This window comes from Nonomuraea lactucae (assembly GCF_003313395.1).
GTDB lineage: Bacteria > Actinomycetota > Actinomycetes > Streptosporangiales > Streptosporangiaceae > Nonomuraea > Nonomuraea lactucae.
This window is the reverse complement of the sequence record NZ_QNFZ01000291.1, coordinates 1-49531: the sequence shown is the minus strand read 5'-3', so window position 1 is coordinate 49531 and position 49531 is coordinate 1. Positions and strand designations below refer to the sequence as shown.

The 49531-nt window shown below is 70.7% G+C and carries 38 protein-coding genes, 1 tRNA gene and 1 pseudogene; 16 read left to right on the top strand and 24 right to left on the bottom strand.

Features of this window, described 5'->3' with window-relative positions; all coding sequences use genetic code 11:
- From DQW85_RS20850 to DQW85_RS20835, 4 genes are all read left to right on the top strand, one after another.
- The coding region (locus DQW85_RS20850; RefSeq protein ID WP_162795162.1) for a DUF4153 domain-containing protein at positions 1-1408 on the top strand (1408 nt) is incomplete at its 5' end.
- Between the two features lie 66 nt (positions 1409-1474).
- Positions 1475-3019 carry an N-acyl-D-amino-acid deacylase family protein gene (locus tag DQW85_RS20845; protein WP_113701968.1) on the top strand — a complete coding sequence of 515 codons (1545 nt, stop codon included), beginning with the start codon at positions 1475-1477 and terminating at the stop codon, positions 3017-3019.
- A 19-nt stretch (positions 3020-3038) separates the two neighbouring features.
- Positions 3039-4115 (top strand): alanine racemase, encoded by a 1077-nt coding sequence (locus tag DQW85_RS20840; protein ID WP_113701975.1) that lies wholly within the window; start codon positions 3039-3041, stop codon positions 4113-4115.
- 39 nt (positions 4116-4154) lie between these two features.
- Positions 4155-5345, top strand: a complete 1191-nt coding sequence (locus DQW85_RS20835; protein ID WP_113701967.1) for a hypothetical protein — start codon at positions 4155-4157, stop codon at positions 5343-5345.
- A 69-nt stretch (positions 5346-5414) separates the two neighbouring features.
- Here DQW85_RS20835 and DQW85_RS46995 read toward each other — a convergent pair whose 3' ends face one another.
- From DQW85_RS46995 to DQW85_RS48245, 3 genes and pseudogenes are all read right to left on the bottom strand, one after another.
- Positions 5415-5963 carry a TetR/AcrR family transcriptional regulator gene (locus DQW85_RS46995; RefSeq protein WP_240197318.1) on the bottom strand — a complete coding sequence of 183 codons (549 nt, stop codon included), beginning with the start codon at positions 5961-5963 and terminating at the stop codon, positions 5415-5417.
- Positions 5964-5967: 4 nt separating this feature from the next.
- Positions 5968-6144, bottom strand: a complete 177-nt coding sequence (locus DQW85_RS46990; protein ID WP_240197317.1) for a hypothetical protein — start codon at positions 6142-6144, stop codon at positions 5968-5970.
- Positions 6145-6293: 149 nt separating this feature from the next.
- Positions 6294-6449, bottom strand: a pseudogene (locus tag DQW85_RS48245) (LysE family transporter); the annotation flags it as partial.
- 232 nt (positions 6450-6681) lie between these two features.
- On the opposite strand from DQW85_RS48245, the gene DQW85_RS47705 reads away from it, so the two are divergent.
- A complete protein-coding gene (locus tag DQW85_RS47705) occupies positions 6682-9435 on the top strand; it encodes a helix-turn-helix transcriptional regulator (RefSeq protein ID WP_275888225.1) in 2754 nt (917 codons plus the stop codon).
- Between the two features lie 650 nt (positions 9436-10085).
- Here the strand turns inward: DQW85_RS47705 and DQW85_RS20820 are convergent.
- Positions 10086-10451 (bottom strand): response regulator transcription factor, encoded by a 366-nt coding sequence (locus DQW85_RS20820; protein ID WP_113701974.1) that lies wholly within the window; start codon positions 10449-10451, stop codon positions 10086-10088.
- A 134-nt stretch (positions 10452-10585) separates the two neighbouring features.
- Here DQW85_RS20820 and DQW85_RS20815 point away from each other — a divergent pair.
- A tRNA-Arg gene (locus DQW85_RS20815) sits at positions 10586-10660 on the top strand.
- Positions 10661-11244: 584 nt separating this feature from the next.
- On the opposite strand, the gene DQW85_RS20805 is transcribed toward DQW85_RS20815, so the two are convergent.
- From DQW85_RS20805 to DQW85_RS20780, 6 genes are all read right to left on the bottom strand, one after another.
- A complete protein-coding gene (locus DQW85_RS20805; protein ID WP_113701964.1) occupies positions 11245-11580 on the bottom strand; it encodes a MerR family transcriptional regulator in 336 nt (111 codons plus the stop codon).
- Between the two features lie 98 nt (positions 11581-11678).
- On the bottom strand, positions 11679-12116 hold the full coding sequence (locus DQW85_RS20800) for an Hsp20/alpha crystallin family protein (RefSeq protein WP_113701963.1): 438 nt from the start codon (positions 12114-12116) through the stop codon (positions 11679-11681).
- Positions 12117-12278: 162 nt separating this feature from the next.
- A complete protein-coding gene (locus tag DQW85_RS20795) occupies positions 12279-13022 on the bottom strand; it encodes a methyltransferase domain-containing protein (RefSeq protein ID WP_113701962.1) in 744 nt (247 codons plus the stop codon).
- Positions 13022-13336, bottom strand: coding sequence for an ArsR/SmtB family transcription factor (locus tag DQW85_RS20790; protein WP_240197316.1), 315 nt, complete (start codon positions 13334-13336; stop codon positions 13022-13024). Before DQW85_RS20790 ends, DQW85_RS20795 begins: the two co-directional genes overlap by 1 nt.
- A gap of 195 nt (positions 13337-13531) precedes the next feature.
- On the bottom strand, positions 13532-13987 hold the full coding sequence (locus DQW85_RS20785; RefSeq protein ID WP_113701960.1) for an arsenate reductase ArsC: 456 nt from the start codon (positions 13985-13987) through the stop codon (positions 13532-13534).
- A gap of 145 nt (positions 13988-14132) precedes the next feature.
- Positions 14133-14519, bottom strand: a complete 387-nt coding sequence (locus DQW85_RS20780; RefSeq protein WP_113701959.1) for an ArsR/SmtB family transcription factor — start codon at positions 14517-14519, stop codon at positions 14133-14135.
- Between the two features lie 90 nt (positions 14520-14609).
- Between DQW85_RS20780 and DQW85_RS20775 the strand changes: the two genes are divergently transcribed.
- Positions 14610-15080 carry an ArsI/CadI family heavy metal resistance metalloenzyme gene (locus DQW85_RS20775; protein WP_113701958.1) on the top strand — a complete coding sequence of 157 codons (471 nt, stop codon included), beginning with the start codon at positions 14610-14612 and terminating at the stop codon, positions 15078-15080.
- A gap of 96 nt (positions 15081-15176) precedes the next feature.
- Here the strand turns inward: DQW85_RS20775 and DQW85_RS20770 are convergent, their stop codons facing one another.
- A complete protein-coding gene (locus tag DQW85_RS20770; protein ID WP_113701957.1) occupies positions 15177-17495 on the bottom strand; it encodes a transketolase-like TK C-terminal-containing protein in 2319 nt (772 codons plus the stop codon).
- Between the two features lie 72 nt (positions 17496-17567).
- Here DQW85_RS20770 and DQW85_RS20765 point away from each other — a divergent pair, with 72 nt between their 5' ends.
- Positions 17568-18137 carry an Lrp/AsnC family transcriptional regulator gene (locus DQW85_RS20765; RefSeq protein WP_240197315.1) on the top strand — a complete coding sequence of 190 codons (570 nt, stop codon included), beginning with the start codon at positions 17568-17570 and terminating at the stop codon, positions 18135-18137.
- A gap of 185 nt (positions 18138-18322) precedes the next feature.
- Here the strand turns inward: DQW85_RS20765 and helR are convergent, their stop codons facing one another.
- Positions 18323-20476 (bottom strand): RNA polymerase recycling motor ATPase HelR, encoded by a 2154-nt coding sequence (gene helR / locus DQW85_RS20760; RefSeq protein WP_113701956.1) that lies wholly within the window; start codon positions 20474-20476, stop codon positions 18323-18325.
- 276 nt (positions 20477-20752) lie between these two features.
- On the opposite strand from helR, the gene DQW85_RS20755 reads away from it, so the two are divergent.
- Positions 20753-21760, top strand: coding sequence for a substrate-binding domain-containing protein (locus tag DQW85_RS20755; protein ID WP_113701955.1), 1008 nt, complete (start codon positions 20753-20755; stop codon positions 21758-21760).
- A 31-nt stretch (positions 21761-21791) separates the two neighbouring features.
- On the opposite strand, the gene DQW85_RS20750 is transcribed toward DQW85_RS20755, so the two are convergent.
- The 7 genes from DQW85_RS20750 to DQW85_RS20720 all read right to left on the bottom strand — a co-directional run bounded on the left by DQW85_RS20750 (position 21792) and on the right by DQW85_RS20720 (position 29391).
- Positions 21792-21884 carry a hypothetical protein gene (locus tag DQW85_RS20750; protein WP_240197314.1) on the bottom strand — a complete coding sequence of 31 codons (93 nt, stop codon included), beginning with the start codon at positions 21882-21884 and terminating at the stop codon, positions 21792-21794.
- Between the two features lie 72 nt (positions 21885-21956).
- The gene (locus tag DQW85_RS20745) at positions 21957-23594 is read right to left on the bottom strand and encodes a hydantoinase B/oxoprolinase family protein (RefSeq protein ID WP_240197313.1); all 1638 of its coding nucleotides are present in this window, start codon (positions 23592-23594) and stop codon (positions 21957-21959) included.
- Complete coding sequence (locus DQW85_RS20740) at positions 23591-25615, bottom strand: hydantoinase/oxoprolinase family protein (protein ID WP_113701953.1); 2025 nt, start codon at positions 25613-25615, stop codon at positions 23591-23593. The genes DQW85_RS20745 and DQW85_RS20740 overlap by 4 nt, the downstream gene beginning before the upstream one ends.
- Before the next feature lie 21 nt (positions 25616-25636).
- A complete protein-coding gene (locus DQW85_RS20735; RefSeq protein ID WP_113701952.1) occupies positions 25637-26851 on the bottom strand; it encodes an ABC transporter permease in 1215 nt (404 codons plus the stop codon).
- Positions 26848-27540 carry an ABC transporter ATP-binding protein gene (locus DQW85_RS20730; RefSeq protein ID WP_113701951.1) on the bottom strand — a complete coding sequence of 231 codons (693 nt, stop codon included), beginning with the start codon at positions 27538-27540 and terminating at the stop codon, positions 26848-26850. Before DQW85_RS20730 ends, DQW85_RS20735 begins: the two co-directional genes overlap by 4 nt.
- Complete coding sequence (locus tag DQW85_RS20725; protein ID WP_205315269.1) at positions 27537-28688, bottom strand: efflux RND transporter periplasmic adaptor subunit; 1152 nt, start codon at positions 28686-28688, stop codon at positions 27537-27539. Before DQW85_RS20725 ends, DQW85_RS20730 begins: the two co-directional genes overlap by 4 nt.
- Before the next feature lie 88 nt (positions 28689-28776).
- Positions 28777-29391: a hypothetical protein gene (locus DQW85_RS20720; RefSeq protein ID WP_113701950.1), complete on the bottom strand. Its 615-nt coding sequence runs from the start codon at positions 29389-29391 to the stop codon at positions 28777-28779.
- Between the two features lie 177 nt (positions 29392-29568).
- Here DQW85_RS20720 and DQW85_RS20715 point away from each other — a divergent pair, with 177 nt between their 5' ends.
- Both DQW85_RS20715 and DQW85_RS20710 read left to right on the top strand, forming a co-directional pair.
- Positions 29569-30267: a response regulator transcription factor gene (locus DQW85_RS20715; protein WP_113701949.1), complete on the top strand. Its 699-nt coding sequence runs from the start codon at positions 29569-29571 to the stop codon at positions 30265-30267.
- A complete protein-coding gene (locus tag DQW85_RS20710; RefSeq protein WP_113701948.1) occupies positions 30257-32092 on the top strand; it encodes a HAMP domain-containing sensor histidine kinase in 1836 nt (611 codons plus the stop codon). The genes DQW85_RS20715 and DQW85_RS20710 overlap by 11 nt, the downstream gene beginning before the upstream one ends.
- Here DQW85_RS20710 and DQW85_RS20705 read toward each other — a convergent pair.
- The gene (locus tag DQW85_RS20705; protein ID WP_113701947.1) at positions 32089-33627 is read right to left on the bottom strand and encodes a glycosyl hydrolase family 18 protein; all 1539 of its coding nucleotides are present in this window, start codon (positions 33625-33627) and stop codon (positions 32089-32091) included. The genes DQW85_RS20710 and DQW85_RS20705 overlap by 4 nt on opposite strands.
- Before the next feature lie 1078 nt (positions 33628-34705).
- Here DQW85_RS20705 and DQW85_RS20700 point away from each other — a divergent pair.
- Positions 34706-37513 (top strand): ATP-binding protein, encoded by a 2808-nt coding sequence (locus DQW85_RS20700; RefSeq protein ID WP_205315268.1) that lies wholly within the window; start codon positions 34706-34708, stop codon positions 37511-37513.
- 6 nt (positions 37514-37519) lie between these two features.
- Here the strand turns inward: DQW85_RS20700 and rfbB are convergent, their stop codons facing one another.
- From rfbB to DQW85_RS20680, 4 genes are read right to left on the bottom strand one after another with little or no spacing between them, the layout of a single operon-like run.
- The gene (rfbB, locus tag DQW85_RS20695) at positions 37520-38470 is read right to left on the bottom strand and encodes a dTDP-glucose 4,6-dehydratase (RefSeq protein ID WP_113701945.1); all 951 of its coding nucleotides are present in this window, start codon (positions 38468-38470) and stop codon (positions 37520-37522) included.
- Positions 38467-39531, bottom strand: a complete 1065-nt coding sequence (locus tag DQW85_RS20690) for a glucose-1-phosphate thymidylyltransferase (protein ID WP_113701944.1) — start codon at positions 39529-39531, stop codon at positions 38467-38469. The genes rfbB and DQW85_RS20690 overlap by 4 nt, the downstream gene beginning before the upstream one ends.
- A gap of 2 nt (positions 39532-39533) precedes the next feature.
- Positions 39534-40763 (bottom strand): cytochrome P450, encoded by a 1230-nt coding sequence (locus DQW85_RS20685; RefSeq protein WP_205315267.1) that lies wholly within the window; start codon positions 40761-40763, stop codon positions 39534-39536.
- Positions 40757-42016, bottom strand: a complete 1260-nt coding sequence (locus tag DQW85_RS20680) for a nucleotide disphospho-sugar-binding domain-containing protein (RefSeq protein ID WP_205315266.1) — start codon at positions 42014-42016, stop codon at positions 40757-40759. Before DQW85_RS20680 ends, DQW85_RS20685 begins: the two co-directional genes overlap by 7 nt.
- A gap of 405 nt (positions 42017-42421) precedes the next feature.
- On the opposite strand from DQW85_RS20680, the gene DQW85_RS20675 reads away from it, so the two are divergent.
- The 4 genes from DQW85_RS20675 to DQW85_RS20660 are packed head-to-tail and all read left to right on the top strand — an operon-like array spanning position 42422 to position 49407.
- Entirely contained in the window at positions 42422-43936 is a 1515-nt protein-coding gene (locus tag DQW85_RS20675; protein WP_113701943.1) for a flavin monoamine oxidase family protein, read from the top strand.
- Positions 43933-47223, top strand: a complete 3291-nt coding sequence (locus DQW85_RS20670) for a ferritin-like domain-containing protein (RefSeq protein ID WP_113701969.1) — start codon at positions 43933-43935, stop codon at positions 47221-47223. Before DQW85_RS20675 ends, DQW85_RS20670 begins: the two co-directional genes overlap by 4 nt.
- Positions 47224-47282: 59 nt before the next feature.
- The gene (locus DQW85_RS20665; RefSeq protein WP_113701942.1) at positions 47283-48548 is read left to right on the top strand and encodes a cytochrome P450; all 1266 of its coding nucleotides are present in this window, start codon (positions 47283-47285) and stop codon (positions 48546-48548) included.
- Between the two features lie 31 nt (positions 48549-48579).
- Positions 48580-49407, top strand: coding sequence for a class I SAM-dependent methyltransferase (locus DQW85_RS20660; RefSeq protein WP_113701941.1), 828 nt, complete (start codon positions 48580-48582; stop codon positions 49405-49407).
- Positions 49408-49531 lie beyond the last annotated feature (124 nt).

Genomic DNA, 49531 nt, shown 5'->3' with positions numbered 1-49531 from the left:
GCTGCTGCCGGCCGCGGCCGGGGCGGGCGTGTTCGGGGCGGTGGCGCTGCCGGACGCGCAGGCCGGGCTCGGGATCGTGCTGGTCGCGATGGTGCTGGGCGCGGCGGCGCTGCCCGCGGTGCTACGGCGGATGACGCCGTGGACGCTGGTGTTCGGGCTGCTCGGGGTCGTGCTGGTCGCGATGGCGGCCGTCAGGGACGCGGACTGGCTGGTCGGCCTGCTGCTCGTGGCCGGCGGCACGCTGGGTGCGCTGGCCGTGTCGGGGGCCGGGCTCGGGTGGCTCGGTGTGATCAGGGGCGGCGTGTCGGTGCTGCTCGCGTTCGGACCGGTGCCGTGGTTCCTGGCCAAGCCGCTGAAGCGGCTGGGCGCCAGGCGGCGCGTCCTGCCGATGGTCATCGGGCTGGGCATCACGGCGGTGCTGCTGCTCGTGTTCGGGCTGCTGTTCTCCTCGGCGGACCCGGTGTTCGCCGCCTACGTCGAGCGGCTGACCGCCGCCCCCGAGTGGGTCGAGTCGGTGCCGGCGCGCGTCTTCCTGTTCGTGTTCGTGGGAGTGCTGCTGGCGGCGGTGGTGCTGGTCGCGCTCCGGCCCGTCAACGACCCGGTCGGCCCCGGGGTGAAGTTCAGCGTGAGCAGGTCGGTCTGGGTGCTCCCCCTCACCGCGGTCAACCTGCTGTTCGCCGCGTTCGTGGCGGTGCAGATCACCGCGCTGTTCGGCGGCCACGCGCTGGTGCTGAAGACGCGCGGGCTCACCTACGCCGAGTACGCCAGGCAGGGGTTCTTCCAGCTCGTCGTGGTCAGCGTGTTCGTGCTGGGCATCGTCGCGGTCGCCGGCGGGCTGCTGAAGACGGTCAGGCGCGACCGCTGGCTGCTGGCCGGGCAGCTCGGCCTGCTGTGCGCGCTCACCATGGTCGTGCTGGCCTCGGCGCTGCACCGGATGAACCTCTACACCCAGGCGTACGGCCTGTCCCGGCTGCGCATCTCGGTGGAGGCCACCGTGTGGTGGCTCGGCGCGCTGTTCGTGCTGGTGCTCCTGGCGGGCGCGGTACGGCTGGCGGGCCGCGGCTCCGGCTGGCTGCCGCGCACGGTCGTGCTGGTGACCGGGCTCGGGCTGGGCGCGTTCGCCGTCGTCAACCCGGACCTGCGCGTGGCGCAGACACAGGTCCAGATCCGTGGCGTGGCCAACATCGACCAGGACTACCTGGGCGACCTGGGGGCCGAGGCCGTGCCCGCGCTGGACCGGCTGCCGGAGCCGCAGCGCAGTTGCGTGCTCGCCGATGTGGTGGCGGCCAACGGGCTGGCCAGGCCCGACCCGTGGAACGGCTGGAACGTGGCCAGGTCCCAGGCCCGCGACCTGCTCGCCAAGCACCCCGTCCGCAGGCCCGCCAAGTGCCCGGGCGATCGGGACTGACCGCGCGCCCCCGCGTCGGTCCGCCCGAAGCGCGTGGACAGCCGCCCGATCAGGTTTAATCCTTGGGTGGCATTCGACGTGATCATCAGCGGGGGGCGGCTGCTCGACGGGACGGGCGCCCCGCCGTGCCGCGCGGACCTGGCGATCACCGGCGACCGGATCGCGGCGGTGGGCCGGCTCGACGACGTGCCCGCCGCCACCGTGATCGACGCGACCGGGCGGTTCGTCGCCCGCGGGTTCGTGGACTGCCACGCGCACGGCGACGCGGCCGTCTTCGACCCGTCGGTGCAGCTCGCCGCGGTGCGGCAGGGCGTGACCACGTTCGTGCTCGGGCAGGACGGCCTGTCGTTCGCGCCGGGCTCAGCGGACACCGTCGCCTACGCCGCCCGCTACTTCGCGGCCGTCAACGGGCCGTTCCCGCGCGGGGTGGCGGTCGGCGGCCCGCTGACCGTGGGGGAGCTGCTCGGCGGATACGACCGGGCGGTCGCGGTCAACACCGCCTACCTGCTCCCGCACGGCACCATCCGCTACGACGTCATGGGGCCGTCCCCGGCGGCGGCCACGCGCGACGACCTCGCCCGCATGCTCGCCCACGTCGAGCGGGGGCTGTCGGACGGCGCGGTCGGCCTGTCCAGCGGGCTCGAGTACCTGCCCGGCCGCCACGCCACCGCCGACGAGCTGGCCACCCTCTGCGAGCCGCTCGGTGGCCTGCCGTACGTCACCCACATGCGCGCCTACGGCCTCATGGCCGGGGTGGGCATGTCCGAGGTGGTCGAGATCGCCGCGCGGTCCGGCGCGGCCGTACACGTCTCCCACCTGCACGGCCCCGCGGACGTGCTGCTGCCCCTGGTGGAGGAGGCGCTCGGCGAGGACGTCGACCTCACCTACGACACCTACCCCTACCTGCGCGCCAGCACGATCCTGGCGATGGTCGTGCTGCCGCCCACGGTCCCGGCCGCCGAGCCCGGCCGGGCCGTGGAGATGCTCGGCTCCGGGGAGCTCGACGCGTGGTGGCAAGGGCTGGCGCGGACCTGGCCCCGGCTGACCGTCTCCCACGCCCCCGGCCTGGAGTGGGCAGAGGGACTGACCATGGTCGAGGCGGCCGAGCGGGCGGGCGTCGAGCCGGCCGAGTTCTGCCGCCGCCTGCTCGTCGAGACGCGGCTGGAGGCCGGCTGCGTCGCCGCCCGCCCCGACGAGGGGCCGGAAGGGGAGGAGTCGGTGCGGCGGATGCTCCGCCACCCGGCTCAGACGGGCGGCTCCGACGGCATCTACGTCAGCGGCCACCCGCACCCGCGTGGCTTCGGGGCGTTCGCCCGCTTCCTCGGCCGTCACGTGCGCGAGCTGGGCGACTGGACATGGGAGCAGGCCGTCGTGCACCTGGCCTCGCATCCCGCGCGCCGCTTCGGGCTGGCGGACCGGGGGCTGTTGCGGGCAGGCTTCGTGGCTGACGTGGTGGTGTTCGACCCCGGTACGGTGTCGGATCAGGCGACGTACGACGCTCCCCGCACGCCGGCGGCCGGAGTGGACGACGTGCTGGTGTCGGGAGCGAGGGTGCTGGCCGGCGGCGAGCCGACCGGGGCGACTCCGGGCCGGGCCCTCCGGCCTTCGTGAACTGGTGAAAGAGATGGACATGCGGGAGACTCTGGGACGGTCGATCTTCGACGGCGGCCTTTCGTTCCCCCTGATGGTCGTGCAGCGCGAGGCGCTCCAGCACAACATCGCACTCCTGGCCGCGTTCGCCCGCGACCACGGGATGGAGCTCGCGCCGCACGCCAAGACGCACATGTCCCCCGAGATAGCCGCCATGCAACTGGAGGCCGGCGCGTGGGGGCTGACCGTGGCCACGCCGCGGCAGGCCATGGCGGCGCGCGAGTTCGGCGCCCGGCGGATCGTGCTGGCCAACCAGATCGTCGACGCCGCCGGGCTCGACTGGGTCGCCGCCGAGTGCGCCCGCGATCCCGGCTTCGAGTTCTACAGCTTCGTCGACTCCGTGACCGGGGTGGACATCCTCGCGGGGCGCGCGCCCGCCCGGCCGTACCAGGTGCTGGTCGAGCTGGGGCACCACGGCGGGCGGGCCGGCTGCCGGTCGCTGGAGGAGCTGCTCGAAGTGGCGCGGTACGTCCAGAAGACGCCCGGCGTCGAGCTGGTCGGCGTCGCGGGCTACGAGGGATCGCTGGCCGGCGCGCGCGAGGTCCGCGACTACCTGCGCCTGCTGCAGGAGGCCGTCGAGCACCTGCGCGTCAAGCAGCCCATCCTGACCGTCGGCGGCAGCCAGTGGTTCGACGTGATCGGCCGCGAGCTCGTCGCCACCCAGGCCACGATCCTGCTGCGCAGCGGCGCGTACGTCACCCACGACGACGGCTTCTACCGCGAGCGCACGCCGTTCAACCGCATCGAGGGCGAGCTGCGGCCCGCGCTGGAGGTGTGGGCGCACGTGCTGTCCACCCCCGAACCCGGCCTGGCCGTCGTCGGCATGGGCAAGCGCGACGCCCCCTACGACGAGGGGCTGCCCATCCCCAAGCGAGGCGGCGTCACCGTGATGAAGATGCAGGACCAGCACACGCTGGTGCACGCCGACGGGCTCAGGCCGGGCGACCTGCTCGCGTTCGGCATCTCCCACCCGTGCACGGCGTTCGACAAGTGGCGCGCGCTGCCGATGGTGGACCGCGAGTACCGGGTCGTCGGCACCGTCCACACCCGGTTCTAGGCGCGCGGAAGCACGCGATCAGGACTGTAAGGTCGGCTCGTGGACAGTTCGGTTTACGTCTTCGTGGAGGACCTGCGCGGTGAGGGCGTCGAGCGGGTGCTCGACCGGGTCAGCGCGTACGGCGTGGCGGGTGTCACCGTGGGCGCCGTTCACCACGCCGCCCGCGACGTCACCCCGCACGGGCTGTCCCGGCTGACCGTCCGCCACGACGGCGCCCACTTCACCCCGCCGCCCGACCTGTTCGCCGGGCTCCGGCTCAAGCCGGTCGCCGGCCACCAGGACGCGCTCGACGGCCTGCGCGAGGCGTGCGCGCGGCGGGGGCTCAGGCTGCACGGATGGACCGTGTTCCTGTCCAACGCCACCCTCGGCGCCCGGCATCCCGACGTGACCGTGCGCGACTGCTTCGGCGATCGCGGCTCGCCCGCCGACCTGTGCCCGGCCCACCCCGACGTCCGCGCGTACGCCGTTGCGCTGGCCCGCGCGGTCGCCCGGCTCGGCGTCGAGAGCGTGGTGGCCGAGACGCTGCACTTCAGCCCGTTCAAGCCCGAACGGTCCTTCGTGCCGCTCGGGCCGATGGACGCCTACCTGCTCGGGCTCTGCTTCTGCGACTACTGCATGACCCGCGCCACCGACCTGGGCGTGAACGCGGGGGTGGCGCGCGAGGAGTGCGCGGGCATCGTGGGGCGCGTCCTCGACGGCGACCCGCCCGCCCAGGGCGAGGTGACCCGGGCCGCGCTGACCGCCTACGCCGGTCCCGACGTGGTGGCCTACGCCCGTGCCCGCTCCGAGACCGTGACCACGCTGGTGTCCGAGGTGGCCTCCGCCGTGGCCGACGAGGGCTCCAAGCTGGTGTTCATCGACTCCACGGGGGCGGTGAAGGGCTACACCGACGGGCTGCCCACCCCCGGGCTCGCCGCCCACGACGCCTGGCAGCTCGGCGTCGACCTGGTCGCGCTCGGCGACCTGGTGCCCGGCTTCGGCGTGCTCGCCTACGCCCGCGACGCCGCCCGGGTGGCCGACGACGTGGGCGCCTACCTGCGCTCGGTCGGCAAGGACCGCGAGGTGCGCGCGGTGCTGCGGCCCGGCCACCCCGACAGCGACTCGACCGACCGGCTCGTGGCCAAGGCGCGCGCGGCGAAGGCGGCAGGGGCCCTCGCGGTCGACTTCTACGCGTACGGGCTGGCCCCGCACCCCGTGCTCGACCGCATCCCCGCAGCCCTGGCCCAGTGACCTGACCGGCGTGGGGCCTGATCGGTGTGGGGCCTGAGGCGCCGGGCGATCCGCAGTGGGACCTGGGACCTAACCGCGGTGGACGCCGTCGAGCACCGCCGAGACCGCCTTCGCCGCGAAGCCGTTCGGCAGCGGCAGCCCCCTGAACACCGTCCTCATCCACACCGCCCCGGCCAGCAGGTCCACGATCAGCATCGGGTCGGCCGGCTCGGCCAGCTCGCCCCGCCGTACCGCCCGCTCGAAGACCTGCCGTTCCCGCGCGAACCGGTCGGCGAAGAACCGCCGCGTGTCCAGCTCGGGATGCCGCACCGCCGCGCCCAGCGCGGCGACCGCGACATCCCTGGCCGGAGGCTCGGTGAGCAGCCGCGCGACGCCCTCGACCAGCGCCACCAGGTCGCCCCGCAGGCTGCCCGTGTCGGGCGGCTCGGATTTCAGCGCGTCCGCCTCCACCAGAGCCGCACCGAGCAGCGCCGTCTTGGACGGCCACCAGCGGTAGATCGTCGTCTTGTTGACGCCCGACCGCTCGGCCACCCCCTCGACAGTCAGCCCGTCGTAGCCTCTCTCCGCCACCAGCCGCAGCGTCGCATCGAAGATCTCCCGCTGCTTCCTCGGCGCCATGCGGTCATTTTCTCCCGGCGAACGCCGTGGCCACGCCCAGCCCCGGGTAGACCATGCCGCTGAAGTGGCGCAGTGCCCTGGACCGGCGCGCCAGCCGGTGGCCGAGCCCTCCGGCCGTGAACGCGTACCCGATGTCGGCCAGCAGCCCAACAAGCAGCCCAACCAGCAGCCCGACCAGCAACCAGCAGCCCGACCAGCAGCCCGACCAGCAGCCTGACCAGCAGCAGGGTCACGTCCACGAACTGCGGCAGGACCGCCAAGGAAGGACGGCGTCACCTTGGGGTTCAGCACGTCGACCAGCACGCCCTCGAGGAACACCTTGCGCAGCGGCTGAGGCTCCAGCGCCTCGCCCCCCGCCTCCTCCTCGCGGGTGAACGCGCGGACCCCCAGGTAGAAAAGGTAGGCGACGCCCGCCCACGTGACGATCCGGAACAGCGTCGCCGACCGGCTGATGACGTACGACAGCCCTGCGGCGGCGACGTGCACCAGCGTGCCCCCCTCCACCCCCAGCGCGGCTGGCCCTGTTGTTGAGGTGGTTGGGGCCCGGAATCAGCACGAGGGAGCACGAGGGCCAGTGACGCCCCACGAAGTCGGTGAAAGCCGACCAGGTGAACATGAAATATCACGTTAGGGCTGCTTGGTCCTGATACGTAGGTCAGTGCGGAGGGGGTCGACGTGGGCCAATGGAATGTCGGTGGGGGGTGGCATAGTGGCTGGCGTGAAGGGTCTTCTGGTCGGGCGCGGTGCCGAGCTGGCGCGACTCCTGCGCGTGCTCGAGTCGGCGGGTGCGGGCACCGCCGGCGTCGCGCTGGTCGGGGGTGACGCCGGCATCGGCAAGACCCGGCTGACGGCCGAGCTGGTCGCGCGGGCCCGCGAGCGCGGCTTCCACGTGCTCGTCGGGCAGTGCGCCGAGCTGGGCGACGCACTGCCCTATCTCCCGCTCGCCGACGCGCTGCGCGGCGCCGAGCCGGCGGTGCGCGAGGCGGCTGCCGCCCATCCGCTGCTCGGCCAGTTGCTGCCCGGCGTGGAGAGCGCCCCGGCGTCGGGGCTCACGCAGCAGCGGCTGTTCGGGTCGCTGCTTGGGCTGCTCGCCGAGATCCAGCCGGTGCTGTTCGTCATCGAGGACCTCCACTGGGCTGACCGCTCGACCCGTGACCTGCTGGTCTTCCTGAGCCGCATGGTGCAGGCCGAGCGGGTCTGCGTGGTGGGCACCTACCGCACCGACGACCTGCACCGCCGCCATCCGCTGCGGTCAGTGCTGGCCGAGCTGAAGCGGCTGCCCGCGGTGACCGGGGTGGAGCTTGGACCGCTCGACTCCGGTGACATGTCCGACTATGTCGCGACAATGGGTGACGTCGATGCCCAGCGGCTAGGCATGATCGTCGCCCGCGCAGACGGCAACCCGTTCTACGCCGAGGAGCTCTTCGCCGCCATGGCCGAGGGCGACAGCCTGCCCGACGGCCTCGCCAGCCTGCTCCTGTCCCGGGTCGAGGTGCTCTCCGAGCCCGGCCAGCGGGTGCTGCGGGCCGCTGCCGTGGCCGGGCGGCGGGTCGAGGACGAGCTGCTGCGCGAGGTCTCCGGCCTGCCGCTGGCCGACTTCGAGGAGGCCGTCCGCGAGATCGTCTCCCGGGGCCTGCTCCGGGTCGACGGCTACGGCTACGCGTTCCGCCACGCCCTGCTGCAGGAGGCGGTCTACACCGATCTGCTGCCCGGCGAGCGCACCCGGCTGCACGCCGCGTTCGCCCGGCTGCTCACCTCGCCCGCCGAGCTGGCCCACCACCACCTCGCCGGCCACGACCTGTCCGGTGCCCTGGCCGCCTGCGCCGAGGCCGGGCGCCTGGCCGAGCGCCTCGGCGCGCCCGCCGAGGCGCACAGCCACTACGACCAGGCCCTCAGCCTCTGGGAACGCGTCGACGGCGCCGAGACGCTGGCCGGCGAGAGCCGCACCGAGCTCGCCTTCCGCAGCGCCGTCACAGCCGCCGACAGCGGCGACAACCACCGCGCCGCGACCCAGCTCCGCGCCCTGCCACAGACCTGCGAGGTCAGCGAACGGCTCGCCTACTACCTCTTCGAGATGGACGACCAGGACGGCGCCATCTCGGCCGCCGAGCACGCCGTCTCCGTTGCCGCCGACGACGCCGCCCTTGCCCGAGCCCTGGCCACCCACGCCCGCACCCTGACCTGGAGCCCCCGCCACGCCGAGAGCGAGCGGCTCGCCCACCGCGCGCTCGAGACCGCCAGAGCCGCCGGCGCCCGTGACGCCGAGGTATCGGCCCTGCTGACGCTCGCCCTGCACGCCGAGGTCCAGGGCGACACGGACCTGGCCCACGACCTCGTCACCATCGCCTCCGCCGAGGGCACCGGCGACCTCGCCATGGACCTGCGCGCCCGCTTCCACCACGCGCGCATCCACTACGAGCAGGGCTACCTCGACTTCGCGGCCGAGGTCGCCGACGAGGGCATCCAGCTGGCGTTCGAGACCGGGCTCAAATGGAGCACCTACGGCACCGACCTGCGGTTCCTGCGCCTCCTCATCCACTACGTGGCCGGCGACTGGGACCAGGCCGAGGCGGTGGCCGCCTCCTTCGGCGCCCGCGTCGGCACCGTGCCCGAGGCGACGGTGTCGTCTTTCGCCCTGTTCGTCGAGGTCGGGCGCGGGCTGCCGGTCGTGGAGAGCCGGCTGGAGTGGCTGCGGCCGTTCTGGTCCGACGCGCTCGTGTCCTACATGTCGCGCGGGCTGGCCGCCGAGCAGGCCCTCTGGCAGGGCGACCCCGCCCTGGCGCTCTCCCACGTACGGGCCGCGCTCGACGCCCTGCTGCCCGGCGACCCGGGCGTCCTGCGCATCGCCGCCATCGGCCTGTGGGCCCTCGGCGACCTCGGTGTGGTGGAAGACGCCGACGACATGCTCGAACGCGCCCGCTTCGCCGTCCACAGCGGCCCGGTCGGCCAGCGGGGCGAGATGGGCCCCGAGGGCCAGGCCTGGGCGCTGCGCGTCGAAGCCGAATGGCACCGCGTCCACGGCCGCCTCGACCCGTCACTGTGGCGCGGCGTGGCAGAGGCCTTCGACTACGGGTTCGTCTATGAGGCGGCCCGCGCCCGCTGGCGCCTCGCCGAGGCCCTCCTGGCGGCGGGCGACCGCGACGCCGCCCAGGCCGAATGGGAGCTGGCCCGAGACGCGGCGGGCAAACTCCGGGCGGCGCCGCTGGAGCACGCCCTGTCGGAGTTCGGCCGCCGAGCCCGCTTCGCCGGCACCACCGGCACCGCCGGTCCTGGCGACGTGGGACTGACGGCCCGGGAGATCGAGGTGCTGCGACTGGTGGCCGAGGGCCTCACCAACCGCGAGATCGCCGACCGGCTCTTCATCGCCCAGAAGACGGTGAGCGTACACGTCTCCAACATCCTCACCAAGCTCACCGTCTCCACCCGCACCCAAGCAGCCGCCACCGCCCACCAACGCGGCCTCCTGACCTGACACCAGGGTTGGCTCCAAGGGCGGGGTCCTCGCTTGAGGCGGGGTCCTCGCTCGGTCGCGCGCTTCGCGCGGTATCGGCTCGGGCTCCGTCTTCGTGGGGGGCTCAGCGCCCCCCACACCCCCACAAGGGCATGGTCCTCGCTCGCGCTCGGGCTGCTTGATGGGGCTCCGCCCTGAGCGAGGGGCCTGCCGGCCCCTCGCGCTCCCCGGCCGCAGAGCCATTGGGCTCCCGCTCTCACCAGAGGGCACCACGTCCGCGCCGCAGGGCACCACGCCCGCCCTCACCAGAGGGCACCACGTCCTGGCCACAGGGCACCACGCCCGCCCTCACCAGAGGGCACCACGTCCTCGCCACAGGGCACCACGCCCGCCCTCACCAGAGGGCACCACGTCCTCGCCACAGGGCACCACGCCCGCTGTCACCAGCGGCACCACGCACTCAACGCGGGGGTGTCACCAGACGCCCAGCAGGGTCTCAGGCGCTCAACAGAGTGGTTGGCTCGACGAGAGCCGCCCTCGCCCCGATCGCTACACCCGCGAGCGACGAAGACACATAGCGGCTCCCGTGTGACGAAGACGCAGAGCGGTTCCCGTGCATTGGGCGAAGGACACATACTCCGGAGCACTGGAGTGCGCTGCCGGACCGACGATCAGTTCCGAGCCAACGATGCCAGGTCCCGGACCACCTGAATCAACTCCGCCGGATCGAACGGCTTGGTGAGGTAGGCGTCCACACCGATGCCGAGGCCGCGCCTCTTGTCGTCGTCCTGCGCCCTGGCGGTGATCAGCACCACCTTGATGTGGCTGGTCGCCTCATCGGCACGCAGCCGCTCCGCCGTCACCCACCCGTCGAGGCGGGGCATCATGACGTCTAATGTGATCACGTCCGGCATGACGTCGAGCACGCGCTCGAGGCAGTCCTCCCCATCGGTGGCCGTCGCGACCTCGAAGCCCTCCAGGCTCAGGTTGACCGCGATCAATTGGCGGATGACCTCGTCATCGTCCACCACCAGCACCTTGCCAAGCACCTCACCCACGGCCGCAACCTACCCGTAGCGGCCTGGTCACGTGCGGTTTTCCGGGATGTGTGATCAGAGGTTTATCGCGTGACGAGTGGTGCGCGGATACTGGTAGCCTTGTCACACGTTCGGCCCCCTTAGCTCAGGGGATAGAGCACCGGCCTCCGGAGCCGGGTGCGCAGGTTCGAATCCTGCAGGGGGCACCATTTCGACAGCCAGGTCAGACCGTGTCTGACCTGGCTTTTTGCTTGTTTCGGCGATCATCTGGACCTGCCATCCTGCGACAGCGTTCGGCACGTTGAGACGAATTCCGCGTGCCATACGCGTTCCCTTGATCATCCGCTGTCCTCCCGGGCGCGATTCATGCGCTCGATCCACACCTCGTCATAACCGGCCACGCATCGGTGGTAGATCCGTTGCGGGACCTCCACGCTGTGCCCGGCCCACTCGGCCACCTGAGCCGCGGGCACACCCGTGGACAGCCGCCAAGTGACCCCGCATGCCGCGAGTCGTACGGCATGCCCATCAACGGCGTGGTGAGCTGTTCCGGCGTGAGCGTGAGGTCCCGGACGGGCTTACACAGCCGAGAGTAGGTGGACTTCGGCGCCGGGCGACCGCGCGCGTCGATCGCGGCGACGCGGCCGCGGTAGTCGTTGGGCACATCGATGTCGCCCTCGCCCTGGCGGGCGCGGTAGTCGTTCTTGCGTACGCGGACGCGAGCCGCCGCACGCCCTGTCTTGACGGGTAGGGGCGCCACACGCGTGCCGCCGCTCCGCAGGGTTGTGCGGGGTCAGGGGTGTGCCGGGCGGTCTCGCTCGGCCCTCAGCTCGGTCAGCACGCGGGCGAGCTCGTCGCGCTCCCGCGTGACTTCGATGAGCTGGTGCTGCAGGTCGAGGATGAGGCGAATGGCCGGCAGCGTCATTCCCTGGTCCATCATCATCACGACCTGCTGGATGCGGCCGATCTCGTGGCGGCTGTAGCGGCGTTGTCCGCCGGCCGAGCGCTGGGGCGAGACCACCTGGTGGTCGTCGATGCGGCGCAGGAACGCCTGCTGCACTCGGAGCATCGAGGCGACCTGACCCACCGTGAACAGCGCCGCGTGCTCGTTGTCGAAGGGCAGGTTCACGGTCGTTCCTCCTGGCGCCGGGCGGGATGCGGACAATGACGGGCGGCCCTGTCGCGGTGCCGTTCACCGCGACAGGGCCGCGCCTCGTCCCGAGGGTGTCAGCTCTTGATCGCTTTGTAGGTGTCGCCAGTCTGCTGGATGGCGACCTTGCGCGGCTTGGCGCGCTCGAGCACTGGGATGCGGACGGCCAGCACGCCGTTGTTGTAGGCGGCTTCGATGGCGTCGGCGTCGAGATGCTCCGACAGGTAGACGCGCCGGGTGAAGGTGCCCATCACCCGCTCGCGGACGAAGACGCGCTCGTCCTCGCCGAACCCCTCCTCGCGTCGCGCGGTCACCGACAGGACGCCGCGGTCGACGGTGACCTCGATGGAGTCGGGATCGATGCCGGGCAGGTCGAACCGCAGCATCACATCGTCGGCGCGGCGGATCCCGTCCATCGGCATGACCGCTCCGCCGGCCTGGGGGGCCTGGCGGGTCAGGCGGTCGAACTGGCGCTCGAACTCCTGCACGAACGGGTCGATCGACGTGAGCAGCATCGTGTCCCACCTCCGAAGATCCCCGGGGCCTCCAGGTCACCCGGGATGCCTATCCTCCACAAGGAACCTACAACTCGAATTATAGCTCTTGTCCAAGTTTAGATGTCAAGAACATCCAGCGGCGAAAAGGAGTCTCCCGGTGGTTTCGTCGATTGCAGGTGTTTAGGTGCCCGGTCTGGAGGCTTGGACAATGGCGGAGCGTAGCCCGCCGCCGGCATCGGAGGTAGGCGTGATCCGGATACCGGTGAAGCCGACGCCCTGGAGCAGTCGCTCGTACTCGCGCGTGGTCAGGGTGCCGTTGGCGCAGCCGACCCGCCGTTCGGCGGCGGCACGTGCGGTGGGGTCCGTCTCGTCGTCGGCGATGACGTCGCTGATGCCCAGACGACCACCCTGCCGAAGAACACGGAATGCCTCAGCGAGGACACGACGCTTGTCGAGCGAGAGATTGATGACGCAGTTGGAGATGACGACGTCAACGGCGCCGTCGGCGAGTGGGATCTCCTCGATGTGGCCGTGCAGGAACTCGACGTTGTCCGCTCCGGCCTGCCGGGCGTTGGTGCGTGCGAGCGTGAGCATGTCGGAACTGGCGTCCAGGCCGTAGGCGCGACCGGTCGGGCCGACGCGACGGGCGGACAGCAGCACGTCCAGGCCGCCCCCCGAGCCGAGGTCCAGCACCGTTTCGCCTTCGCGCAGGTCGGCCACGGCGAGCGGGTTGCCGCAACCGAGGCTGGCGCGCAGCGCGGCCTCGGGTATGTCGCCGGTCTCGGGGTAGGCGGCAGCGCCGAAGCAGCCGTCGGTGAAGGCGTCGGCTTCGCAGTCCAGCGGCGCACCCCCGGCCAGCGCAAGTTGGGCTAGGCCGGAGTAGCGCTGGACGGTGATCTCGCGTCGGTCTCCGGGCTCGTTCATTAGGCACCTCCGGGCGAGGGCGTACAGGTGGGTGGGGCGGGGGCCGGGCGGCCCATGACGAGGTCGGCGGCGCTGGGGAAGCACTCGACGCACGCCGTGTTGATCCGGTAGAAGGCCGAGGTGCCGACGCGTTCGACCAGCACGAACCGCACCTCGGACAGGACCTTCAGGTGGGCCGAGACCGTGGACTGGCCGACCTCCACCGCCTCGACGATCTGGCCCACACTCATCGGCACGCCGCGACGTGCCAGCAGCGAGACGATCTGCACCCGCGTGGCGTCGGCCAGAGCCTTGAACCAGGAGGCGTACTCCACAGCGGTGGGGCGATCGAGTGGCCCTTTCTCTGCATCATTCATCGTTCATCGACGATAGACGATTAATGCGGCAGACAACAGCCCCATAGCTCATGGCTTGGAGGCGTCGAGGTCCTTCCAGGTCGGGGTGGTGGCTTCGTACATGACCTGGCCTTCGTGGATGCCGAACTCGATCTGCGGTTCGGCGCGGTCACATCAGGTTCGCGGTGGCGTTCGCGGGGCCGTGCTGTCTGCCGGAGGGGAAGTGAGGTCGGCGATCAGCGTGCGGACGCGGGTCTCGATCGTGTCCCGGATGGGCCGTACGGCTTCGACGCCCTGTCCGGCCGGGTCGTCCAGTACCCAATCCTCATAGCGCTTGCCGGGGAAGACCGGGCAGGCGTCGCCGCAGCCCATGGTGATGACGACATCGCTGGAGCGGACGGCGTCGGCGGTGAGCACCTTGGGCATCTCGGCGGAGATGTCGATGCCGACTTCCGCCATCGCCTGGACCACGGCCGGGTTCACCTGATCGGCGGGGGCCGATCCGGCCGAGCGCACACGGATTCGACCACCCGCCAAGTGGGTGAGAAAGGCCGCGGCCATCTGAGAACGGCCGGCGTTGTGGACGCACACGAACAACACCTGTGGCTGCACATCAGGCTGATCGGGCATCGGGATCTCTCCTGATCAGGGCAAGCCTGCGGCGGCTCGCCTGCCGTACAGGGTCAGGGTGCCGACTACCACGGCCACACCAGCACCGCGGTGCCGCCGAATTCGGCCAGTGCTCGGCGTGCCAGGCTCACCGGGCGTGCCAGGCTCACCGGGCGTCCGCGGTCAGCGCCTCCGGCAGGGCGAGTACGCCGGTCAGGCGCTTGAGTGTGGCCGGGATGATCCAGTAGTAGACCCAGGTCCCGCGCCGCTCGCTGTCGATCAGGCCCGCCTCGCGCAGCACCTTGAGGTGGTGGGAGATCGTCGGCGCGGTCACCTCGAACGCGCCGGTCAGCTCACACACGCACACCCCTTCGCCCACCTGGCGACCGCCTTCGTGCGCGCCGATCAGCGACAGCAGGCGCAACCGGATCGGGTCACCCAGGGCCTTGAACACCCGGGCCAGCTCAGCGGCTTCGACTTCCGCGACCGGCTCGGCGACCAACGGTGCGCAGCACCCGGAGGGCGGCACTAGCGGCAGCTCTTGCTTCGACATGTCTCTAATTTGACAGATCCCTAAGCAGTGGCGCAAACTCGGAGCTGTTTAGACATCCATCGAAGCAGCAACGGATCGGAGATCGTCGTCATGTCTCGCGTACAGCTCGCCCTCCGCGTCGCCGACCTGGAAGGGTCGATCACCTTCTACTCCAAGCTTTTCGGCACCGAGCCGGCCAAGCGCCGCCCCGGGTACGCCAACTTCGCCATCGCCGACCCCCCGCTCAAGCTCGTCCTGATCGAGGGCTCGGAGGGCGAGGCGACCCGCATGGACCACCTCGGCGTCGAGGTCGAGGAGACCGCGCAGGTGAACGCCGCCGCCCAGCGGCTCAAGGACGCCGGGCTGGCCACGTTCGAGGAGAACGACACCTCCTGCTGCTACGCCCTCCAGGACAAGGTCTGGGTCCACGGGCCCGGCGCGGAGCCGTGGGAGGTGTACGTGGTCAAGGGCGATGCCGACACCCTGGACAAGGAGACCGCCTCGGTGTGCTGTGACTCCGGCACCGCATCGGACGACAAGGAGAGCGCAGAGTCGGTCAGCGCGGCGGGCGGCTGCTGCTGACCGCGGAAGCTTCTGCGATCCCCGTGCCCCGGCCTCCCCCCATGGTTCTCTCGAAAGGCGTCACTGTCTGTCGCGCGACGTCGGCTCGAAGTCGTCTCATTCGGCCAGGTCGAGGGCGGCGTAGATGATGCTGTTGACGTCCAGCCCGTGGTATTGCTGCACATCGTTCAGGGCGCCGGACTGGCCGAATCCCGTGACTCCCAAGTTCGTGCTGGGCACCTGGTTGATTCCGGCCAGGAAGGCCAGAGCGTGGGGGTGACCGTCCAGCACGGTGACGAGTGGGGTCGCCCGATCGGCCGGAAAGGCCTCGTCGAGTATCCATGTTTCGGCCTCCCCCTGGCCTTGCCGAGCGCGCATGGCGGCAAAGATCAGCCCTGGGCTGGTCACGCAGATCACGTCGGCCTCGATCCCGAGTTGTTCGAGTTGTTCACTTGCGGCGATCGCCTCGGGAACGACGGCGCCCATAGCGGCGATCGTGACCCTTGCGTTGTCACTGCGCCGCAAGGGATAGGCGCCCGCAACCACTTGCGACCGTCGCCGTTCCCTGGCCGCGGGATCAGGGGGTACCGCGGCCAGTAGCTGGTTCACTGGCCGGGTGGACAGGCGCAGGTAGGCCGAGGACCCGTTCGGCCTGCCCAGCCTGGCCAAGCTGGCCAGCAGGGTCCACTCGGTGTCGATGGCGAACGCTGGTTCGTATGCGATGCATCCTGGCTGTTCGATGCCGATGGACGGGGTTTTGATGGACTGGTGCGCGCCGCCTTCAGGGGCCAAGCTGACACCTGACGGAGTTCCGACCAGGATCGACTGTCCGCCGGCGTAGATGCCGAACGCCCAGGGTTCGAGGGCGCGCTCCACGAAAGGGTCGTACAGCACTCCAATAGGCAGCAGGGGGTGTCCCCACCGGCTCCAGGTCGCGCCAAGCTCTCCTAGCATGCCCACGAGGTTGGTTTCGGCGATGCCCAGTTCGATGTGTTGACCGCTGGGTCGCTCTCGCCAGTGCAGGATGGTTTCGGTGTCGTCGGCGAACCAGTCGGTCCGCTCTGTCGGCGACCAGATGCCGACCTTGTTGACCCAGCCGCCGAGGTTGGTGCTGGACGTGACGTCAGGGCTCACCGTGACGACGCGGCGGGCGGCCTCCGGCGCTTCGCGAGTCAGGTCCAGCAGGGCTCTGCCCAGTGCCGCTTGGGTGGTGGCCGTACCCGAAGGAGTACGGCCGATGTCGGCAGGCACAGCGGGTGGCGCGGATATGGGCTGGTTGTGCCGACGCAGTCGGGTGGCCGTGTCGATGCACAAGCGCGAGGCCGCGCTGCCCTCCGGGAACGGGAGCCACGGATCGTCGAAGTCAGCGCCGAGCTGTGCCGACAGTGCACGCATCTGCTCCGCGTTCAGCAACGAGGAGTGGTTCTGTGGGTGGCCCTGACTCGGCAGACGGTGGCCCTTGATCGTGTAGGCGAAGATCACTGTAGGGCGGGTGTCGTCAATGGAACTGAGAGCGAGGTCGATCGCGCGAAAGTCATGTCCCCCGAGATTTCGCACAGCCGCCAGCAGAGTGGCGTCGTCCAGGTCGTCGATGATCGTCGCGATCTCACGTGCGAGGGGGCCTTGCCCAGGCAGTCGCTCTCGCAAGGCCTGCGCGTCGCAACGGAGCAGCCGCTGGTACTCCGGGTTGGACATCTCATCGACGCGCAGGCGCAGCGCCTCGCCCCCGGGGCGGGCGAACAGCTCTTCCAGCAACTGGCCGTACTTCAGCGTTATGACCTGCCAGCCGGCGGAGGCGAACATCCCCTGCAGACGGTCGGCGGCGATGTTGGGCACAACGCGGTCCAGGGACTGACGATTCAGGTCAACGATCCATACGATCTCACCGAGTTCGGCGACGATCGGATCGACGATCGCCTCCCAGATCGCGCCCTCGTCCAGCTCGGCGTCCCCGAGCAGAGAGTACTGACGGCCCTGGCCCGCGCCGCCGAAGCTCATGTCGACGTAGCGCCTGGCGATCGCTCCCCAGATCGGCGCGGTTGCCCCGATGCCGACAGACCCCGTCGAGTAGTCGACCGGATCCGGATCCTTGGACCGACTCGGGTAGCTCTGAATCCCTCCGAACTCGCGTAGCCGGGTCAGATAGGACTCGTCAAGCTCACCGAGCAGATAGTTGATCGCATGCAGGACCGGCGCCGCGTGCGGCTTCACCGAAACGCGATCTTCCGGCCGGAGGTGATGGAACCACAGTGCCGTCATTATCGACGCCATCGACGCGCTCGACGCCTGATGTCCACCAACCTTGAGCCCGGACGGGTTCGGCCGCACTCGATTCGCGTGATCGACGATCGCGGTCGCCAACCACAGCACCCGATCCTCGATCTCACCGATGAGGTCGTCGCCTGAGGTCTGGCGGGCCGGTGCGGGGGTACTCATGGTTGGCGCCCTTCCTTCCCAGCGCTCCGGCTATCGGCCCGTCGATTGCGTAATATGTCATCCAAGGGGATCATGAACTGCTCGATAGCGCAATCGATGCAGGGCATTTTGAGCATTCTGCACACCGGCCGGGTTGGCGAGCTGAAGGAAGTACGCAAAATGCCAAGAACGAACAAGGTCGATGCCATCGACGCCGCGCTGCTCTTGGCGCTCATCGAGAATCCGCAGGCGACGACCGTCGCCTTGGCCCAGCAGGTCGGCGTCTCCCGCAACACGGCGCATGCCAGACTTGGCAGGTTCGAGGGCAACAGGACATTGGAATCGCTCGAACGGCGAATCGCTCCCGAGGCACTTGGCTATCCGCTCACGGCGTTCATCACCACACAGGTCACCCAGCGCCTGCTCGATGATGTCGCGGCTGCTCTCCGGGCCATACCCGAGGTACTGCAGGTCCACGGCATCAGCGGCCAGATCGATCTCCTTGTGCACGCGGTCGCCGTCGACGCTGACGACCTCTATCGCATAGCCGGCCAGATTCTTGCCATCCCCGGCGTCGAGCGCACCAACACCGCCCTGGTCATGCGTGAGCTTGTCGACTACCGCATCGCCCCTCTACTGCGGAAAGCCGCACGGAAACTCTGAGCACCCTTGTCCACAGATCGGCTCCCGGCTCGGCGCGGCCTGGGCGTGGTCGCGACCGACTACATCGACGCGCTGCGGGCGGTCGAGGACGTGAAAGTGCTGCATGTCGCACATGGCTACGAGCGATTGGCTCGTCGATGCGACCGCAAGGCCTGGTGGCGTTCCGCTCTGAGCCGTGCGGAGAGTCAGGGGCTCGTGAGGATGACGAGTTGCCGGGTCGCTCGGGTCATCGCGACATAGCGGTCGACCGCTCCTTCGATGCCCCGGCCGAACGCCTCTGGGTCGATGAGGACGACCAGGTCGAACTCGAGCCCCTTCGCGAGCTCCGGGGTCAGCGACCGGACGCGGGACGTCTCCTGGAATGTGGGATCGCCGATGACGCAGGCGATGCCTTCGGCGTGCGCGGCGTGCCAGGTGTCGAGGATCGAGCTCAGGTCCGAAGCGGATCCGTGGACGACGGGGACGCCGCTGCGGCGGATGGAGGTCGGCACGTTGGCGTCCGGGAGCACGGCCCGGATGACCGGCTCGGCTTCCGCCATGACCTCCTCCGGTGTCCGGTAGTTGATGCTCAGGGAGGTCAGGTTGATCTCGTCGAGGCCGATCCGGTCGAGCCGTTCCCGCCACGACTCGGCGAACCCGTGCCTGGCCTGGGCACGGTCCCCGACGATGGTGAAGCTCCGGGACGGGCAGCGGAGCAGCAGCATCTGCCACTCCGCGTCGGTGAGTTCCTGAGCCTCGTCCACGACGATGTGCGCGAACGGGCCGGCGAGCCGGTCCGGGTCGGTGCCGGGCAGTGCAGTCTCGTCGACCAGGGTGTTCCGCATGTCCTGTCCGCGCAGCATCGTCACCAGACCTTCACCGTCGTCATCGGCCTCGAGCAGGTTGTCGACGACCTGCGCCATGCGTTCGCGTTGGGCGGCGACGGAGGCGTCGTGCCGGCGCTTTCGTCGTGACGCCTCCGGGTCGCCGAGCCGCTGCCGTGCCGCGTCAAGGAGCGGCAGGTCGGACACCGTCCAGGCCTGGGCGTCCCCGCGCTGCAGCTTCCGGACGTCGTCGGAGTCGAGCCAGGGCGCGCACATCCGCAGGTAGGCGGGCACCGACCACAGGTCTGCGACGAGGTCGGCCGCTTCGAGCAGCGGCCACGCACGGTTGAAGGTCGTGAGCAGCTCCCCGTTCCGCAGCAGCGATCCGCGGAGCATGTCGGCCGAGACGTCCTCGTCGTCGTCGTGCTTGTCCGCCACGATCGTGAGCAGTTCCTCCCAGATCTGGTCGCGCGCCTCGTTGTGCGGAGTGCCGGGTTCCGGTGCTTCGAACGCCTCGGCCCAGTCGTCGGCGCTCAGCCAGATGTCGGACCAGTGGGTCGTGACCGTCATCCCCTGGGTGGGCGGGTTCTCGTAGAACCTGACGGCCGGCTCGATCGCCTTCACCAGGTTCGCGGACGCCTTCAGCCGGGCCACGTCCGGGTCGGGCTCGATCGCCGCCGCGGCTCCCTCGGCGACGAGGTCCCGCAGGGTGCAGATCTGCACGCCCTCCTCTCCGAGGCTGGGGAGGACGTCGGCGACGTAGGCCAGGTAGGGCTGGTGCGGGCCGACGAACAGCACGCCGCCCCGGCGGTGACCGAGGCGGGGGTCGGAGTAGAGGAGGTAGGCGGAGCGGTGCAGAGCGACGACGGTCTTCCCCGTACCCGGGCCGCCGTCGACGACCAGAGCGCCGCGGGATCCCGCGCGGATGACGGCGTCCTGGTCGGCCTGGATGGTGCCGAGCACGTCTCGCATCCGGGACGACCGGTTGCCGCCCAGGCCGGCGATGAAGGCGGACTGGTCGTCGAGCGCGGCGTGCCCGTCGAACCCGTCCACTGTGAAGACCTCGTCCCAGTAGTCGCTGATCCGGCCGCGGGTCCAGCGATACCTGCGGCGGCTCGCCAGACCCATCGGGTTGGCGTGGGTCGCTCCGAAGAACGGCTCAGCCGCGGGGGAGCGCCAGTCGATCAGCAGCCGACGGCCCGCGCTGTCGACAAGGCCAAGTCGTCCGACGTACACGGGGTCGGGGTCGTCCGCGCTGACCATGCGCCCGAGGCACAGGTCCAAGCCGAAGCGACGCAGGGCGCGCAGGCGAGCGGTCAGCCGGTGGATCTCCATGTCCCGGTCCATCGCCTGCCGGCCTGCGCCGCCGGGCGCCCTGCGTTCGGCGTCGAGGCGGTCGGACAGGTCGGCGATCGACTGCTGGAGGCTCTCCTCGATGGCCGCGAAGTGCTGCTCATCGGCGGCGATCAGCGTCGGGCCGGCCTTGGGCGAGAGGTGATCGGGAAGGTCGAACGCACTGGTGGTGAGGGGGTTCACGTCATCAGCTCCGATCTGAAAGTGCTCGACGACGCCGCCTGGCGTGGACTCCGTGGCCGGCCTCGGCCGACGATTGTGCGGCACGACCCGGGTCTTGCCGCAAGCCCCCCGGTGCGCTATACGGTGAGAGTGGAAAGGCGCGGGTACTCCCCTTTCCTCGCCCCCGTTTTGCCAAGTCCTTGCCGCGGAATGGACGTTTTCTCAGGGAAAGTCACTCATCCTGACACAGGGTGATGGCCACTCTCACCGATCATCCGAGAGGCCTGGGAACCTGGCATGCGTCACACCGTACGAGCCGTCGTCGGGGTCGCGGCCTGCGTCGTCGTCGCCGCGGCCACGGTGCGGGCCGGCTGCGGTCCCGGCGTCGTTCGTGAGGCGGGGAGACCTGAGATCAAGGTCGGGTTGATCACCAAGACGGAGACGAACCCGTTCTTCCGGACGATGAGACAGGGCGCGCAGGCGATGGCCACGGCCCAGAGCGCCACTCTGATAACCGCGGCCGGTCGGTTCGAGGGCGACAACGCCGGTCAGGCGACCGCTGTCGAGTCCATGGTGCGGGCGGGCGTCAAGGGCATCCTGATCACGCCGAGCGACGCCGCGGCGATCGTGCCGTCCATCAGGAAGGCGCGGGCCGCCGGGGTGCTGGTCATCGCGCTGGACACGCCCACCAAGCCGCAGAACGCCACCGACGCGCTGTTCGCCACGGACAATTTCAAGGCAGGCCAGCTGATCGGCTCGTACGCCAAGGCCATGATGCGCGGCAAGGAGGCCAAGATCGTCACCCTGGACACGGCGCCGGGCAGCTCCACCAGCCGGATCCGGCACAACGGGTTCCTGAACGGCTTCGGCATCCCCGAGGGCGACCCCTCGATCGTCTGCTCCCGCGACACGTACGCCGACCGGACCAAGGGCCGGATCGCGATGCACTCGTGCCTGCGGCAGGCTCCGGATCTGAACGTGGTGTACACCGTCAACGAGCCCACCGCTTTCGGCGCCTACGCCGCCCTGAAGGCCGCAGGCGTGGAGAAGGACGTGCTCCTCGTGTCGGTCGACGGCGGCTGTGTAGGGGTTCAGGCTGTGGAGATCGGCCAGATCGCGGCCACCTCGCAGCAGTACCCGCTGAAGATGGCCGAGATGGGTGTCCAGGCCGTCGTCGAGTTCGCCGAGTCCGGCACGAAGGTGTCCGGTTACACCGACACCGGCGTCAGGCTCATCACCGACAAGCCCGCCCCCGGCATCGAGTCCAAGGACAGCTTCTTCGGCCGTCAGTACTGCTGGGATTGACCCCTCCGCCGCTGAGCACGGCACGGTGGTGTCAAGTGGAGGAGTGGTGGTCGGGCCTTGACGTGAAGCCGAGCTTGTCGAGGATGTGCTCCACGTGACTTTCCGCGGTGCGCTGTGCGATCACCAGCGAGGCCGCGATCTCGCCTGCCCCAAACCAACAGTAATCAGGCTATACGAGGCGTCACGGTCGACAGCCTCATCCTCCCGGGGCGCGGTGGCGCGCCGACGGGATGGGGCCGGCCGCCTCGCTGACCGGGTGGTGCGCGGGCGGGCCGTAGCCGCCCCCTCCGCCGGTCTCGCAGCGCAGGACGTCCCCCGCCCTCACCGGCAGCGCGTTGACCTTGAGCACGTGCCGTTCCCCCGCACCGCCCGGATTGAGGATCACCCGCGGCGGTGCGCCCGCCTCACCGCCCGCCAGCCCCCAGGCGGGGGTGACCGAACGCTCGAACCACAGCGACAGCGAGACGTCGGCGCAGAACTCGTACTCGCGGACCACCCCGTCGCCGCCGCGCCAGCGGCCCGCGCCGCCGCTGCCGTGGCGCGTCTCATAGCGGGTCACCCGGACCGGGAACAGCGTCTCCAGAACCTCGATCGGCATGTCACGCAGCGAGCCGTTGACATTGTTGATCAGGCACGTCTCGCCGTCGCCGCCGTCCCAGGCGCCCCAGCCGCCGACGGTGGCCTCCTGGGAGACGTACGGCTTCCCGGTACGCGGGTCGGTGCCGCAGAACTGGACGATCATGGAGTCGCCGTAGGAGGCGGCGGCCACCCGGTCGGGCATGACGGGCGCCAGCGCCTTGACCACCAGGTCGATGAGCAGCCCGAGGTGGGAGTAGTAGTACTGGCAGGCCGCCGGCGACCGGGCGGCCAGCATGGAGCCCGGCCTGGTCTCCACGGTCAGCGGCCGGAAGGAGCCGCCGTTGAGCGGCACGTCGCCGGACACCAGCAGCTTGTAGCCGACCCGCACGGCGGCGACCGCCTGCGCGGCGCCGCAGTTGACCGGGCCGAGCGCCTGGTCGGCGCAGTCGGTCAGGTCCACGCGCATCGACTCGCCGGACACCGTGATCGTGACGTTGACCGGCAGCGGGGTGCCGAGGTCGATGCCGTCGTTGTCGAGGTGCCCGCCGGCCTGGTACACCCCGTCGGGGAGGGCGGCGATGGCGGCCCGTTCCATGCGCTCGGTCTGGGCGAAGATCTCGTCGCGGGCGGCCAGCACGGTCTCCAGGCCCCAGCGGGAGATGATCTCCGTCAGCCGCCGCTGCCCCATCATGACGCAGCTCACCTGGGCGCGCAGGTCGCCGAGCGTGGCGTGGGGGAAGCGGACGTTCGCGGCGATCACCTCGTGCAGGTCGCGGAGCGGCCGGCCCCCCTCGTACGCCTTGACCGGGCCGAGCCGCAGCCCTTCCTGGAAGATCGACGTCGAGTCCATGGAACCGCCCGGGTCCTTGGAGCCCACGTCGATCCAGTGCGCTCGCGACGCGGCGAACCCGGCCAGCTCGCCGCCGGCGAAGATGGGCCCGTAGACGGTGACGTCGTTGAGGTGGGTGCCGCCGATGTAAGAGTCGTTGAGCAGCCAGATGTCGCCCTCCCGCCACACGTCCGGCCCGTGACGGAGCTCGGTCTCCCGGCTGCACACCTCTAGGTTGCCCAGGAAGATCGGCAGCCCGGACGACTGGCCGAGCACGTTGTGGTCGCGGTCGAGCAGCGCCACCGCACAGTCCTTGCCCTCGTAGATGACGGGGGTGTAGGAGCTGCGGATGAGGGTGGTGTTCATGTCCTCCGCCGCCTGGACGAGCGCGCAGCGGATGATCTCCGTACGGACAGGGTCGATCACTGGTCCACCTTCACGATGAGGAATCCGTTGTCGTCGACGACGGCCAGGCATCCCGGCGGGATGACCGTGGTGGCGGTCTCCTCCACCACGATGGCCGGCCCGGTCAGCTCGCCGTCGAGGGCGGCGCGCCGCAGCACCGGGGTGGCGTGCGCCGCGCCGTCGAAGATCACATCTCGTACGGCCGGCGCGGCCTCACCGTGGGCTGCCGGCACGCCGGCCGCGGCGCGCGGGAAGGAGCCGAGGCCGGTGCTGCGCAGCATCACGAACTCCACCGCCGCCTCGGGGGTGGCGTGGCCGTACCGGCCGGTGTGCGCCTCGGCGAAGCGGGCCGAGATCTCCGGCAGGAAGCCCGGCCCGGCCGGCTCACCGGCCGCGCGCAGCGGGATGGTGAGGGTGTAGTCCTGGCCCTCGTAGCGCATGTCCACGGCGTGCTCCACCCGGCGCCGGTCGGCTGGCACGCCCTGCTCGGCGAGCGCGTCCAGCGCCTCGGCCGCCAGCGCGGCGAACCGGCCGGCCATGTCGGCCCCGTCGAGGGCGTCCTGCTGCCGGAAGTAGGGGTGGGTCAGGTCGCGCCGCACGTCGGCCTCCAGCATGCCCCAGGCGGAGAACGCCCCGGGGAAGCGCGGGATGACCACCTCGGAGACGCCGAGCTCCCTGGCGATGAAGGCGGCGTGCATGGCGCCCGCCCCGCCGAAGGCCACCAGCGCGAAGTCGCGCGGCTCCACCCCGTGCTCCACGGTGAGCGTGCGGATCGCCTGCGCCATCTTGGCGTTGGCCACCGCGCAGACGCCTTCGGCGAGGCTCAGCGGATCCAGGCCGACCTCGTCGGCCAGCGCGGCGACGGCGACGCCGGCCGCGTCCACGTCGAGGTCCATCAGGCCGCCCGCGAACCACGCCGGGTCCACCCGGCCGAGCACCACGTTGGCGTCGGTGACGGTGGGCCGCGTGCCGCCCCTGCCGTAACATGCGGGGCCGGGCACCGCGCCGGCGGACTCGGGGCCCACCCGCAGCGCGCCCGCCTCGGCGTAGGCGAGGGAGCCGCCGCCGGCGCCGATGGTGTGCAGGTTCACGATCGGCATCAGCACGGGGTGGCCCTCGATGCGCGCCTCGGCGCTCACGTCCGGACGGCCGTCGACGACCAGCGAGACGTCGAACGAGGTGCCTCCCATGTCCACGCAGATGACGTTGCGGCGGCCGAGGAGGCGGGCCGCGGCGACGCCGCCCATGGTGCCGCCCACGGGACCGGACAGGAGGGTCCGCAACGGCCTGCGCCGGGCGTACGCGGCGTTGACCAGGCCGCCGGACGACTGCATGACGTGCACGGGCACGGTCAGCCCGCGCTCTGCGAAGCGCCGTTCGACCTCGGCGAGATAGCGGCGCACGACCGGGCCGGTGTACGCCTCGAGCACGGCCGAGGAGGTGCGCTCGTACTCGCGCCACTCGCGCGAGACCTGATGGGACAGCACGATCATGACCTCGTCGCCGAGCTCCTCGCGCAGGATCTCGCCCGCCCGCAGCTCGTGGGCGGGGTCGGCGTGGGCGAACAGCAGGCAGACGGCCACCGCGTCGAAGCCCTCGTCGCGGGCGCGCCGGGCCGCCCGCCGTACGGATCGTTCGTCGAGGGGGACGAGCTCGTGGCCGCGCCAGTCGAGGCGGCCGCCGATCTCCATGACGTCCTCGCGCGGCACCAGCGGCTCGGGCTTGCGGTAGCGCAGGTCGAACATGCGGTCCCGGTTGCCGCGGGCGATGTGGTAGACGTCCCCGGCCCCCGCGCCGGCGAGCAGCAGCACGCGGGCCCCCTTGCGCTCCAGCAGGGCGTTGAGCCCCTGGGTGGTGCCGTGCACGAAGTAGGCGATGTCCGCGGGGTCCTCGACGACCCGGGCCAGCGCGGCGAACACGCCCTCCGCGAGGTCGTGGGGCGTGGTGGACGCCTTCGCCGCCACGACCGTCCCGGTCTTCTCGTCGTAGCAGACGACGTCGGTGAAGGTGCCCCCGATGTCCATGGCGACGCGATAGCTCATGGGGGCACCGTATGCCGCGCGCTAGGTCGCTGACAGGGCCTCGGTCGGGGGCAGGCGGGAAGCGCGGACGGAAGGGTAGACCCCCGCCGTCACGCCGACCACGAGAGCGCCGAAGCAGCCGCCTGCCACCGAGCCGAGGGGAACGACCGGGGGCCAGCCCTGGTAGGTGGCGTAGCCGACCGTGACGAGGACGCCCAGCAGGGTTCCGGCCAGGCCGCCCAGGCCGGACAGCGCCACGGACTCGATGAGGAACTGTCCCCGGATCTGCCCCCGGCTCGCCCCCAGCGCGCGGCGCAGCCCGATCTCGCGGCGGCGCTCGAGCACCGAGATGAACATCGTGTTGGCGACGCCGATCCCGCCGACCAGCAGCGCGACCCCGGCGAGGCCCAGGAAGAGCGAGGAGTACGAGTTCTGGGTGGCGCGCTTGGCGGCCAGCGCGTCGGAGGGGCGGCTGACCGTGACCTGTCCAGGCAGCTCGGGCAGGACCGTGGCGGCCAGAACCCCCCGGACGTCCTCCAGCTTGGACTCTCGCGCCCGGACGTAGATCACCGTGGGGTGACCGTCGAACCTCAGCAGCTCACGGGCGGCGGGCCAGCCCACGAGGACGGTCTGGTCGAGGTCGGGTGCCAGGGCGACGGGGTCGAGAACGCCGATCACGGTGAACCAGCGTTCGTTGACGTAGATCTGCGGAGCCGCCCTCCCCGGGGCGACCTCGCCGAGGCCGAGGCGGGTCGCCGCCCGGGAGCCGAGCACCGCGGTGGGGAACCGCTCGTCGGCCCGGCTGAAGAACCGGCCCGAGGCCACGCCACCGCCCACCGCGCCCAGCAGGTCATGCTTGGCCGCCAGCACGGTCAGGCCGGAGTAGTCGTTGGGGGCGATCCGGTCGGAGCGGCGGACGACGGCGTGGGTGTTCGCGACCGCGCTCACCATGGTGACCGGGCCGATGCGGCGGACCATGCCGATCGAGTGCTCGGGCAGCGGCACGGGTGACTGCCCGTCGGGGATCGGCTCCGCGCGCAGCATGTTGGTGCCGAGCGCGGACAACTCGGCCATCAGCGCGTTGTGGCTGGAGGCCGGGATCCCGGTCACCACGATCATCGTGGCGATGCCGATGGAGATCCCGAGCGCCGACAGGGTCGCACGGAGCTTGCGGGTGCGGATGCCCAGCAGGCCGAGGCCGAGGAGGTCGGCGGGCGCCAGGCGGACCGGCCTGACGGGGGAGGAAAGGTCGGTCATCGTGGGGTTCCAGTCGGGACGGAGGTGTCCGAGACGAGGCGGCCGTCCACGAGCTCGACGCGGCGGGGCAGCCGTGCGGCGATGTCCCGGTCGTGCGTGATGATCGCGATGGTGGTGCCCTCCTCGTTCAACTCGGTCAGCAGGGACAGGACGGCGGCGCCGTTCGCGGTGTCGAGTGCCCCGGTGGGCTCGTCGGCGAGTACCAGCGCCGGCTCGTTGACCAGTGCGCGGGCGATGGCGACCCGCTGCCGCTCCCCACCGGAGAGCCGGTGCGGGAGATGGCCGGTCCGGTGCGCCAGGCCGACCCGCGCCAGGGCCTCGGTGGCCAGCGCGCGTCGGCGCCGCCTGGGCACCCCGGCGTAGAGCAGGCCGGTGGCGACGTTCTCCATGGCGGTGAGCCCGTCGGTCAGGTGGAACTGCTGGAAGACGAAGCCCAGCCGCCGCCCCCGCAGGGCGGACAACTGACGGTCGGGCAGGCCGGTGGCGTCCTGGCCGCCGATCGTCACGCTGCCGCTGGTGGGCCGGTCCAGGGTGCCCATGATGTTGAGCAGCGTGGACTTTCCGGATCCGGACGGGCCGACGATGGCGAGCAGTTCGCCTTGCTCGATGGTCAGCGAGACCTGGTCGAGGGCGCGTACGCCGCCCGGGTAGGCCATGCTCGCGTCCCGGACGGCGAGGACCGGGGTCATGAGGCCGTCTCCACCTTCGTTCCCTCGGCGATTCCTTCGCCGCTGACCTCCACCAGGCCCTTGGCGAACATCCCGGTCTCGACGGCGACGAGCCTGCCGCCCGGCACCCGGACGCCGTAGCCGCCCTCGCTCAGGGCGAGCAGGGCGCCCACCGGGACGACGAGGACGTCCTTGCGAGTCTTCGCGGCGAACCGCACCTTCACGTTCGCGGCGTCCACGCCGCGTACGGCCTTCGCGTTCTTCAGCGAGACGGTGACGTCGAGCTGCTGGGACGGGTTCCCGGCGGCGCCGTCTCGGTCGTCCCCGGTGCCCTGGATGATCGTGCTGATCGCGGTGACCCTGCCGGGGGTCGTGGACCGGCCGGGCAGGGCGACGCTGACCCGTTGGCCCTTCCTGATCGAGCCGATGTCCAGCACGTCCACCGGTACGGTCACCGTCTTCTTGGTGGCGGTGAGGGTCAGCAGCTCGGCGGACGCCTCGTCTCCGAGCTGGGCGTCGAGCTTGCCGACCCGCACCGCGCCCTGCGTCACCACGACGTCGGTGACGTCGAGGACGCCGGTCGGTTCCATGCCGGCGGTGGGCTGCCAGCGCTTGATCGCGGCGATCAGGGAGGAGGTGAGAACCCCGTCGCCCCCCTTGACCGTCACCGGGCGGGACCGCGTGCCGGGAGCGGGGGTCCTGGAAGGGGAGCCACCAGGAGGGGCGGTTCGGCGAGCGGCGGCCCGCGGCCGGACGGTGGTGCCCGGGGGCGGCTGGGCCCCGATGTCGTAGCCGAGCGCCCTGAGGTTGTCGGCGACCACCCGCACGTCCCGGCCGACCGCGCCGGCGGTGCCGAGCCTGCGGTACATGGGCGTGCCGCCGTAGAAGACCACGGCGGGCCGGTCGTCGACCCGGTACAGCTGCCTGCCGCGTTTCACGGTGGCGCCGACCCGGGGCAGCCAGGTGACCCTGCCGCCGGCGGCGCCCTTGATGGTTCGGGACGCGCCGAAGCCGAGGGTGCCCTCCATCTCCCTGGAGTCCGACAGATCGGTCCTGGTGACGGCGACGCTCGCGACCTTCGGGCCGGCCTTGGGGGCGGCGCCCCTGTTCCCGCCTCCGCCCGCCGCCACCAGGGCCGCGCAGACACCGCCCGCCAGGAGGACGGCCACGGTGACGACCAGGACCCAGGCCCTGGGACGCCCGGAACGGAGGCCACGGTCGTCCCCCGCGCGGCCTTCCGTCCCGGGCCCAGGATGATCAGTCGCGGCCACCGAACGCTTCCATCTCGCACTCGTCCACGATCCGGTCCCGTTCGGCGTCGGACACGGTGACCTCGCGCCAGTTGAAGCCGCTGCCGTCAGGGAGTGCGTCGACCTTGACTCCCCGGCCGTCCATGCACTTGATCCAGGCGCGGAAGTCGTCCAGGTAACGGGGATTCTTCTTCGGGTCGAGCTCCGGCGGCTGCTGGGGCATCTTCCCGTCGCACGCCTTCACCGCGGCGGGGTACTTGGACACGTCCACGCTCGGGTAGTACAGCTTCGACGGGTCCGGCGCCGGTTTGTTGCCCGCCGGCCCTCCGCCGCCCTTCTGGACCGGCACCCCGTGCTCCTTCAGGCATGACAGGTAGGGCTGGTACATGTCCAGCTTCTCCCGCTCCGAGGTGTCGAGGCGGATCTGGGGGCGGTCCGTCCCGGAGGCGGCGCGGCCGGGTGACTCCTTCTTCTTGCTCTGTCCGTCCTTGTGCGCGAGGGACGCCACATCGCCTCGGGTGCCGCCCGCGTCCCCGCCGTCCGCGCTCGCGGAGCAGCCGGTGCCGAGGACGAGAGCCGTCACGGCGAAGGCGCCGGTCAGTACGTTCGCGAATTTCGTCATGCGGCAACCATGGCCCGCCCATGTCATGAAGTTGTCAGCCCGGCGACGACCTGTTTCTCGCGTATCGCCGGGAGGCCGGAGGCACACGCATGTCAGAGAGCCGTCAGAGTGCGGGATGACTCTCCTCACTCCTCGACCGCCCCTTGACCCAGTGGTCGCGCCTCTAGCATCGAGGCCATGTGCGCGTACGTTCTGGTCGCCGAGGACGACGAAAAGCAGGCCGCGTTGATCCGCCGCTACCTCGAACTCGAAGGCCACACCGTCACCGTGGTGCACGACGGCCAGGCGGCCATGGACGAGGTCTTCAGGCAGCCGCCGGACCTGCTCCTGCTCGACTGGATGCTGCCCGGCGTGGACGGGACCACGGTGTGCCGCCGGGTGCGCGGCGAAGGCGACCTGCCGGTGCTCATGCTGACCGCCCGCTCCACGGAGGACGATCTGCTGCGCGGTCTCGAACTCGGCGCGGACGACTACGTGACCAAGCCGTTCAGCCCACGCGAGCTGATGGCCAGGGTCCGCACCCTGCTGCGGCGCGCCCGGCCCTCGGGCCTCTCCGGGCAGCGGGCGCTGCGCGTCGGCCCTCTCGTCGTGGATCCGGCCAGACATGAGGTGACCTGCCGCGACCGGCCGGTGACCTGCACTCCGGGCGAGTTCCGGATACTCCAGGCCATGGCCGCCGCGCCCGGCCGCGTCTTCTCCCGGCGCCAGCTGCTGGAGTGCACCGAGGGCTACGACCGGGCCTCGACCGAACGCGCCGTCGACATGCACATCCTGAACCTGCGCAGGAAGGTCGAGACGGATCCCAGCGCCCCCGAGCTGCTGCTGACCGTGTTCGGCCTCGGCTACAAGCTGACCGGCGGGCGCCGTGGCGCGTAGGATCCCGCTGCGCAACAGCCTCCTGGCGCGGCTGCTGAGCACCTCCATCCTGATCGCGCTGCTGTCGGTCGGCTCGACCGCCTGGCTCGTGTTCCGCGGCACCACCCTGGCGATCGAGCAGGAACGCGGTCAGGTCCTGGCCGACGACACCAGGATCCGGGACGCGCTGACCGGCTACGCGGCCCGCCACCGGGACTGGGACGGGGTGCGCGGGACCGTCCGGGAGCTGGCCGAGGCGACCGGCCGCGGCATCACCCTGACGACGCTGGAACGCCGGGTCCTAGCCGGCTCCGGTCCGGGGCAGCCGACGCTGCCGGCCCGCGCTTCGGCGGTCATCGACCCCCTGAACACGACCGCCGGCCCGGGACAGGAGATCGGCTCGACCGGCTCGACCGGCTCACGCATCGATCCGCGTGCCGTCGGGCCGTACCTCCTTCCCACCCGGGAACGAGAGCGACTCGAGCGTCTCGCCCGTGAGCGGCTCCAGTGCCTGTCCAATGTGGGAGTCAGGGCGCAGGTGGCCGCCGGAGCGAGTGGGCGGCCCCGGCTCCGGGCTCCCCATTCGGCTCTTGAGCCGTCCAGCGTCCTGTGTCGTCCCAGCGGCCTCGAGAATCCCACCAAGACAGAGGCCCGTGCCCTCAAGGAGCTGCGGAAGCTCGTGGTGGCCTGCGCGCGGCGCCACGCCGTGCCGAACCCCGAGGACGTGTCGCTGCGCGGGGACTTCGTGGCGGCGTTCAAGGGGACCCAGAAGGAGATCGTGATCGTCGACGACTGCCTGGAGGAGGCGCGGCGCGAGCAACTCGCCCCCTTCGTCGCCCCGCCCGCGCTCCTGTTCGTGGGCACGTCCTCCGGCCCCGTCACACCCGTGTTCGACCTGTCCCCGGCCAACCTCGCCCGGATCGCGGGCGTAGCCGGTCTGGTCCTGGTGGTGACGGTGGCGGTGACCACGGTCACGGCGGTCCGGCTGGTGCGGCCACTGAGCGCGCTGGCCGACGCGGCCCGGGATCCGAGCGGGCAGCACGTCCGTGTCCGGGTCACCACCAAGGACGAGGTCGGCTACCTGGCCGCCGCCTTCAACGACCTGTCAGAGCGCCGGGAACGCGTCGAGGAGCTACGCAGGGCCATGGTCAGCGACATCGCGCACGAGCTGCGCACACCGCTGACCAACATCCGCGGGTGGCTGGAGGCCGCGCAGGACGGCGTCGCCGTGCCCGACTCCGCCCTGATCGCCTCGCTCCAGGAGGAGGCGCTGCTGCTGAACCACATCGTCGACGACCTGCAGGTCCTGGCCGCGGCCGACGCCGGGACGCTGCGGCTCGACCCGGAGCGGCTGCTCCTGCGCGACGTGGTCGAGCAGGTCGCCGCCGCGCACCGGGCCGGGGCGGAGGCCGCGGGCGTCACGGTGCTCACCCACGTCGCCGGTGATCCGGCGGTCGTCGCCGACCCGGTACGGCTCCGCCAGGCCATGGGCAACCTGATGTCCAACGCCGTACGCCACAGCCCGCCGGGCGGCGAGGTGACGCTCGCCGCCCACCGGGCGGGGGACGAGATCGAGGTCCAGGTCGCCGACACCGGCAGCGGTATCGAGCCCGAGGACCTGCCCAGGGTGTTCGACCGCTTCTGGCGTGCCGAGAAGTCCCGCAACAGGCGGAGCGGAGGCAGCGGCCTCGGCCTGTCCATCGTCAGGCAACTCGTCGAGGCCCACGGCGGCCAGATCACCGCGACGAGCGTGCCCGGCACGCGAACGGTCTTCACCCTGCGGCTGCCCGCCGGTTCGCAGCCGGATCGGCCGATGCGGCCGATCCGGCCGGGGCGGGGCCGCTAGCGACCCTGCAGTGACTTGACGTTGTCGCCGAAGGTCCAGCCCTTCGATCCGTCCCAGTTGATGGACCAGGTCATCAGGCCCTTGAGGTTGCCGCTGAAGTTGTTCCAGCTCTGGGACACCAGGGAGGGCGACATGTAGCCGCCTCCTGCTCCACTCTGGGCGGGCAGGCCGGGGACCTGCTTGTCGTACGGAACCCTGATCGTCGTGCCCTGGATGACCAGGCCGTTGTTCAGGCAGGTGGTCTGGACGGTGAACCCTTGAACCGTGCCCGCCGAGTAGGAGTCACCGGAGCAGCCGTACATGCTGCCGTTGTAGTACTGCATGTTCAGCCACCAGAGGCGACCGTTGTCGGCGTACTTCTTGATGATCGGCAGGTAGGCTCCCCAGATCGAGCCGTAGGTGACGCTGCCGCCGGTGACGTACGCCGTCTCCGGGGCCATCGTCAGGCCGAAGTTGGACGGCATCTGGGCGAGCACGCCGTCGATGATGCGGATGAGGTTGGCCTGGGACGCGGAGAGCTGGTTGATGTTGCCGCTGCCCGTGAGGCCGGTCTCGATGTCGATGTCGATGCCGTCGAAGTTGTAGCGCTTGAGGATCGGCACGACGGTGGAGACGAAGCGGTCGGCGACGGTGCTGGAGCTCAGGTCGATGCCGGCGGTCGCGCCGCCGATGGACATCAGGATCGTCAGGCCGGCGGCCTTGGCCTGGCACATCTCGGCCGGGGTGGCGACCTTGACGGTGGCGTCCATGCCGTCCTCCCACAGGACGGTCCCGTCGGAGCGAATGACCGGGAACGCGGCGTTGATCACGTTGTAACCGTGGGCCTTGATGCGGGAGTCGGTGATCGGAATCCAGCCGAGCGGCGGGTGCACGCCGTTCGACGCGCCGTCCCAGTTCTCCCAGTATCCCTGGAGGACCTTGCCCGTCGGCCTCGACTTCACCGGGCACGTGGTGTCCGGCGGCGTGGGAGTGGGCGTCGGTGTGGGCGTCGGAGTCGGGGTGGGAGTCGGTGTCGGTGTCGGAGTGGGCGTCGGGGTGGTCGTCGGCGGGGTACCGGGGCCGTCGAAGCTGACGTCGTCGGCGTAGTAGGTGCCCTGCCCGTACCACCCGTGCAGGTAGATCACGGCGGTGGTCTGCCCGGCGGCGGTGGTGAAGGAGACAGAGAGCTGCGTGTACGTCGCCGCCGACGCGGTCCAGGTGGACGCGCCACCGTTCACGCCGAGGTAGACGTAGTTGCCGCGCACCCAGGCGGTCAGGGTGTAGGCGGTGCTCGGCTTGACGGCCACCGACTGGGTGCATTGGGCCTTGTCGGAGGCGCTCGCCGCGCCGGCGAGCGCCTTCGTGCCGGTGCGGACAGGGGAGCCGACCACCGAACCGAGCCCACCGGTGCAGGACCAGGGCGAAAGGGCTCCGGTCTCGAAGCCCGGGTTCGCGAGGAGGTTGGCGGCCTGAGCGGACGTTTGCGTGACGAGGACTCCTAAGACCGCCAGCAGTACGGACACTGCCAGCGCCAGTAGGCGGGGGGTTCGTTTCATGGGGGGTTACGACCCTTCTATCACCCGGTGTGGGGGGTCACCGGGCATCGACGTCGCGGCGGGGAGTCTGTGGTTCCTGGTGTTTAGTAAAGTTTCCTAACAGTTGGCGTGATCGTAGTCTCAGCTGCGACGGGGGGCAAGGCCCAAAACGGCCACGGGGGCGGCTGGACGCGCCCGCCGGGGGTCAATTCGCACGGGAAACTCCAATGCCCATCCGAAACAAGGTGGCGATTAAATGGCCTCGCCGCGTGGGGCGTCGTTCGGCGTCCGCGGCTGGACGGCGGCGTCCAATACGCCCGTACACAAATTAGGCGCAGGTGGGAACCGAAACTGGTGACTCCACGGGCTGTCGACAGCAGGTGAGCGCGCGAGTGCTCTGTGTCGAGGCATCGAGCCGACCATTTCCGAGAGCGCTGAAAGGCGAATCCCGGCCAATCTTGATGAAGCGCGCATCACCGTGGACGGCGATTTCTTCGCCGGAAAGTCGCGCACCCCGTCGCTCTCCCGGCAGAAAGGGCAGAAGAGAAATGCTCACGTAATGGGCCGGGTAAGTGTGGGCCTGTCTGAATTCGAGTGCGTCTGAATTGACAGTGCCGTCGGAGGTGGCGCGTGCACGCGCCACGAGCCTGGCGACGGCCTCGTCGGCGCTCGCCGGGTCCGCCTCGGCGCGCCGGCTTCCCGGACCCCCATAGCCCCCGGATTAGCACACTCCATTGCTCGCGCGGTGGCCTCAACATGAACATTTGCTCTATGTAGAATGCGTGTCAAACCATAGGATGGTCGGCGACCATCGTGACCCATCTCACCTCTGCCGCGGAATCTTTGATCACATGAGAGCGTAGTCCCCTTTAGACATGAGAGCGTAGTCCCCTTTAGAAGCGAGGTGGAGGATTGCTTCATCGTGGGTCGGCGGCACGGTTAACAATTCGTCCTGCGTCCGGGTGAGCCCTCCGCACCGCCCCAATGGCGTCCGTGACCGTCTATTCCGTGCAGGTCGCCGGGGGTGATGCACTCGTCTCCTCCCTTCGAAATCGTGATACGGAGCATCATGGGTCCTAACGCACGACCGTTGCCGCCGGTGCGCGGCCGCGAACAGCAGCTGGCACAGATAAGCGCGAGCCTGCACAACGTGACGAGCGCCCGGCGGAGCAAGGTCCTCATGGTGGAGGCGCCGCCCGGCGCGGGCAAGACCCGCCTCCTCGTGGAAGCTGCCACCATTGCCGACAGGAGCGGCTTCGCGGTGGTCAACGGCGTCTCGGGCGGTCCCGATGCCACCCCCAGGGCGGCTCTGGCGCCTGCCGGTCCCCGCCCCCACACGCCGGGCACGGCCGAGGACAGGTTCCACTTCCCGAGTGCGTCCGCCACGATCGAGGCGGTACGGGCATGGCTGCGCAATGACGCGAAACCCACCCGCACCATCGTCGTGCTCGACGATCTGCATCTGGCGAACCTGCCCGCCCTGACGGCGTTGTGCGACCTTGTCTTGGCCCACAGCGGTCGCCCGATCCTCTGGCTGCTCGCCCTCACCTCGGACAGGGACGCCGCGAGGTGCGACCCGGTGAAGACCTCTTTCTGCAAGCTCCAGGGCAGAGTCCCGGTCGAACCGGTGCGGGAGCTGGGTCCGCTCTCAGACGAGGCGTTGACGCAACTGGTCGCCGACCTCACAGGAGCCGTCCCCGACCCAGCGCTCCTCGCCCTGGCGCGGAGCGTCAACGGCAAGCCTCGCGCGGTGATCGAGCTGGTGCGCGGGCTCGTGGAGGACGGCGATTTATGCGTTGTCGACGGCACCTCGCGGCTGCAGCCCGGCTCACCCGGCAGCGACCCCGCCGGGAGCGGTGTCTGCATGCCCGCGCCTGTGCCGAAGCACTTCTCCACGATGATCCAGAAGAATCTCCGGTCGCTCTCCGCGCCCACCATGAAGGCTCTCAGGCTGGGAGCGGTGCTCGGATCGCCGTTCGCGCCGGAGGATCTGTCGGCCATGCTCGGCGAAGCACCGGTCGGCCTGCTGGCAGCGGTGGACGAAGCGGTCAACCGGGGGCTTCTGGTCTGCGGTGAGCACGACCTCGCGTTCCGCACCGAGCCGATCTGGCGCGTACTGCTCGACTCCGTGCCGCCACCGGTGTGCGCACTGCTGCGTCGACAGGCGGCGGAGATGCTGCTGTCGCGTCCCGGCGGGATCGAACGCGCCGCCCTCCAACTGGTACACATCGCCCAGCCCGGCAACGTGGAGGAACTGCGCGTCATCGCCGAAGGATCCCAAAGGCTGCTGGCCGCCGATCCGTCGACCGCGGCGTCGCTGGCGACCCGTGGCATGGAGCTGCTGCCCCCCGGGCAGGCCGAGCGCGTGCGCCTTGCCAAGACCGCGGTCGAGGCGTTCACCAGGGCGGGCAGCCTGGAACGGGCGATCACCCTGGCCAGGGACACGATCGACGAGGCCGCGAGGTTCGCGGCCCCGTGGTCGGTGCTCGCCGCGGACATCGCCGCGCTGCGAGCGTCGATGGCGAGCGCGCTGCTGCTGCTGGGAAACGCGCAGATGGCACGCCGGGCCGCGGGCGACGCGCTCGCGGCGCAGGAAAGCGGATTCCACCACCGCGAGGCCGTGATCACCTATCTCGCCGCCTCCTACCTGACCGGCGACAGCACCGCGGTCGAACGAGCGCAGAGAATCCTCAGCGCACCCGACCGTCACGTACAAGCCGTGCAGGTCGGCGCGATGACCTTCCACGCGTTCAGCCAGTGGCGCGACGGCCGGGCGGGCGATGCGGTGCAAACCCTGCGTAAAGCCGTCGCGCTCGGGGGCGAGGACGTGCAGCTCTTCGATCCGCGCTGGTTCCTCGCCTTCGCCCTCACCAGGACCGACGAGTACGAGGAGGCGGCGGAGGTCGTCCGGTTCTCCGCCCGGACGGCCGCCTCGGAGGCCAGGACGCTGGCCGCCGCCGTCTCGGCCGTGCTCCGGGCACCGCTGCATCTCGCCCAGGGACGCCTGGACGAGGCTGAGGAGGCGGCGAGGGTCGGTGTGGGCATGGAGGGCCCGTACGTGCCGATGCTCGCCCCGCAGGCGTGGCTGGTGCTGGCCCTCGTCTCACTGCGCCGGGGGGCGCTCACCCAGGCCGAGGATCACATCAAGACCCTGGAGAAGGACTTCCCGCAGCATCCCTCCAGTCCCTGGTGGGCCGCACGCCTTCTGCTGAACGCGCAGTTGGCCGAGGCTCAGGCGGACTCTCGGGCGGCGACGGAAGCGCTGGCGGAGATCGGGGCGCATGCCGGTGCGCTGCGCGAACTCGTTCTGGAAGATCCGGCCGCCGCGGCTTGGTGTGTTCGCTGTGCGCTCGCGGCGGACATGCCGGATATCGCCCAGAGGGTGGTCGACACGGCAGAATACCTCCGCACGCGCAACCGGCGCGTTCCCGCGGTGCTCGCCGCGGCCATGCATGCCCGCGCGCTCGCCGAAGGAGACGCTGATGCCTTGGCCCAGGCCGGCCGGCTGCACCGCAACCCGTGGGCTCAGGCCGCGGTGGCCGAGGACCACGCCGGCCTGCTGCTCGACCGCGGCGACCACGAGAGCGCGATCAGCGAGCTGGACCGTGCGATGAGCGCCTACGGCGCGCTCGGCGGCGAGTGGGATGCCGCGCGCGTGCGGGCCCGGCTGCGCCAGCTCGGTGTGCGGCGCCGGCACTGGACGCACGCCCAGCGCCCGGTCTCCGGCTGGGAGAGCCTCACCAAGACCGAACGGAAGGTGGCGGAACTCGTGGCCGGCGGGCTCACCAACCAGCAGGCCGCGCGCCATCTGTTCATCTCCCCGCATACGGTCGGGTTTCATCTGCGGCAGATCTACCGCAAGCTCGGGATCCGGTCCCGTACGGCTCTCATCCGGCTCAAGGTGTAGCGCGGCTCATGGATCGCGCTTCTTCAGCGGCTCCCACCACTGGCGGTTGGCGGCGTACCACTCGACGGTCTCGGCGAGGCCCCGCTCGAACGCGATCCGCGGCGCGTAACCGAGTGCCCGCAGCCTGCCGTCGGCCAAGGAGTAGCGGCGGTCGTGGCCCTTGCGGTCGGGCACCCGCTCGACGCGCTGCCAGTGGGCGTCGAGCGCGTCGAGCAGCCGGCCGGTCAGCTCCAGGTTGGTCAGTTCGGTGGTTCCGGCGACGTGGTAGACCTCGCCCGCCTCGCCGCGCTCGGCGACCAGCCGGATGGCCCGGCAGTGGTCATCGACGTGGATCCAGTCGCGCACATTGCCGCCGTCGCCGTACAGCGGCACGTTCAGGCCGTCGAGCAGGTTGGTGACAAACAGCGGGATGACCTTCTCCGGGTACTGGTACGGGCCGTAGTTGTTGCCGCAGCGGGTTATGCTGACCGGCAGCTCGTGTGTGCGCGCGTAGGCGAGCGCGATCAGATCGCCGCCTGCCTTGGACGCGGCGTAGGGGGAGTTCGGGCTGAGCGGTGCTGTCTCGTCCCAGGAGCCGGCCTCGATGCTGCCGTACACCTCGTCGGTGGAGACGTGGACGACCTTCGGGGTGCCCGCGTCGAGGCATGCCTGCATGAGGGTCTGCACGCCCAGGACGTTGCTGTGGACGAACTCGCCCGCGCTGGATATCGACCGGTCGACGTGCGACTCGGCGGCGAAGTTGACGACGAGGTCGTGGCCGGGCACCACCTCCCTGAGCAGCTCGGCGTCGCAGATGTCGCCGCGTACGAAGGCGAACCGGCCCTCGGCGGGCTCCAGGTTCGCCAGGTTCCCCGCGTAGGTCAGCTTGTCGAGCACCGTCACCTGGTCCTCGTCGGTTGAGGAGCGCACGAAGTGCGAGCCGATGAAGCCGACGCCGCCGGTCACGAGAATCCTCACGAGGCGACCTGCACCTTGCTGTGGTCGCCGAGGACGAGGCGGTGGGCTCTCAGGATCCGGGGCGTCGACGTCACCTCGACCTCGCGTCCTATCAGCGAGCGCTCGACGCGCCGTACCCCGACGATGGACGCCCCGCGCAGCACGATGGAGTACTCGACCTCGCTGTCGATCACCGCGCAGTCGCTGTCGATGGAGGTGAACGGACCGATGTAGGAGTCGCGGATCCGCGAGCCGGCCGCGACTGCCGCCGGGCCGACGATCCGCGACCCGGTGACGGTCGCGCCCTTCTCGATCACCACCCGGCCGATCAGCTCGCTGGAGTGGACATCACCGGAGCAGTCGGCCTCCACGCCGTCCAGGACGAGGCGGTTGACCTCCAGCATGTCGGAGACGTTGCCGGTGTCCTTCCAGTACCCGGACACGACGGTCGGATCGACGCGGCAACCCGCGTCGATCAGCTCCTGGATCGCGTCGGTGATCTCCAGCTCGCCCCGCCACGACGGCTTGATCCGGCACACGGCGTCGTGCACGCGGGCGGTGAACATGTAGACGCCGACCAGGGCGAGGTCGCTCTTCGGATGCTCCGGCTTCTCCTCGAGGCCGATCACCCGGCCGCGGGGATCCAGCTCGACCACGCCGAACGCGCGCGGGTCCGACACCCGGGTCAGCATGATCTGGGCGTCCGGGCGGTTCATCCGGAATCGCCGCACGAGAGCGCTGATGCCGCCGACGATGAAGTTGTCTCCGAGGTACATCACGAAGTCGTCGTCGCCGAGGTAGTCCCGGGCGATGTGCACGGCGTGGGCCAGGCCCAGCGGCGCCTCCTGCGGGAGGTAGGTGACGTCCAGGCCGAACCGCGAGCCGTCGCCGACCGCGGACTCGATTTCGGCGGCCGTGTCGCCGACGACGATGCCGACCTCACGGATACCCGCCCCGGCGATCGACTCGAGGCCGTAGAACAGGACCGGCTTGTTGGCGACAGGCACGAGCTGCTTCGCCGAGGTGTGCGTGATCGGCCGTAGCCGGGAGCCGGACCCGCCGGCGAGCACGAGCGCCTTCATCATCAGGCCAGCGTGGCGGGCAGGACGCTCATCCGGCGTATCATCCACTCCGACTCCCACTCGACGGCGGTGCCGGTGCTCAGCCGCGCCAGCGGGAATCGGCGCAGGAAACCGCGCAACGCGATCTGCGCCTCCAGCCGGGCCAGCGAGGCGCCGATGCAGTAGTGCATGCCGAGGCCGAAGGTGAGGTGCCCCTGTCCCCGCCGGTCCGCGGCGAAGCTGTCGGCTCCCTCGTCCGGCTGCCGGTTCGCCGCCGCGATGTTGACCTGCACCGGGGCGCCCTTGGGGATCAGATAGCCGCCGAGATCGATGTCCGTGGTGGCGAACCGCCAGGTCGGGTGCGGAAACGGCGGGTGCACCCGGAGGGTCTCCTCGACCCACGCCTTGATGTCCTCGTCGGTCTGGGGCCGCTCCTCCGCCGGTCGCCGCAGAGCCTCGTACAGCGATGCGGAGATCAGGCTCCCGGTCGTCTCGTACCCGGTGATGACCATCGCCAGTGTCCAGACGACGACCTCGCCCTCGGTGACCGCCGCGTCCGGCCCGTCGGAGGAGGCCAGCAGACCCGTGATCACCCCGTCATTCAGCGGGGCCGGGTCACGCACCCAGCCTTCGACCGCCCCGTACAGCGCCCCGACCGCCTCGGTGCGCGCCGGGTAGTCGGAGGAGTAGAGGATGACGTCGGTGATGCTGCGCAGCCGCCGCTCCTCCTCAAGGGGCAGGCCGAGCATCTCGGAGATGAACGCCAGCGGGATCCGGTGCGTGTAGGCCGTGACCACGTTGACTTCCGCGGACTCCCCGGAACGGGACTGCTCCAGCTCATCCAGGAATCCGTCGACCTTGACGCTGACCCGCTCGCCCCATTTCTCGGTGTTTCGCGGGCTCAGCACCGACGCGTGCAGCCGCCGGATCCGCGCATGGTCCTCACCGTCGCTCATGATCATGGTGCGGGCGTACTCCGGATCCGGCTGCGATCCCAGCATCAGGCCCGGCTTGCGCATCCAGTCGGGGACCAAGGTCACGTCCTTGGCCAGCTCGGGGTGCGTGAGCGCGACCCGCACCAGCTCCGGGTCGCACACGACCCAGGCGTGATTGCCGAGATAGGGGATCCGGACGACCGGAGCCACCCGCGCGGCCGCCAGCAGGTCCGGCATGCAGTCGAAGGGGCCCGGGTCCGTCGGCATGCTCGTCTCGGGGGCTTCTACCAGGCCGGTTTTCGTCGTGACGTTCAACATGTGACACCTCCGGTGGGAATCTGGCCCTGGAAATCGGCCATGGACTCGATGAGCTCGGCGGCCCGTCGCGGGGCGTCGTAGCTCTGGTGCTCCCGGGACAGTTCGCGTGCCCGCCGCCGGTAGCGCTCGTCGTTCAGCACGGTGGTCACGGCGCGGCGCAGGCTGGATTCGGACACGGCCCGCCGCCTGAGGACGACACCGGCCCCGGCCCACTTGATCCGCGCCGCCACGTCGGGCTTCTCCTCGGCGCCCGGCGCGACGACCAGGGGCACACCTTGGGCAAGGGCTGCGTTGACGCCGTTGTAGCCCCCGTTGGTCACCATCACGTCCACGTGCGGCAGCAGGTGGTGGTAGGGGACGAACCGCTCCAGCCGGACATTGTCCGGCAGTGGTCGCAGCCGGTCGACGTCGAGGGTGGTCCCGGTGGTGACCACGACGAGGACGTCCTGGTCGGCCAGTGCCCGGACGGCGGGGGCGAGCAGCCAGTCGACGGCGTTGGAAGTGGTGCCCTGGGTGATCAGCACCACCGGCCGGCCGCCGTGCAGCTCCTCCCACCAGGCGGGCGGGTCGAAGTTCTCCGGGGGAAGGCCGAGGAGCCCGCCCACGAAGTGGGTTCCCGGGAGCAGGTCGCTGCGGGGGAACTCGAACGAACGCACGGTGCCCATCAGGTAGAGGGCGGGCGGGCGCGCGATGTTCTCCATGGCGCCCGTCCTCAGCCGCGGCAGTTTCACCAGGGCCCGTGTCCGGTCGGCCTCCACGCGCAGGTCCCGCATCACCACCTGATCCCCGACGAACCTGAGCAGCGCGTTGCGCACCCGTCCGAGCGGCGACGAACTCGGCTGCAACCCCCGTCCGAGCGGGGCGGTGTCCCTGCTGCCGAGGATGTAGACCGAATTGCTCAGCCAGGCCAGCGGGATCCCGGTGCGCTCGCCGGCGAAGCACGCGCCGTAGCACATGTCGTCGGCGAGCAGGCAGTCGGCCGGAAACCGTTTGAGCACCGCCAGCAGGTCATTCATCTGGCCCGGTGCGGTCCGGTAGAAGATGTCCCGGACACCGATCTTGAAATCGGCGATCCCGGTCAGCCCGGCGTGGCTGGGGAAAGCCTCCTCCCGGCTCATGCCGCCGAAGTCGAGTCCGGCGCTCATGGGCTCGAAGCGCGCCCCGGCCTGCTCCACCTGCTTCTGGAAGGCCCGACCCGTGTACCACCGCACCTCATGCCCGCGCAGGGCCAGTTCGCGTGCGACCTCGAGCATGCTGACGACGTGTCCCGGTGCCGGTGTGGTAGCGATCAGTATTCGCGTCAACGTCGCCTCCGTCGGGGTCTCGTGTCACCGTTCTCGCCGGTCGGCCCAGGCACCCACGGACCCGGCCGTCCAGCCACGCCCGCCAGCATCGCCCCACTCCGCGCCCCGGACGGCGGCGCGGGGAAAACCCCGCACACTCGCGCAGGATGGCGCCGCCACGCCGCCCCGATCGCGCCGGCGGATCGCCGGCCAAACCATCCGTGCCCAGGTCCGCTGGGGGATACGGACGCGCCGCCACCGCGCAAACAATGGCCGATGAGCAATCCCAGGCATCGCCCTTTCCGGGTTTGGGAAGGCGCTGGCGTTCATCCAGGACAAGCTCCCGGCCTTGGCATCGCGTACTGGAGGAAATCTGTGACGGCACCTTTGCAGGAGATTGACGGGCCGGACGGCGCCATCGGTGGACCGAAGAAGGTCACCGTCATCGGCGCCGGCATCGCCGGCTTGGTGGCGGCATACGAACTGGAGCGCCTCGGACATCACGTCCAAATCATCGAAGGAAGCCGCGAGATCGGCGGACGCATTCACACCCATCGCTTTCCCGGCGGCGGCCGGGCCGGGCCGTTCGCCGAGCTGGGCGCGATGCGGATCCCCGCCGGGCACCGGCTGACCATGCACTACATCGCCGAACTCGGTCTGCAGAACCAGGTCCGCGAGTTCCGGACGCTGTTCTCCGACGACGCCGCCTACCTGCCCAGTTCCTCCGGATACCTTCGGGTGCGCGACGCGCGTGAAACCCTTGTCAACGACTTCGCCGCCGGATTGCCGAACCGGCACTACCGGGAGAACACCCTGCTGTTCGGCGCCTGGCTGGACGCCAGCATCAGGGCCATCGCCCCCCGTAAGTTCTACGACGCGCTGCACGACGAGATAGGCGTGGAACTGCTGAACCTCGTCGATCACATCGACCTGACGCCATACCGGCGCGGCAGCGCGGGGAACAGGATCGACCTGCACGCCTTCTTCGCCGACCATCCCCAGGTGCGGTCGTTCTGCCCGCCACGCCTTGAGCGTTTTCTCGACGACGTGCTGGACGAGACCAGCTCCACCATTGTGCGGCTGCGCAACGGGATGGACGAGCTCCCCAGGCGGCTCGCCTCGCGGATCCGGGGAGAGATCTCGACCGGCCAGGAGGTGGTGGGCATCGACGTCCGGGACGAGGCGGTGATCCTGCGGATCCGCCAGGGCTTCAGAACCCTCACCAAGACCTGCGACTACGTGGTGTGCACCGTTCCGTTCACGGTGCTCAGGAGGATGCGGCTGACCGGCTTCGACCAGGACAAGCTGGACATCGTCCATCAGACGAAATACTGGCCGGCGACGAAGATAGCCTTCCACTGCCGCGAGCCCTTCTGGGAGAAGGACGGGATCAGCGGGGGTGCCTCCTTCACCGGCGGGCTCGTGCGGCAGACCTACTACCCGCCCGCCGACGGCGATCCGGCGCTCGGCGCGGTGCTGCTCGCGAGCTACGCCATCGGGCCGGACGCCGACGCGCTCAGCCGGCTGAGCGAGGCGGAGAGGACCGCGGTCGTCACCAGGGAACTGAGCGTGATGCACCCCGAGCTGCGCCGACCGGGCATGCTCCTCGGCGTGGCAGGACGGGCCTGGGGCTCGCACCGATGGTCCTGGGGGGCGGCCACGGTCCGCTGGGTTCAGGAAGCCGCTCTCCGCGAGGCGGAGCGGCGGGAGGCGACCCGTCCGCAGAAAGGGCTCTTCTTCGCCGGCGAGCACTGCTCGTCGAAGCCCGCTTGGATCGAGGGCGCGATCGAGTCGGCGATCGACGCCGCGCACGAGATCGAGTGGTACGAGCCGCGGGCGAACCGCGTGTTCGCCGCCTCCAGGCCGAGCCCCTCGGACGGGTCGGTGTGAGCGTCTTCGACCTGCCTCGGCTGCACTTCCGCGGAGTGGCGACGACACACCTGCCCACCGGCGCGCGCAACGGTCTCGTCGATCTGGCGACGAGCACGGCGCTCACCGATGACGGGCAGCCCTTCCCGGCGCACCGGCCGCCCGTCGAGTACCACGACTACCTCGACCGGCTGGGACCGAGGTTCGACAGCACCGGCCGCCCGACGCCCGACGGGCCCTTCAGCGCCGCCAAGGGCGAGGACTTCTCCGGCAACGGGCACTTCTCGATCGACGCGCGGATCGTCAGCGTCGAGGGCCGCGCGGGTGACATCGACACCGCCGACCCGGTGGTCGGGCGCGGTGTCGACATGTGGGGGCACTACAACGAGTACCTCGCCACCACGGTCAACCGGGCCCGTGTCTTCGACGTCGATCCGTCCTCCGAGTGGACCACGACGCTCATGGTCGGACAGTTCTGCTTCGGGCGCGACGGACGCTCCCACGACGTCGGGTACATGGCCACCGGAGCCGTCCGCGGCTTCCACCCCCCGAGGTGGCACAACGCCGAGCACGTCAGCGACGTCGGCGATCACTGGCTGGCGAGCCGGCTGCGCCGGTCGGTGGTCTACCAGTTCGTCGTGCCCGAGCATGAGGAACTGACCTGGCTCGACGAGGCGGCGGTCTCTCCGGCCGTGCGGCGACTGCGTGCCACGGCGGCCTCCGAGGAGGCCGGCGGCCTGGTGGTGCAGTTCGCGCTCAGCCACATGTCCGCTCCGCTCGCGCCCGACCAGCCGAGCCGTTGGCAGCTGCGCGGAACGATCGCCCCCTGGCGCCCGCACGAGCCGCGCACGTACCCGGCGGGGCGCCTGCTCGTCCCGGACCGCCGCGCATCCGGCCGGGCCCCCGGCGGGCTGCACAACCTCTCCGTCGAGCTGACGGACGAGCACGTCACCCTCAACATGATCACCGCGGTGCCCGCCTCCGGTCCGGTGCGAGACCATCGGTCCGGGGCCGCGGCCGGTCTCCCCGCGCTGGTCGACGTCGGCGATCTCGAACTGCGCACGGCGGACAGCGGCCGGCTGGTGGCCAGGGTGCCCCGGCGGGCGTACCTCGGGGAGGAGTACGTCCTGGCCGGCGGCCTGGTGACGGTTCCCAGCGAGATACCGGCGAACGCCGCGGCTGAGGAGGCGCTGCACCTGGTCGGCACCGGCCCCGGCGGCCCGGTGGTGCTCCTGCGCGAAAAGGAGATCAACGTCCAGGTCGACGACGCGTGCCACTTCCTGGAGCATCCCCGGGACCCGGACGACGCGGACCACGACGTCGAGGTGCTCGTGCGGTCCTATGTGCGGGGCCGTCCAGGCGCTGTCGGCGAGATCGGCGTACGGCAGTTCTTCAATCCCAGGGCCCTCCCGCGCGACCCGTCCGCGCGTTCTCCCGAGGCGCGCTGCTCCGACGTCGACATCGTCCGGCTGCGCGCGGGCCGGCGGGACGGTTCCGGCGCGTGGTCTAGCACCTGTGTCCTGGACACGGACCTCGCGGGCCGCGGGTGGTTCACCATGCGGGGCGCGGCGGCCGGTACGGCCCGTGTCCTGCTGTCAGCCGGCGCCGGTGACCTGCCGTGCGACGTGGACCTCCCCGGCTCCGCTGCCCTCGGCTACGACCACGACGACGCGCTCGGCTACTGGCCCGGCGCCGGGTACCTGGCGGTGCGGGTGCTTCCCGACGACTGGCGGCTGGCCGGGATCGGCCAGGACGAGGCGACCTTCGACCTGGTGTACACGGAGGTCTTCGCGTTCTACGAGCACCTGTACTCCTTCATGAAGGCCGAGGTGTTCAGCCTGGCGGATCGGTGCAAGGTGGAGACGTACGCGAAACTGATCTGGCAGATGTGCGACCCGCGCAACAAGGCGAAGACCTACTATATGCCGCCGACGCGGGATCTGTCCGAGCCGAAGGCGCGGCTCCTGCTGAAGTTCCTGCGGGCCCAGCAGGCGCCGGACGAGGTCCTCCTGACGGTTCCTGCGGCCGGCCGCCGGAGCGGGAGGATCACCAGCCGCGGCTCGCTGGTCAAGGTGCTGCGCGACGCCGCCGCGATCGAGCTGGCCGTCATGCTCCAGTACCTGTACGCGGCCTACTCGGTGCCCACCCACGGCGCCGGTCTGGAGTACGTGCGGCGGGGCGCGTGGACGCCGGAGCAGCTCCGGCTCGCCTGCGGCGACGGCGGAGAGACCCTCGACGAGGGCATCCGCAGCATGCTGCTGAACATCGCCCGCGAGGAGATGATCCACTTCCTCCTCGTCAACAACATCATCACCGCGGTGGGTGAGCCGTTCCACGTGCCCCGGATCGACTTCGGCACCGTCAACCACGAGCTGCCCGTGCCGCTGGACTTCTCCCTCGAGAGGCTGGGACCCGGCAGCGTCGAGCGGTTCGTGCAGATCGAGCGGCCGGAAGACCTCGTCGGCGAGGTGCGGCGGGGCGACACGGCGGCCCCCGCGTCCTTCGACGACAGGCACCCCTACGCCTCGCTGAGCGAACTGTACGCGGACATCCGGGAGGGCCTGCAACGCGTCCCGGATCTCTTCCTGGTGGACAGGGGCAGGGGAGGCGGGGAGCACCACCTCTTCCTGCGGGAGTCGCTCAACCGGCACCACCCCGACTACCAGCTGGAGGTCGACGACCTCTCCAGCGCGTTGTTCGCGATCGACGTCATCACCGAGCAGGGAGAGGGAGGGGTGCTCGGCCCGCGAACCGCCGAGAGGTCACATTACGCCTCGTTCCTCCGGATCTCCGATCTGCTCCGCGGGGCACCGGCCGCGGGGACGCGCCCGGGCGGCGAACGGTGGAGCCCGGCCTATCCCGTCGTGCGGAACCCGACCCTCGGGGAGGGAAACCCGGCCATGGAGACGGTGACCGATCCTGACGCCAGGTCGGTCATGCGGCTGTTCAACCGTTCCTACTTCATGGCGCTGCAGCTCATGGTCCAGCACTTCGGTGAGCGCCCGGACGAGAGCCTTCGGCGGTCCGACCTGATGAACGCGGCGATCGACATGATGACGGGCCTGATGCGCCCGCTGGCGGAACTGCTGGTGACCCTGCCGTCGGGGCGACGGGGCATGACCGCCGGGCCGTCGTTCGAGCTGGCGGAGCAGCCCGCGCCCGTTTCCCGTCCGGACGTGGCGAGGCGCGGCATCGCGCTGCGCCTCGACCACCTCGCGGCGGCATGCGGCAAGCACCCCATGGTGCCCGCTCGCGTGGGGGAGATGAGCGCGTTCTGGGCCGACCACTTCCGGCCACCGCGCCGATAGGGCGCCCCCGGCGGCGCGCACGAAGCGGCGACGCCACACTGCCAACCGAAGGAGACCGCATGCCATCCGCGACGCTGCCGCGGTTCGACCTCAAGGGCTGGGACAGGAAGGACATCGCCCACCCGTACCCGGTGTACCGGCGCTACCGGGAGAGCGCGCCGGTCCATCGCGGGGCGTCGGGCGCGGGCAAGCCGGACACCTTCTACGTCTTCTCCTACGACGAGGTCGTCCAGGTGCTGTCGAGCCGGCGTTTCGGCCGGGACGCGCGCGTGGCGTCCGCCGACGCCGACGCGGTGTCCGTCCCGATCCCCGCCGAGTACCAGGCCCTGCGGGCCATCATCGAGAACTGGCTGGTGTTCCTGGACCCGCCGCGCCACACCGAGCTGCGCTCCCTGCTCAGCAAGGAGTTCTCGCCCTCGATCGTCGCCGGTCTGCGGCCTCGCATCGGGCAGATCGCGCACGAGCTCCTGGAGCGGCTCGGACGGCACCGGGAGGCCGACCTCGTCGCGGGCTTCGCGGCGCCGTTCCCCATCCTCGTCATCTCCGAACTGCTCGGCATTCCGAAGGAGCACCACGGATGGCTCCGCGCCAACGCGGTGGCCCTGCAAGAGGCCAGCACCACCCGATCGCGCAACGGCAGGGGCGGCTACGCACGGGCCGAGGCGGCCTCCCGGGCGTTCGCCCGCTACTTCCGGCGGGAGGTGCGCCAGCGGCACGGGGACGAACGCGGCGACCTGCTCACGATCCTCGTCCGCGCCCGGGACGGCGGTGCGCCGCTGAGCGTGGACGGGATCGTGGGGACCTGCGTCCACCTGCTCACCGCCGGACACGAGACCACCACCAACTTCCTGGCGAAGGCGGTGCTGGCGCTGCGGGCGCACCCACAGGTCCTCGACGAGCTGCGCGGCACTCCCGAGCTGACGCCGGGGGCGGTCGAGGAGCTCTTGCGCTATGACCCGCCGGTGCAGGCGGTGACGCGATGGGCGTACGAGGACACCCGCCTCGGCCGGCACGAGGTGCCACGCGGCAGCCGGGTGGTAGCCCTGCTGGGCTCGGCGAACCGGGACCCCGCGCGCTTCTCGCGCCCCGACACTCTGGACGTGCGTCGCCCCGCCGACCGGAACCTGGGCTTCGGGCTGGGCATCCACTACTGCCTCGGCGCGACGCTGGCCCGCGCCGAGGCCGAGATCGGCCTCCGGACGCTGCTGGACGGCATTCCCGGGCTGGGCCGCGGCGGTCAGCAGGTCGACTACGCCGACGACATGGTCTTCCACGGGCCGACACGTCTGGTGCTCACCATGTCCGGCCCTCGTGACCCGCAGTGACACACCGACCCCGCACGAAGAGAAGGCAACCATGACGCAGCAGTCCGACACCACCCCCGGCTCCGTCGGCCAGGCATACGACGTGTTCACCGACGTCGGCGCCACAGCCGCCCTGGGAGGCAACATCCACGTGGGCTACTGGGACGACGACCAGGACGTCCCGATGACCGAGGCCACCGACCACCTCACCGACCTCGTCGCCGGCCACCTCGCCCTCCGGCCGGATCAGGAGCTTCTGGACGTGGGCTGCGGCAACGGCGTCCCGGCCCTGCGCATCGCGGGAGCGCACGGTGTACGCGTGACCGGCATCACCGTCAGCCGGCAGCAGCTCACCCAGGCGTCGGAGCTGGCGAATGGTTCCGACGCCCGCGGCCGGGCCTCCTTCCTGTTCGCGGACGCCATGAATCTCCCCTTCGACGACGGTTCCTTCGACGGGGCCTGGGCGATCGAGTCGCTGCTGCACATGCCCGACCAGGCCGCCGCCCTGGCGGAGATCCATCGCGTCGTCCGCCCCGGCGGCCGTCTGGTCATCGCCGACCTGTGCCAGCGGGAGCCGTTCACCGGCGACGGCAGGACCCTGCTGGACGGCATGCTGCACATGTATGAGATCGCCGGGATCAACACGCCCGACGAGCACCGCGCACGCCTGGCGGAGGCAGGCTGGCGGCTGCTGGAGCTGTCGGACATCGGCGAACGGGTCCGCGCCAGCTACGGGCACGCCTCGGCCGCCTTCCGGGAACTCGCCGCTTCCCTCGACGCCCCCGCTGCTGAGCAGATCACCGCGGCGGCCGACCTGATGGAGGCATTCGGGAAGCACCCGCACACCGGCTACGTCCTGATCACCGCGCAGCGGTCCTGACCCGACGGCCGGGCGGACACCGTTCCGCTCCGATGCCCCGCAGACAGGGAGTTCTTCGATGTCGTCTTGCCTCGATCCACCATCTGCCGCCGCCGCCGCCCTCGCCCCCGCCCCCGCCCCCGCC

Coding starts and splice junctions, on each gene's coding strand:
- DQW85_RS20705 (WP_113701947.1), bottom strand. CDS start 33,627: ATGAAACGAACCCCCCGCCTACTGGCGCTGGCAGTGTCCGTACTGCTG.
- DQW85_RS20765 (WP_240197315.1), top strand. CDS start 17,568: ATGAACTGCTCGATAGCGCAATCGATGCAGGGCATTTTGAGCATTCTG.
- DQW85_RS20795 (WP_113701962.1), bottom strand. CDS start 13,022: ATGAACGAGCCCGGAGACCGACGCGAGATCACCGTCCAGCGCTACTCC.
- DQW85_RS20840 (WP_113701975.1), top strand. CDS start 3,039: ATGCGGGAGACTCTGGGACGGTCGATCTTCGACGGCGGCCTTTCGTTC.
- DQW85_RS20665 (WP_113701942.1), top strand. CDS start 47,283: ATGCCATCCGCGACGCTGCCGCGGTTCGACCTCAAGGGCTGGGACAGG.
- DQW85_RS20715 (WP_113701949.1), top strand. CDS start 29,569: ATGTGCGCGTACGTTCTGGTCGCCGAGGACGACGAAAAGCAGGCCGCG.
- DQW85_RS20740 (WP_113701953.1), bottom strand. CDS start 25,615: ATGAGCTATCGCGTCGCCATGGACATCGGGGGCACCTTCACCGACGTC.
- DQW85_RS20780 (WP_113701959.1), bottom strand. CDS start 14,519: ATGTCGAAGCAAGAGCTGCCGCTAGTGCCGCCCTCCGGGTGCTGCGCA.
- DQW85_RS20685 (WP_205315267.1), bottom strand. CDS start 40,763: ATGTTGAACGTCACGACGAAAACCGGCCTGGTAGAAGCCCCCGAGACG.
- DQW85_RS20775 (WP_113701958.1), top strand. CDS start 14,610: ATGTCTCGCGTACAGCTCGCCCTCCGCGTCGCCGACCTGGAAGGGTCG.
- DQW85_RS20680 (WP_205315266.1), bottom strand. CDS start 42,016: ATGCTCGAGGTCGCACGCGAACTGGCCCTGCGCGGGCATGAGGTGCGG.
- DQW85_RS20660 (WP_113701941.1), top strand. CDS start 48,580: ATGACGCAGCAGTCCGACACCACCCCCGGCTCCGTCGGCCAGGCATAC.
- DQW85_RS20770 (WP_113701957.1), bottom strand. CDS start 17,495: ATGAGTACCCCCGCACCGGCCCGCCAGACCTCAGGCGACGACCTCATC.
- DQW85_RS20730 (WP_113701951.1), bottom strand. CDS start 27,540: ATGACCCCGGTCCTCGCCGTCCGGGACGCGAGCATGGCCTACCCGGGC.
- DQW85_RS46995 (WP_240197318.1), bottom strand. CDS start 5,963: ATGGCGCCGAGGAAGCAGCGGGAGATCTTCGATGCGACGCTGCGGCTG.
- DQW85_RS20755 (WP_113701955.1), top strand. CDS start 20,753: ATGCGTCACACCGTACGAGCCGTCGTCGGGGTCGCGGCCTGCGTCGTC.
- DQW85_RS20800 (WP_113701963.1), bottom strand. CDS start 12,116: ATGCTGCTCACGTCGATCGACCCGTTCGTGCAGGAGTTCGAGCGCCAG.
- DQW85_RS20720 (WP_113701950.1), bottom strand. CDS start 29,391: ATGACGAAATTCGCGAACGTACTGACCGGCGCCTTCGCCGTGACGGCT.
- DQW85_RS20690 (WP_113701944.1), bottom strand. CDS start 39,531: ATGAAGGCGCTCGTGCTCGCCGGCGGGTCCGGCTCCCGGCTACGGCCG.
- DQW85_RS20735 (WP_113701952.1), bottom strand. CDS start 26,851: ATGACCGACCTTTCCTCCCCCGTCAGGCCGGTCCGCCTGGCGCCCGCC.
- DQW85_RS20785 (WP_113701960.1), bottom strand. CDS start 13,987: ATGCCCGATCAGCCTGATGTGCAGCCACAGGTGTTGTTCGTGTGCGTC.